Consider the following 57,671-nt stretch of genomic DNA (forward strand, 5'->3'; position numbering starts at 1 on the left):
ACGTCGTCGTGCACGAGAACTCCGACCTCGTCGGGTCGCAGGTCCGAGAGCTGCGGCGCGGCGACCTCGACCTGGATGTGTTCGAGATCGTACGCAACGGTCGCAGCATCGTCCGCGGTCTCCCGAGCGAGCGGATCCACGCTGGCGACATCCTCTCCGTGAGGGCGAGCCAGGAGACGCTCGAACAGGTCATCGGCGACGACCACCTCGATTTCCTGCCGGAACTTCTCGACGCCGCGGAGGACGGGCACGAACCGCTCCCCGACGGGGCCGTGCCCGAACACCACGCGTGGAGCCGACCGTCAGCGACACCCGACCCGAACACGAACGACGACGAGAGCACGGAAAAACCATCTGAAGCCGAGGATGAAATTTCGCTCACGGAGATCGTGTTGCTCCCCGGGACGTGGTTGAACAGACGGAACGGCGTTGCCGGATTCGAACGCGACTACGACGCGACAGTGCTTGCGGTTCGCCGGGGGAATGAAGTGATTCGCCAGCGCCTCCGGGACGTGCGCCTGCAGGGTGGTGACGTGTTGCTCGTCCAGACGAGCGAAGACGTTCTCGACCGACTCCGGGCGGACAACAATATCGTCGTCTCCAGTGACAGACGCTGGGAGGACTTCGACCGGACACAGATTCCCATCGCACTAGGAATCGTTGCCGGCGTCGTCGGACTGGCCGCACTCGAGTATCTCCCGATCATGGTCAGCGCGCTCGCCGGCGTCGTCGCGATGCTCTTTTCGGGCATTCTCCGACCCGCAGACGCCTACGAGGCCGTCGACTGGGATGTCATCTTCCTGATCGCGGGCGTCATCCCGCTCGGCATCGCGTTCGAGGCGTCCGGAACGGCTGACCTAATCGCGACGGGCATCGTGGCCGGGAGTGCCGTCCTCACACCGATTGCGATGCTCGCGACGTTCTACCTCGGCACCGCGATCATCACGGAGATGGTGAGCAACAACGCGAGCGTCGTGTTGATGCTTCCGATCGCTGTCGAGGTCGCGGGGCAACTCGGCGTCAACGCCTTCGCGTTCGCCCTTGCGGTGACGTTCGCCGCCAGCACGCCCCTGCTCAGCCCGGTGGGCTACCAGACGAATCTCATGGTCTATGGGCCTGGCGGCTACAAGTTCACTGACTTCGCGCGCGTTGGTGCGCCGCTCCAGCTCATCCTGACGGTCGTCACGACGGCTGGCATCGCGTTCTTCTGGGGGCTATGATGAGACAGAATCACGACTGCGACGTGCGCTAAGGCGGCGCGACCGCAGCCGCCCCCTACAAGGCCCCCACACGCCAATACCGGTGTATGGTCAAGTTGCTCTCTATCGGTGGGTTCCCCGCGTTCTTCCTCGTGGTCATGAATGGGGGGGTTCGTCGCCGCCGAATTCGCATTCGTAAAAGTCCGGCCAATTCGGGTGAACGCACCCGTCGACCGCGGGAAACCCGGTGCAGGACTGGTACAGGATGCCATCGAGAACCTCGACGGCTATCTCGCTGTCAGCCAGCTCGGGATTACGCTCTCCTCACTCGGCCTCGGGTGGATCGGTGAGCCGGCTGTCGCAGCGCTCATCGAACCCATTCTCGGGGAACTACTACCTGCAGGCGTGATTCATCTCGTGGCGTTCGCGCTGGGATTCGGCTTCATCACGTTTCTCCACGTCGTGTTCGGCGAACTCGCACCGAAGACCTTTGCTATCCAGGAGGCCGAACGGGTGGCGCTCCTCGTTGCGCCGTTCATGAAGTTCTGTTACTACCTGTTCCTGCCCAGCCTCGTCGTTTTCAACGGCACCGCGAACTACTTCACCAGCCTGGTCGGCGTCTCGCCAGCGTCCGAAAGCGAAGACACTCATTCCGAGGAAGAGATCCTGATGATTCTCACGCGCGCTGAGGAAATAGGACACGTCGACCTTGATGAGGTCGAGATGATCGAGAGCGTCTTCAACCTCGGCGACACGCTCGCCCGGGAAATCATGGTGCCACGCCCCGACGTGGAAACCGTGTCCACCTCGATGGCGCTTTCAGAACTTCGTGCGGTTGCCGCCAGCGGGACCTACACTCGATACATCGTCCTCGACGAAGACGGGGAGCAGCCAACTGGGTTCGTCCACGCGAAAGACATCTTCCAGGCGAGCGAAACCTCATCGAAAAGTGGTTTCATACCCTCAAAATTCGAGTCGACCGCGTCCATAATTCGTGGGTGGGCAGTCACGGCAGCGTCCGCGAGTGGTTCATACAATTTGTGCAATACTACAATTTTCAGAGACCGCATCAAGCGCTCGATGGACGAACGCCAGTCGAGGAGGTTACTAACTAGACAGTGCCGAATGGACATAAATACTGACCGTTGATATGTGACCGGTCTACGTAGTCAACCCGACCGGTCAACGATAATCGAAAGAATGAAGTCCGATAACCAGAGACATCAGCCAGAAACACAGTATCTGAGAACTCGTGTTTCTCACAGGTTCCGTGGAGAAACACAGTCGCCGGAACAGCCCCGTGGTGCTTGAACAGCGCGACGTCGATACTCACTTTTGTGAGAGGTATATTGTATCTCACAACCAAGACTACTCGCCAATTCCTTATCTGGACAGTACCCAAGAATGTTCCATCTCAGAAGACCAGACCCGAAATGTCGTGAACGGCTTTTAGTAGGCCCCATCGGTTAGGTATCCCAATGGTTACGTCGAGAGGACAGCCATGCGCGTGATCGTCGTCGGGGCCGGTGAAGTCGGAGCGAACATTGCGGTCAGTCTCGCTGAGAGTCACGACGTCATCGTCATCGATATTGATCCAGAGAAAGTCGAGGACCTCACGTATTCGAGTGATATATTGGCGATTAAAGGGGATGGGACCTCGCTGAGAATACTCGAAGAGGCAGGCATCGCCGAGGCAGATATGCTCATCGCCAGCACGGACGACGACGAGACGAACTTAGTCACCTGCGGGACGGCGAAGACAACGGGCGATGTCTTCACTATTGCTCGGGTCCGGAACGCGAACTTCCTCGATACGTGGACGCGATCAGAGAGGGCGTTCGGGGTTGATTTCATGGTCTCGACGAACCTACTGACGGCCAACGATATCGTCCGCGTCGTCGGGCTCCCGGCCGCCGTCGACGTCGACCCGTTCGCCGGTGGACTCGTCCAGATGGCCGAGTTCGAGGTGGCGGCAGATTGTGAAATCGTAGGACAGACCGTCGAAGAGGCGGACAAGTTCGATGCGCTCACGTTCGCAGCACTAGTTCAGGAGGGCGATGTCGTAATCGCCCGTGGACAGACACGAATCGAAGCCGGAAACAGAGTGATCGTCATCGGCAGTCCAGAGAGCGTCCAAGCGTTTTCGAAAACTGTTGCCTCAGCTGAAACCTCAGATGAGGCTCGTGATATCGTCGTCGTTGGTGGGAGTGACATCGGGTACCACACGGCTAGGTTGCTCGAAGAGCGCGGCCTCGAACCTCGTCTGATCGAACAAGACGCGGATCGCGGCCGTCAACTCGCCGAAGACCTTCCCGGAACAATCGTGATGGTACACGACGCGACGGACGTGGACTTCCTTGTCGGTGAACACATCGACCGGGCGGACGCAGTCATCGCAGCGACCGACAGCGACGAAAAGAATCTCTTGGTCTCGTTGCTCGCAAAGAACATCGGTGTCGCTCGTACGGTCGCCGTCGTCGAACAAGGGCAGTACGCAAGCTTATTCGAAGCGGTCGGAACCGACGTCGCGATCAACCCCCGTGAAGCGACCGCGGAGGAAATCGTCCGCTTCACACAGGAGGGACAGGTCGAAAACCTCTCGCTCATCGAGGGTCGCCAGGCAGAAGTGCTAGAGATCGAGGTCGACGAGGCAAGCGTCCTCGCAGGACGCCCCATCCACGAGAGCATTACTGAGCTTCCATCCGGTGTGGTTATCGGTGCGATCACTCGCAATCAGGAGTTCATCGTTCCCCGTGGCGAGACCGTGATCAAAGCAGGTGACCACGTCGTTCTCTTCGTAGCTGCAGATGTCCTCTCTCCCGTTATGGAGCTCGTATGAGAATTCGCGTCGATTGGCGGGTTAGCTGTCGACTGGTCGGGACGATTCTCAAATGGCTGTGGGTACCACTCCTCCTTCCGCTTGGAATCGCCCTCTACGACGGAACGGCGCTGCTCCCGTTCATCTTCCCGATACTTGGGACAGCACTCCTCGGGGTCGGGCTCGAACAGCTCACCGACAAGCGTGACCTCCGAGCGCGGGAAGCGTTTCTGATGGTCTCGCTGACGTGGTTGAGCATTGCGCTCGTCGGTGCGGTCCCATTTGTTCTTGCCGGCGAGGGAATGCTTGTAACGCCGGTGAACGCCCTATTCGAGAGTATGAGCGGAATCACGACGACCGGAGCGACGGTCATCGTGGATTTCGAACGCCACTCACGGGCCATCCTCATGTGGCGAGCGGTCCTGCAATGGCTCGGTGGACTCGGAATTCTGGTTCTGGCGACGGCTGTCCTCTCCCAACTGTCCGTCGGTGGTGCACAGCTCATGGAGACCGAAACCCAGATTCAGGACGTCAACAAGCTCACGCCCCGAATTTCGGAAACAGCAGCCCTTCTCTGGAAGATCTATATCGGCCTGACCGGGCTCCAGGTGGCAGTTCTCTACGGACTCCATTTGATCGGATACGCGCCGGAGATGACGCTGTACGACGCTGTAGCGCATGCGTTTACGACCATCTCGACGAGTGGCTTTTCCCCCCGTGGCGACAGCATCGCTGCCTTCTCGCCCGCCGTTCAGTGGGCGATTATCCCGTTCATGGCAATCGGTGCCACGAGTTTCATTCTACTTTACTTCGCCTTTCAGGGGAACTTCGACCGACTCCGCAATAGTGACGAATTCCGCTTTTACGTCGGACTGCTCGGGTTCTTCACGGTCGGTGTCGGGGGGGTGTTGTTGGTTGACGGTGCTCCCTATACAAGCCTCGAACAGATAGCTCGGCACGCACTCTTTCAGGTCGTTTCGATAATGACGACGACAGGTTACGCGAGTACGGATTTCAACCTCTGGTCGGCAGCGGCCAAACATCTCCTGTTCGTCTGTATGTTCATCGGTGGGATGGCCGGTAGTACGACCTGTTCGATCAAGACGCTCCGGTGGCTCGTCGTTGTGAAAGCGTTCAGTCGAGACCTGTTTACCGCCTCGAATCCGAGCGCGGTCCGACCAGTCCGCCACAGTGGGAACGTCGTCGACGAAGAGACGGTTCGGGACATCTACGCCTACACACTGGTTAGTCTCGTGTTCTTCATCGTCGCGACAATCTTCGTCGTCGTCGACGCATCCCGAGTACAGCTGTCAGTCACCGAATTCGAGGCCATGAGCGCTGCGGCAGCCACGTTCTTCAATGTCGGGCCGGCGTTCGGAATCGCGGGACCACTCGAGAGCTACGAGCCGTTCCCGCAGTCGACGAAGATCGTGATGACCTTCCTCATGTGGGTCGGTCGGATCGAAATCATTCCGGTGCTGGTGTTACTGACGCCGTCCTACTGGCGGTCGTGAAAAGCGAGGTGAAATGACACTAGTTTACTTGCGTTCCACTTCTCGATGGCTGGGCGCTCATCACCCTCTTGGGACTCGTCGGGTCACGCTGAGCGTGGAGGTCAACTACTCCGACACGGGAGAGTCGTGTTCCTCCGACCGCGCCCACCCTTAAGTATCTACTTAGCGAACATTCAGGCGGGATAGATATGAGCGAGTTAGTGGACGAGGTGGTCGTCTTGTACGTCGACGACGACGAGGACTTCACCGAACTAACGGCGACGTTCCTCGAACGGGAACACGACCGGTTCCGGGTCGAGACGGCCACCTCGGTCGCCGAGGGGCTCGATCGCGTGGCAGACACGGAGTTCGACTGCGTCGTCTCGGACTACGACATGCCCGAGCGCGACGGATTGGATTTCCTCGAAGCCCTCCGCGAGGACGCGCCGGACCTCCCCTTCATCCTCTTTACTGGCAAGGGAAGCGAGGAGGTCGCGAGCGACGCAATCTCCGCGGGCGTCACCGAGTACCTCCAGAAGGAACACGGGACCAGCCAGTACACCGTACTCGCCAACCGTATCGAAAACGCGGTCGAGCAGTACCGCTCACAGCGCGCGCTCGAGACGAGCGAACAACGCCTCTCCCTGTTCATCGAACAGTCTCCGCTCGGCGTCCTCGAGTACGACAGCGACTTCCAAATCGTCGGGCTCAACGAGCGCGGCGAGGAGATTCTGGGCTATACCGAAGCGGAACTCCGCGGCCACAGCTGGGAACTCATCGTCGCGGACGATAGTTACGACAACGTCGACGCCGTGACAGACCAGCTTGCAGTCGCGGAGGGCGGCTACCACAGCATCGACGAGAACGTCCGAAAGGACGGCGAACACATCCGCTGTGAGTGGCACAACCGAACCATCACTAACGACGACGGTGCGGTCGTCGGCATCATCTCGTTGTTCCAGGACGTGACCGAACGAACCCACCGTGAGGACGAACTCGAACGGACCAACGCCCTGCTCTCGACGCTCATTCGGTCGCTCCCGGTCGGCGTCCTCGCCGAAAACAGCGACCGAACCGTCCTCGCCATTAACGAGCGACTGCTCGAACTGTTCGATGTCTCGGAACCGTCGACGGAACTCATCGGCGCAGACTGTCGGGAACTGGCGCAGATGGCCAGCGAACTCGCGGTTGACTCGGAGGGCTTCGTCGAGCGCGTCGACGAACTGATCGCCGGGACAGAGTCGATCCACAACGAGACAGTCGCTCTGACGAACGGTCGGACGCTCAACCGAAGCTACGAACCGATCGAACTCCCCGAGGGGACCGGCCACCTCTGGATGTATCGCGACACGACCGAACAGCGAAAGCGAGAGCAACAGCTCCAGCGCCAAAACGAGCGGCTGAGCGAGTTTGCGAGCGTCGTCAGCCACGACCTCCGGAACCCGCTGAACGTGGCTGCTGGGAACGTGGAACTGGCCCGCCAAGACCACGAAAGCGACCGTCTTGCGACCGCCGCGCGGGCGTTGAACCGCATCGACGACCTCATCGAAGACCTGCTCACGCTCGCCCGAAAGGGCGACAACGTCGGTGAACTGGAACCGGTGTCCTTGGGTCCGCTCGTCTCCGACTGCTGGGAGACCATCGAAACGGCCGGCGCTGAACTCCAGACGGACGTGACGGCGACGGTCATCGCTGACCGAAGTCGGCTCCAACAGCTCGTCGAGAACCTCGTCAGGAACAGCATCGAACACGGTGGAGACGGCGTGGCGGTGACAGTTGGTGAACTTCCGGACGGCTTCTACGTCGAGGACGACGGTGTCGGCATCCCAGCCGAGCGCCGCGACACCATCTTCGAAGCCGGCCGCACAACCTCGCGTACGGGTACCGGATTCGGGCTCGCAATCGTCAAGCAGGTCGCCGAGGCCCACGGATGGGACGTTAGCGTCGCCGACTCTGACGCCGGCGGGGCACGATTCGAGATTACGGGAGTCACGTTCGCTGATGTCGACGACTGAGCCCCACGCCGGAAGCTTTTACAGGCCCCGTGCGGACCGCTGTCACATGTACTATCACGGCGAATCCGGCAGCGCGGCGCGGAGCGTACGATGACGATTACGAGCGATTGGGGCGAATGGTGGGCCCGGGAGGAACTCAACGGCGTCGACGTCGAGGAGGGAGTCTCACTGTGGTATCTCGGCGTCGCCGGCTGGGCGATACGGACGCCGGAGACCGCCATCTACATCGACCCCTACTTCAGTACCGAGCGGGACCGCGAGTACGTCGCTCGGATGTCGCCGGTGCCGATGGAGCCGCAGTGGGCGGACGCCTGCGACGCGGTCTTCTGCACCCACGACCACCGCGACCACTTCTGGCCGCCCTCGTTCGGCCCGCTTCTCGACCACGGCGGCGACGTCCACGCGCCCGTCGAGTGCTACGAGAACTTCGACGTGAGCGCGATCGACGAGGACAAGCGGACGGCCGTCGAACCCGGCGACAGCTACGAGGTCGGCGACCTCACCGTCCACGTCAGAGGCGGGTACGACCCGGACGCGACCGGCACGGTGACGTACGTTATCGAGCACGAGACGGGAACCATCTTCCACGGCGGCGACAACCGGCCCTGCGAGGCGTTCCACGAGATCGGTGCGGAGTTCGACATCGACCTCGGGATGCTCTCCTACGGAACCGACGCCCGCGTCGTCCAAGACGGCGAGGTCATCACGCGCAAGCTCTACAACGATGCAGACGAAATCATCGAGGCCACGAACGCGCTCGGCATCGACCGCCTGATTCCCGAGCACTGGCGGCGCTGGCGGTCGATTCACGCGGACCCCGGCGCGCTCTCGAAGGCCGCGACGACGTTCGAGTACCCGCACGTGATCGAGGAGGTCGAAGTCGGCGACCGCTTCCGACTCGGCCGGCCGGGCGTCGTCCCACCGGCGCGCCTCGGCGGTGAGTAACTCTCCAACTCGTCACCGAACTCTTCTGCCCCACAGGCGACGTCGCGCGGCGCTCCCATTCAACGGCGATGTCGTACTGTACCACAGAAACCGCAGTCGAGTCAGTCGGTGCGCGGGAGTTCGACGACGAAGACGGCACCCGTCGGTTCGTTGTCTTCGACCCGGACCGAACCGCCGTACCGCGTGACCAGGGTGTCGACGAGGTAGAGTCCGATACCCGTGCCGGGGCTCCCGAGACCTCGCTCACCTTTTCCGAACGCGAGTTCTTTCCTGTCGTCCGGGATGCCCGGCCCGTTGTCGGCGATTCGAATCTCGACATCGTCGTCTCGGGCCGTACACGAGATCTCGACGCGAGGCGCGTCCTTGTCGTTGTGTTGGACGGCGTTGTTCAGGAGGTTCCGAAACACCGAACTGAGCATGCTATTTCCGGCGACCTCGACATCGGGGAGCGCTCCCGCCACCACGAACGCGGCCTCCGGGAAAGACTCCTTGCGAATCGATAGCTCGGTTTCGAGAATCGAGCGAATCGGTACCGACGCGATAGTGACACTCTCGTTCGATGCAATCGTCTCCACGTAGTCACGTGCGACCTCGGTCAGTTCGACGACGTGCTCACCGCTGTCGAGGATTTTCTGGAGGTACTCGCTCCTGTCATCATCGACGTGGTCTTCGAGCATCTCTGCCCACCCGAGTACGACCCCCATATCGTTGCGGATATCGTGGCGGACGATTCGGTTCAGCAGTTCGAGCTCTCGCTCCCGGCGTTTCTGCTCCGTGATGTCCGTACAGATACCGACGACCTCCGAGACGTCACCGTCGTCATCGCGGAGGAGCACCTGCCGCGTCAGCACCCAGCGAACCGACCCATCGGGTCGGACGACGCGACCCTCGTACGCCTCGTCGTGGGCCCCCTGGGCTGAGGCCTCGATATTCTGTCGCACCCGGTCGCGGTCTTCGGGATGGATGGCGTCGAGCAGCCGTGTGATGTCGTCCATGACCGCCTCGGGGGGAATCCCCCAGATGTCTTCGAAGCCAGCGCTAATGTAGTCGAACTCGCCGGGCGCGGATACCGTCCAAAGCGCGACCCCATCAAGCTGGTCGAACAGGTCCTGGAAATCGGGCCGTTGGCCAAGCGAGCTGTTACTCATACGGGGGTGTTTCGAGGCGAGTGAGATAAGTACCAGTCCCGGAGTCCGACGGCGGAGCAGCCGGCGTCAAAGCTGCGTTCTGAAGGGTGAGTCTCGTTCGTGGACGAGCAAACCGGACGTTAGTGCTAATCGAGTGACGTCGAAGGAGGTCGGCTCGAGCCGACGGAAGGATAACCGAGGAGTCCCACGCGGGGCAGTCCACTGCGACTGGTCGGTGAGTACGTGCAGGAAACGCTATTCCTGTTCTGTATCGCTGACCGACCGGAAGACGACGCGCCGGGCCTCGAAATCCTCCAAGAACGCCTTCGAGCCACCGACGGTAAACGTGTCGTCAGGCGTCTCAACGACGAACGACTCCTGGGTCGGGAAGTCGTTCGAGAAGGGCCGAACGAGGCTCTGTTTCACCGCCACGATCGTCCCAGTCGTCGTCTCGAACGCCGCGTTACTCTGGGTGGGACGGATGTCCATCTCGGCCGTGACGACAGATCCGTCCATCAGATGTAGCGTCGCGTCGAACACCGCGTGGCGGAAACTCGTGAACGTCGCCGGCAGTTGACTTTTTGACCCGACATGCACCTGCTCGCCCATCGGCCAGTAGTTCGCGATAAACGAGTCGAACAACGAGGAGACGATGTGCTCCTCAGCGTGGTAGATGGCATATTCATCGGAGTTCGAGTTCAGTATCGCATCTGCCGAGGCGATGATACCGTCACCCCGGTCAACAGTAAGCGTCACCGGGGCCGGGGCGCTCCACGTCTGGATGATACTCGCGGTCGCACCGTCGATCGAACTCGTGCCGTCATACTCCGTGACGAGAAGCATACAAAATACGCCCCGACTCCGCGCCTCTCTGAGCGAGTCTTCGACCCGATGAAGCACCGATGCGGGAAGTGCGAGAACGAGTTCCGATTCGGCGGCGTCGATCAGCTTATTGAGCTGAGCGAGTATCGTCCGTCGAGATTTGATGATACTGAACTTCTGCTGTTCGTAGCTCTCGGAGTCAAACAGGTCCTCTAACTGGGACTCGACGGTCTGTAGTTGGGAAACGAGGTTGTCGATGCCCTCTGCGGGCGGAATCGCTCGCAACTGCGTCGGTTGGACGTGGTCGTCGATTTCGATGAGGTCGCGCTCCTCGAGTTTTCCGACGATATCGTACGCGTAACTCTTAGAGATGTCAGCCTCTTCAGAGACGACTCGGATTGTCGTCGCCCCGTTACGGAGTATCGTCACGTATGCCCGCGACTCCTTGTCCGAGAGCCCAATCCTCATGAGGCTGTCCACCACCTCGTCTTCCACCATATCCAAGTGTTCGGCCAAGGCGGGGGATAAATCTTAGTAAAGCGTTGGACACCGAGGGGCCATTGTAGGCCGACAGACCAGTATGATGAACGTGATTCCTCCCCGCCGTAAACAGTAGTTGCCGAATCAGATTTCACTCAGTGCTGAACGCAACACTGGAACCGAAGACCTCGACATTATGGCAGACTATTCTGCTGTAAATTCGTTGAGAGAGCGAGGGAACGCCGCGCCAGCGGCGTTCCCGAGCGATGCCTCTCCACGAGAGNACTATTCTGCTGTAAATTCGTTGAGAGAGCGAGGGAACGCCGCGCCAGCGGCGTTCCCGAGCGATGCCTCTCCACGAGAGGGCTTACTCCATCTGTGTTCGGTTAAGCTCTAACCTCCGTTTTGAAGGCTTCAGCTACTCGTTCGCTGAGTAAGAGGCGTGATTTCTCTGGTTGGCGTGCGTTGCAAAATATGAGCTCAGCCAAGTTCGGCGGTGGATGTCCGAACGACTGAGCTAGGTCTTCAAGGATGAGCTGGGCGAAAGACCGGAAGGTCTTCGCCCAGCGTTCTCGTGGAAACATCGTTTCTAGGTGCATCCTCTGAAACACGCCAAGCAAGGCTCTGCTGACCGTGAGTGTCAGCAGAGCCGCTACCACAAGCAACTCCACGATTGCTGGATTGCTTGTCTGGAACTTCTCCAACCCGTACAGCGATTTCAACTCACGGAACAGCACTTCTACTTCCCACCGCACTCCGTACAACGCCGCGACTTGCTCCGGTGTGAACTCATCCGGCAGGTTCGTGATGTACAGATGATAGTCGTCGGTGTCCGCAACGAGGACACCGACGACGCGGAATTCCATCGTCGCACTCGAATGCTTCTCACCGTACGGACGCCGTTTGAAGCTCACCTCGGCGGTTACATCGATAATCTCGCGCGTAAGATCACCGAGAACATCCTGAAGACGACGGTCTAGTAAGGAAATGGTGCGCCCGCGCCATTTCCGACGTGCCTCTGTGATTCGTGGGTTTGCGTTCGTCTTCAGCCGACTCAAGAAGAAGCCGCCGTTCTCCTCGATGAGTGCGAACCGACGATAGCTGTAGAAGCCGAGATCGAACAGCAACAACCGCCCTCGCAGCCAGTTCCCTGTGTGGAACTGGCTGCTCTCGTGGCTTCGTTCGTCGGTGAGTTCGAACCGCTCGATTGTCTGTTTCGTGAGGTTATGGACGAGATGAAGTTTCGCGCCCGACTGGTCAGGATGCGTCGCTGGAAACTCGCTCAAGAGCCGATGCAACCGGAAAACGGTTGCATCGGCGATCATCACATCGCGGAACTGCTGGAGTTGCGGGGCGAGTGTGTGAGGGACTGCGACCACCTCGAGAGCATGCTCGAGGAGGTTGCTGAGTAACTGTCCGAGTGCGGGTGTGAACCGATCGTAGAAGCTGGAACGGGAGAGCGTCTGATTGGTCGCTGCGGCGTAGGCACGTTGAAACCCCGCGATAGTTCGGGATTCGCCGCCGACGGCGAATCCCAAGATGAGCGTCCAAACGAGGGCTGTAACATCGATTCGACGGTGGCGTTGGACGACATCGCGCTCGCGCGCGATGTCTTCGATAAGCTCTGCTGGAAAGAGGGAAGTGAGCCGCCGTCGAATAAGGTCTGGGGAGAGTTGGGATAGCACACCCACTCCCCATGCGGTCTACAACGATAACTTAGTCAACAGAGCGCAGTCTCTCGGGTTCTCTGCTTAACCGAACACGGATGATCTTCCGATATAAACGTTCGTCCAGCGAGGTCACTCTGAAACCCGGCCGATGGCCAACAAACGTATATGTATTCTTAAACTAGCTGTGGGCAGCAAAATGTACGATTTGACCGGGTTCCAACGCGACCTGCTGTACTTCACCGCCGACTTGGATGAACCACACGGACTCGCAATCAAAGACTAACTCGAGGACTACTACGAAACCGAGATCCACCACGGCCGGCTGTATCCCAACCTCGACACACTCGTCGAGAAGGGACTCCTCGACAAAGGCGAAAAGGACCGCCGAACGAACGTCTACGCGATCACAGCCAGAGGTCGCCGGGAAATCGAAGCCCACGATGACTGGGAACAGCAGTATACCAGCGGACTCTCCACCTGACCGCTGTTACGAGACGAGTGACCGTTTTCTTCGACTGACCGTGTGGGTGAGGCTGGCATCACCTATTACGTTGGGTCGGCATTATTGATATCCTCAAAGAGGGTGAGTCGATCACAATTCTGCCGTCACGTCGGCTTTAGTCACGGATTAGGATGACACCGCTCGATTGCAGTATGAACTGCGTCTCGACGGCCAACGAATGTGAGATGGTCTCCACGTTGGAGCGTTAACTCGGGAGTGGGGATTTGAGAATCACCGCTCCGGCTGACGAGCGCAATTAGCACCCCATCTGGAAGGTATTCATCGAGTTCCTTGATGGACTTCCCTACTAATCGATCTGATGTGACCTCAATTTCCTGTACGTCGCCGGAGCGGCCGAGTTCTGTCATCCACTCCGATAGTGCAGGGCGCTCAATGGCGTTGTCCATCTCGTGAGCGATCGCGTCGTTCGCCGAGATCGCTCGGACTCCCAGTTCCTCAAACGCTTCCACGTTGCCCGGTGTGTTTACTCGAGTGATCACCGTTTCGACATCGTAGTTCGTGTTCGTAAGCTGTGCAATGAGGAGGTTCGCGTCATCGTTCGCTGTGGCTGCGACCACAATCTTGGCATTCTCGATTCCCGCTGCCTGGAGTACGCTAGTGTCAGTCCCATCGCCCTGATGAGCACTGAATCCAGCATTGCGTGCTGTTTCCACGGCATCTTCTTCCTTATCGACGATGACGACGTTTTCACCTCGATCCTCCAGTCGTTCGGCAAGGCCGCGACCAACGCGCCCTCCACCAACAATGATTACACGCATGGGAAGTACGTTGAGTGCTTGTGCGATGTGGCGAGCAAAACCACCCTCGAAAACGACTGTCATGAGTATAACTAAAAATACCGACCCGACAAGAATAGTGGCCTGCTCTGGACTCGTCGAGCGAAGTTCGAGTGCAAATAGTGTCGCAACGCTGGCTGGAATGATTCCACGGGGGCCAACAGCACTCATAAACACCTGCTCGCGGAACGTGAATCGCTCACCATAGGTACAGAACAACACGGAAATAGGGCGAATCACGAGAGTCACAGCCACGACGACGAGTATCCCACCCAGGCCGAGCGAAACGAGTTCGCTGAAGGATAACAACGTCGCAAGTGAAATAAACACAAAAGAAAGGACAATTAGTGTAATATCTCCTTTGAATGCCTCGATTTCGTCTTCGTGCGGAAGGTCTGAATTCCCAAGGATGAGGCCCGAAGCGGCGACAGCCGCGATTCCGGCTTCTGGTGCAATCGCTTCTGCGAGACCATACGTTGCAATTGCACCGATGAGGACGACCAGCCGCGCATTCTGTACGGCATTCGAGGGCGTCAAATCGAGATGTTTGAGGAGATACCAGATGACTGCGGCTGTGACACCCCCTACTAGGACGCCAACTCCGAGTCGAGTAGCGAACGACTCGAAGAGGGCCGGAAGTCCCGTGTTACCCAGTACAGCAAGGTCAAAGATGACAACGGCGAGAATTGCGGCTGTCACGTCGTTCACGATTCCTTCCGTTTCGAGGGCTGCCCCGACCTGATCGCGAACTGAGATGACGTTCAAGATCGGCGTGATTACCGTTGGTCCGGTTGCAATAAGGAGCGCGCCGACAAGGAACGAGAGCGACCACGGTACATCTAACGCGAATCGAACGACAGTAGCCGTAGCGACAAATGTGAAAAGCGCGCCTATAGTGACCAGTCGGAACGCTTCACGTGGGGCTTGCTGGAGTTTGTCAACTTTGAGATGGAATGCTCCTTCGAAGACGATAATCGCGACTGATATGCCGACAATACCGGAGAGCGGTTCTGGCCCACCGAACGAATCAAGACCCACTAGGTTCAGACCCTCAGGGCCAACAGCAATGCCTGCGAGGATCAAGAAGAGAACACTCGGTATCGAGAGTCGATCGGCTAACATCTGTGCAACGACACCGAGCCCAAGGATGATTACTACAAGTGGAATGATCCCAGACCCAGCAGTCACGCTTCAAACACCAAGTCAACTCTACAGACGGGAGGGTTAAATAAAAGAGGACTTTGACAGCGGAGCCGTCACAAAGTGAGATAGCTTTGCTCGAAGATTTTCCAACGAGATTGTTGATCAATCAACCGTGATCTGAATGAAGAAGAAAACCAGAACTAAAGCTAATCCCAGATAGCCAATGGCATTAGCGACACCGATCAGTTCTGAGCGACCTTGTGCGAGAGAAGTGATAACGATCCCAACCAGAATACAGGCCAGCCCTACCACCATACTGAACTTCGTCCACCGAGAAGTTGACTCAGATCTCTGGGTCGGTTCGTTAGTCATTTGTAGAATATTAGAGAGCATCATCAAAAAATAGGCGACGCAAATACACCATGACTCATTCCATATGATACCTCCTAATTGGCAGGTCAGAGCCAGCGTAACAGAAACGCAAGGCTAGGCTGGAAAAGAAATCGTAATGCAGCCGCTCCAGAACCGAGTCCGATGTAACTCACCAAAACAACGAATTTCGACTGGCCGTCTTCGAAGCCAGTGAGAAAATGGTACAAGATGAGCGACGCTGTCGCCTGCACGACAAACAGTGAAACGAGAGTTCCTATCAGAAAGAAGCCAGGACCACCCGTCACCCAGAGGAATTCTGACGGTGCCCATACACTTCCGACAACTGTCAGACTCCACCCAATCACGACGTAGGCGACAAAAACAACGGTACTGACGAGCATCCCACGGGTACCCCAGATAGCCGACCACCGTAGCCAGCGCTCGAGGAGTCCTGCGATACGAGTGCGATTCGAGCGCGGGGGGATCTCGCTGTCCATTTGTAGTTTTGGTAGTCACCTCTGAGTCCACTGATACAGGGTATATGTGACGAATACAGTGATGTACACGACTGCAAGGACTTCAGTTACGAGTGATCGACCGAGGATGACGACTAGACCGATTACAAGTGGCCCGAGTAGCAGTAGTGAGTCAAAGACTCGGTTATCCGCCCCTGCCTCAAACACGTAGGAGACGACCGGTAAATCCCTCAATTTCATGAGTATAGGCCTCCACGGTTGAATATCGTTCTGAGCATCACGAGTACTGGAATGATTTCGAGTCGACCAATCCACATATTGAAGAGGAACGTAACCTTTCCGATTGTGGGAAGCGACTCAGGCCCCGTAATCCCCGACGAGAGTCCTACGTTACCCTGTGCACTGGCTACCTCGAACACGACATTAGCGAGCGAGTACTCAGCGGCTGGAAGCGTAAGTAGCAAGATGAAGGTGCCGACAACGAGGAATGTAATCCACAGAACGACGATAATAGCTGCCTCCATGAATTCGCGGCTGGCCGCTTCTTCACTTAACCGACGTCCATTGATGTTCAGTCGCCGGACAGCAGTATCGGGGTAGAAGACATCTGCGATGTGATACCGAATTCCTTTCGCGAGTGTTAATCCACGAATGAGTTTGATACCACCCGCCGTGGAGCCAGCCGCACCACCGACGAACATCCCGAACGCGACTGTAAGTTGCGCATATGATGGCCACCGGCCTAGTGCGACGTTGGTCGAATCAACAGCTGTCTGGAATCCAGTACAGGTCGCAGCTGAGACGAATTGGAACAATCCGTAGCGCAGGGCGGCAAATGGCGTCTTATAAGCGCCTCCGAAGTACAGGAACGCCCACAGGAGAGCGGACCCGAGACCCATATAGCCGAACACCCATCGAGTCTGGAGGTCCGTGTAGAAGTTTCGGAGATCCCCCTGCAGGATGAGGTAGTGTACTGGGAATGCAATACTACCCAGCAACATTATCGGAATCAACACGAAATCGATTGCGATACTGTCGTAGGTGGCAATCGAGTTATCCGTGATCGAGAACCCTCCAGTCGCAAGACCGGTCATTGCATGGTTGATCGCCCCCCAAATCGGCATTCCAGCCAACCATAGTGCGAGAATGGAGACGAGCGTAAACAGAATAAATATCCACCAGATGGTTCGAACAGTCGAAACGATACTCGGGTGGATCTTCTCGGAGCGGGCTTCACTCTCGTAGAGCGTGAGCGATCCACTTCCGGGGCGTGAAAGAATCGCTGTCGTCAGGACGATAACACCGACACCGCCAACCCATTCGGTGAACGTCCGCCACCACTGAAGCGTACGTGGCAGGACTTCCTCATTGTCGGTCATGGTAAGTCCGGTCCCAGTGAATCCACTCATGCTCTCGAAAATGGCATTGAGTGGGTCAGTAAACGCCGCAAGTGTCGCTGTTTGGGTAGGGGCGAAACCTGGGATGCCAAGCTGAACGCTCCACGCAATCAAGAGAAATGGGAACGAGCCGAAGACTCCCACCAAAAACCAACCCGACGCAGCGACGACCATCCCGTGGAGTCGTCCCGGAGCTTCGGCTTCACGGAATCGCTGGTATAACACTCGGCCAATCGCCAGCGGAATAACGGCCGAAACGAGGAGTGCTGGGACTGCATAATATTCGCCCCAGACGATCGGGACGACGAGTGAAACGAGCATCATTCCCCCAAGTGCCTCAAGGATACGACCGAGGTCCCGGCCGACTGTTGCGACAGATCCGTTCATATGTTCTCCGTAATCACGACCAAGCAATCAACTGTTGTACTGGGGTTTGGCATGGTTGACTCACTAGAGATGGTCTTCGTAGTGACCGAAGATGTCCGTAATCTCGGGATCGGCACCAACCCCAGAATACACAGTCAAAAGATCCCCTTTCTTGATTACTGTAGTGCCACGGGGAGTGATTGGGTGGTCGTTCTCCTCACGCTCAATCGCCACGACAAGCATCTCGTCGGTGAGAAGTCCAGCCTGTGCGGCTTCTTGAAGCGTTTTCCCTGCGATAGGTGCCTCTTTCGTGACTGTGATTTCGAAGACCTCTGCCTCATCACCAATACGCATATAATCAACAATCGCTGGACGTGCGACAGCCCGATACAGATAGTCGGCAATCAGCTGTTGTGGGTTCTCCATCGTGTTCACGCCAATCTGCCGAAAAAGGCTCATATGTTCGGGATTGTGGACGACAGAGAGAATTGCCGGGATTTCGAATTCTTTTGCGAGTAGGCAGGTCATCACGTTCGTTGCATCCTGATCCGTCGTCGAGATGAGTGCGTCGGCCTGCGCAGCACCAGCATCCGCTAACGTGTCTTTTGTCGTGGCGTCGGCGTTCAGTACCAGACAATCAAACCGATTAGCGGCTCGATTTGCGCGTTTGTCATCGCGTTCGATGACGACGACTTCGTTGCCTGCTTTTGTTGCGATATCGATGAGTGGTGTACCGATATCGCCAGCACCGATGATGATGATGTACATGTTGTTAGACCTCCAGCCTCCGCAGAAGGGCTTCTCGAACTGACATCGGAGATTTCTCTTTTCCGCGCGCCATTACGACTGTTTGAGCTAGTTCTGCACCGATTTTCTCGGGGAGCGAGCCGAATACTGCCTGCGAAATCGTCCCCGCTCGTGTGGCACCGACACAGACGGTGTCGTACTCCTGAGCAGCCTCAATGATGGCTTGTTTAGTGTCCTCAACTACCATCACCTTGGACTCGTACGCCATGTACTCGATTCCAGCACGTTCAGCTAAGTCGGCGATCACCGCTTCACCACGTTCGGTTGGCGAGAGATCTTCGTCACTATCGCTCTCTGGGGACTGCACGTTGAGGAGCGTCAACGAGGCCTCGTCAGCTGAGGCAACAAATTCAGCAGCACGTTGGGCTGCAACCGGCGCGTGTGGGCCCTCACCAGCAAGCACCATGATGTCTCCTTCTCCGCGTCCGTCTTCCAGCCCGAGCTTCACGAGCGTTGCATCACACGGGGCACGTCCGATAACGGGGTCGATCGTCGACCCGAGGACGTGTTCGCGTCGGCTCCGGGTACCTTGCCAGCCAAGCAGGACGTGGTCTGCGCTTTCCTCTTCGATCACGTCAAGTATAACAGATCCCGCGTTACGACCGACAATCGCCCTAGTTCGGAGCCCGATGTCGAGCTCAGTCGCAATATCACGAGCAGAATCAAGCAGTTCTCGTTGCCGTTCAACTCGCTCTTCCTCGAAGGTGAGATCCTGGGAAAGGGAAGTTTGGCGCGGGACTTCAATGACGTTTACGGCGATTACCTCAGCGTGATCGCTTTCGTGGGCATGCGCGCTTGCCGCAGCCATCCGGAGAAGGTCCCGTTCTGTCTCCGGGTTCGCAACCGGGACGACGACACGATACCGTCCTTCACCATTCGCCACCGGAGCCGGTTCGGGTGCAATCGCTTCGCCGACGAGGCTCTCACTGAGCGCCCGGTCACGTGCGTAGAAGAGGTACCAAATCACACCGAAAACGACGATGACAGACCCGATAGCCTGGACGATGAGACTCATCTGGACGAGAATCACGAGGCATGCCACGAATCCCAAGATGGGCACGATGGGGTACAGGAGGCTCGGGATTTTGAAAGATGGGTCGTACGCCTCAGGGTTCGCGCGGCGTAACACGACGACAGCAACGTGAACGAGGGCGTACGTCACGAGATACATGAAGCTCGCCACCTCAGCGAGCGTTCCAATTCCAACGCCAACAGCAATCAGTACGAGCGTGATAACACCCGTGACTGTAATCGCACGGTACGGCGTCCGGAACCGGCCGTGAACTTCGTTGAGCCAGTTGACGAGAATTCGATCACGGCCCATCGCGAAGTTGACTCGTGCCGCCGAAAGGATACTGGCGTTTGCACTCGATACTGTCGCAAGGACGGCACCAATAATCATCACCAGCGCCCCGATCGTCCCCATGAACTCGGTAGCGACGTCGGCAACCGGAATCTGGGAGGCTGACAGTGCTTCGATAGAGAGCGTTCCGGTTGAGACGAACATCACACCGACATACATCAGCGTCGGCGTCACGACAGCCGCAATCATCGCGAGTGGGAGATTGCGACTCGGGTTCTTGATCTCTTCAGCACTGGTTGCAATAACCTCGAAGCCGATGAACGAGACGTAGACGGTCCCGATTGTTGCTGCAACGGCTGGCCACCCGTTGGGGTTGAATTCTCCAATAGTCGGACCACTGAATAGACCTAACCCGAGGAACGCAAGGATGAGTCCAACAAGTGAAAGGACGATGACGTTCTGGAGTGCGCCCGTTTCCTTGACACCATAGTAGTTGACGCCGGTCAAGAGCGCAGCCATCACAAGCGCAGCGATGGTAATGCCGACTTGGCCCCAGCCGGCGAGGAAGCCAACGTACTGCCCCAGTCCCGGAAGTAGGTACTGGCCGAAGCCGATCATGTAGAAGGCAGAGGCGAACGTTAACCCAGCCCACATTCCCCAACCGACGATGCTCCCGAAGAACGGCCCAAGTGCGCGATTGACGTAGTAGTAACTTCCGCCGGCTTTCGGCATACCGGTCGCCAACTCCGAGAGAGAAAGAGCCGCTAACAACGAAACTAGACCCCCTGCAAAGAACGAAATCATACTGGCGGGGCCAGCCTGCTGAGCAGCGATACTCGGAAGGACGAAAATCCCTGCTCCGATCATCGTCCCCAGACCGATGGTGTAGGCCTCTAGGAAGCCGAGGTCACGGGCGAGTTCTTGCTCAGTCTCACTCATATGATAACCCTCCGTCTTGTATCGGTCCGTGTGTGCAGTTTTGAATCAAGTCGACGATCATTCGTTTTTGGTCTCTTCCGGGAGTGCGATGACCGGACGGTCTGCGTCCGTGATCAGCTTGAGTGCTGTATCACCTGATAAGAATTGAACAAGCCGATTTCCTCCCCGGGGGCGGAATGCGATAGCACTCGCATTTACATCGGCCGCAACGTCGATAATCGCAGTAACGACGTCTCTACTGTATGCAGTTTCCGTGTCTATCCCTGGAATGAATCCACGAAACGCACCAAACGCATTCGACGCTCGTTGTTCTGCTTGTTCGAGAGGTAACTTGTCGGGTACTCCCTCTCCCTTCTCGATAATATGAACGACAGTAACCTGTCCATATTCATAGGTGTCGAGTATTCGCGCGGTTTCACGTGCGTCCTCTTCATTTGCAACCGGGACAACGAGATGTTTTGTGATTTTTTCGGACATGACTTATTCCTCCGTCTCGGTGTACTTCGGGTTCTCAGCACCACAATGAGGGCAGACGGATGCTTCCTTGTCGAGGATTCCTCCACAAGATCCACACCGAATTTGCTGGGCGTTATGAACGTCTCCAAGATACGCCCAGTGCAGGGACTCTGTCCCGTCCATCCGATGCTCCCGGCGGACATGATAGAGCGACACACGATCCGTATTCACACCGGGACCTTCTGGATTAGGGGGGTGCTTTCGTACGAGTGCGTACGCGCCGTGGTCTTCTATTTTGAGGACCTCTCCAGCAGCAGTCGCCTCAATTTCCTCCTCGATTGGGGTTCGAAGCGCTTCGATACGGCGCTCAACATACGAAAGCACGGATTTCAATTCGGGGAGGCCCAGCGCATCAATTCGCTGGATGAGCGTATCGGAGAGGTTATTGGGTGGTGCTGATCCCTCACTTGAGTCCACCATTATCTCACCACCTGCTTACAGCAATATGGTACTCTTCTGGTTCAGACAGCCGATTAATTCTGAAATCCCTCGTTCGCATCGCGTCTCCCAATGCCAACGTGAGGTGTGTGGGAACCGAGTTCATATTTGAGCGACATTGCGGAAAGATAAATAACTGCCGCATTTTTCAACGATTACCTATTTTGACCGTATGCTATTTTCTGTTCGTTCGACCCTATGGTCAGCGTGTTTGCTGCTTGCTGAGGGGGTTTTCAGTTATTCAACCCGCATTCGAGTATTAGTAGAGTCATAGAATTCAAACGAATACCTAACAATAAGTTAAAAGTGAGTTTGCTACCAAAGTTGAGGTATAAATATGTCTCTTCAAATCGATACGACCGACGAACAAATCCTGTATTATCTGTCGCAGGAAGCCCGTCACACGTCTGCACCTGATATCGCAGAGAAAGTTGACGTCTCGGCACCGACTGTCCGGAATCGAATCCGCCGACTCGAAGAAGCAGGTGTAATCAGAGGCTATCATGCCGATATTGATTACCAAAAGGTCAGTGGACGACTCACAAACCACTACGTCTGCAGTACGGGTTCCCGGGATCGCGAAGAGATGGCCCAACGAGTCCTCGACTTACCGGGCGTAATTAATGTTCGAGAGATCATGTCCGGCAAAGGTGATCTCCGGATTACAGTCGTTGGAACAGATACAGATGACCTCACCCGAATCGCACAAGGAATCACGTCCCTCGGCATCGAAATCGACGACGAAGATTTGGTCCATCGAGAATATTTCCGTCCGTATGCTCCATTCGGTCCTCGAGACGAAAAACTAGCTTCCCCCGTCACAGGCGTTGCGGGACTGGCAGGGGATGCCGATGTTGTGGAAATTCTCGTTAGAGAAGATGCACCGATTGCTGGGAAAACGCTTCAAGAAGCGAACGAAGTAGGCCTCATCCCTTCGGATGTGCTGGTCGTCCGAATCAATCGTGATGAAGGAACCATTACGCCAACTGGCCAAACCCTAATCAAGGAGAGCGATTTCGTTACGATTCATTCCCGGTCCGGGGTTACTGAAGAGACATTGACCGCATTCACTGGCCAGTGAGCCATTGCACAAGATGCGGAACAAATCTACAGATAGGCGAGGCGAGCGCCTCGGGGCTTGACCGCGAGGGTGAAGCCGACAACTCCTAACCTATCAACGGTTATCTATACCTTTACAAAACTCCTGTCCCACGATTAGAGTATGGAGAAGTCGCTGACGAAGACATTAGTCTTCCAACTCCAACCCGGCAACGAGCGACTTCTTTCTGAAGCGTACCACGAAGTTCGGTCAGCAAGAGCGGCATCGGTACTTCACGATGCGAAAGCGGATGCAGAACGTTGGACAAACAGCGTTCGACCGCATGTTCGAGAACAAAGAGGAACGATACGTTCACGACCAACTCCACCAAGTCTCCCGGCGAATCGTGGAGTGGGTTCAAGAATTCGAGTCGCCGCTCGTTGTGTTTGAAGACCTCAGGCATATGCGAGACTCGATTGACTACGGGACTCGGATGAATCGCCGGTTGCACTCCTTACCGTTTCACAAACTCCGTTGGTTCGTCGTGTACAAAGCGGTGTTCGAGGGGGATTCCGAGCGATGATATTGACCCGGCTTACATCAGTCAGACGTGTTCTTTTACTGAGTGTGAGCATACTGCTCGGTCGAATCGTCGGAAGAAACGGTTCAAGTGCAACGCGTGTGGTCGGCAAGACCACGCTGACCGAAACGCGGCAGTAAACATTGCGAAGAAAGGGTTGGAGTCGTTGAATCGAAATGTGCCTGCTCTCAAGACGTTACCGACTGTTCGGAAACTGCGACGCCAGGCATCGGGCTGTGTGAATCTGCCGACCGTGACCCATCCGACCGTTCGAGGCTATCAGGCCGATGGTCGGGTGGGAGTGTCCGATTAATCCACGGGAAGCCTCGGGGTCGTCCGAAACGGCTGCGCCGTTTCGTGATGACGAGAGACCACAGGTCTCTCGAACCACTTGACCTCGAGGCGGTTCACAAGCCACTACACCAAGTGATTGATCCATTTATATAGTGGCTAGAGTTCTAAGAAACGTTAATTTGTGTTGGGGGCCAGAACTAGACAAATGGGATTACTCGAGCTGCTTCAGCGAGCAAGGAGAAGCGATGAGAGTACCCTGTACGAGTGTCGAGACTGTGGAACGTGTGTCTTCCCAGAGAGGGAGAAATGTCCAAGCTGTGGTTCGACCGAAATTGCCTGCTACGAATTTTGAAGAATTATGGCCGCTCAATCGCTCCATGAAAGTATTATAGTCGGTGGAGGTGTGACAACCATTTCAGTCGGAGCATGCCTCCCGTGGTTGAAAATCAACCCGGACCTCACCCCGGGCGCTGAGATACTGACGATCCTCTCCCCGGAATGAACGCGGGATTTGTGAGGATGATCTTCATTACGACACACCTGAGTTCGCGTGTACCATCTTCCTGCGAGGAGGGAATCCCGGCCTTCACAGTAGTTGCCGAATCAGATTTGACTCAGTGCTGAACGCAACACTGGAACTGAAGACCTCAACATTATGGCAGACTATTCTGCTGTAAATTCGTTGAGAGAGCGAGGGAACGCCGCGCCAGCGGCGTTCCCGAGCGATGCCTCTCCACGANACTATTCTGCTGTAAATTCGTTGAGAGAGCGAGGGAACGCCGCGCCAGCGGCGTTCCCGAGCGATGCCTCTCCACGAGAGGGCTTACTCACCGGTCACCCCGGTCAAACTCGAATGCGCACTTAACCGTAGTCTGTCCAGAGAGCGAATCTTCGGAAGATTCGTGTCGAGATCGGCGGTGTCTTCGGAGCTGTTCTGTCCGAAGCTAAGATGTTAACTAACACCCAGAGGTTGTACAGCGAAACCGCGAACAGAAAGTAGAATAACCGAACCGAGAACGTCGGCGCCGACGTTCTCGGAAGGGACTCGCCGATCTGTCGATACGACGTTTCGATCCCCCAGCGGCGGCGAAACGCCGCCGCGTACGCTTTCGCTGTCGACGCGTCCACGTCTAAACACGTTACGAACCAGACGTGCTCATCTTCGGTTGTGCGGTGCGGAACCGCAAAAACCGTGACGTCTAGATGCCGTCGGCTTGCGGTTTCGCTGCATTGTGTATTCTTCGGCAACCGTCTCAGCGTGGCCGCTGAGACGGTCTTCCATCCCACTACTCGGACGTGCGCGTACGATGTAATCGACATCTAGCCGCTCTAACTCCGCAACGACGTGGACTTGGTAGAAGCCACGGTCGAGGTATACGTGCCGAATTGAGACGTGCTTTTGGGCTGTTTCGAGCAAGGAGCGAACGGCTTCGCGCTTAGCGCGAAAGCCGTTCGCGTCCATTGGTACTACGTCAAGCGTAAACCGCGTGCGTGGCGCAACGATACATAGCGTTGCAAAACAGAATGCTCTGTTTGTTCCGAGAGCAGGATACGTCGTTATCACGTGGTCAGTGTCGGCAGAACCATAGAACCGCCATTCGTGGAGGTCGATGGCGACATGGACGAACGCAGGAAGTCGCCGCTGAGACCGGAGGACTTCGAACACCTGATCTCGGACGCCATCGAACTGGTCGTTGATGGCACCCGTTGAGAGGGTTCGCAAGTGGTACAACAGCGATTTAGCGAGAGGATTCCGAGCAGTGGACGTGAGGTCCACTTGCTCATCGCGCTCAAGTTGGAGCGTCTTCCCACCCGTGTTTGCGAACTCGTGGTCGATGGCGATACGAGAGAGGATTTCGCGGAAATCCTCTCTCGTGTACTTCCCACACGATTTGACGCCGAATTCAAGTTCTGGGAACAGCACCGTCGAAACAGCACGACAGAGTTGTTTCGCCTCTGCTGTCTGGACCATCTTTCAACCAACGCAGCACAGCGTGAAGAACCTCAGTTAGGTTCGGCAACTACTGTTTACGCCTGGATCCCCTCACTACAGAAAGATGAGAGGACAGGCAGGGAGCTGTCCGACGCGTGACCGCCCCGAACCCGTTTCGAACGATAACTCTCTACTCGGTGCAAGTACCTCGGGTGACACGGGACGCGTGCGTGGCTAATCGAATGGCGTGAGACCAACCCAACGGCGTTGCGCTGTCCGGCGCACCGGTGTCGAAGAACTGCTCTGGGAGGTAGCCCGATGGAAGGCACAGACTGCCGTCGAGATCTATTTCGTCGAACAACCGATCCGCCCACGTTTCGGGGTCGTACTCGTCAGTCGACGAGAAGAGTCGAATCGACTTCTCGGCCGCGTACGCGCCCCAGCCAGTCGAGACGGTCCAAACCTTCTCGCTTCCCTGCCCTCGCTGCCGCCACGTATCGCCCTCGAATCGCGTGAGTCCGGAGATGTCGCCGGTCTCTTTCCAAAGCCTGGAGAACGCGGTTTGGAGGTGACACTCGAGTCGCCGCAATCGCGTGTCGCCGATATCCTCGATGGCTCGGTAGGCGAGGTAGGCGTCGACGAGCGAGAACGTCGTGCTGTCGACTCGGTCGTCCAAGTCACCGTCCCCGTCGTCTAATCGGAGCGCGTAGATACCCTTGTCGGCGGCCCACGCCATATCGAGCGCGTCAAAGACCTCCGTTGCCCGCGTCGCTGCGCGCTCGCTGGTGGCGGTATCGTACGTGACCGACGCAATCGTACTGTAGGCCTGAACGAACTTCGCGGCGGTGTGCGTGAAACGACCATTCGTATTCTCCCACGCGTTTTCGCATACCGTCGGAAAGCCATCGTCTTTCAGCGAACTGTCGAGCCCATCGACTCCCGACTGTAACGCGTTCTCGATGGCCTCGACCGTGACGTTTCGGAGCGACTGTCGGTATGTCGAGAGGTACTCGGCGAGGAAGACGAGGACACTCGCAGTCTGGTCGGCTTGGTACTGCGTTTCCGTGCCCTCGATGTGGCCGTTCGCCCACCCCGGCGCAAGCCGGCCGTTCATCGGCCACACCCGATGAGGCCACCGGCCGTCAGGTAACTGCGTCTGCAAGTAAAACTCGGCGCTCTGTCGGTGTGCCTCGGCTGCGCCGAACCCGAGCGATTCGTCGGCTTCCAAGAGAAACGTCGAAACTTCTCCGTCGTCTCGAAACCACGTGTAGCCATAGCCGCCGGAGTACTGGTAGTATGGGTCGAAATCCGGCCCCGCAATTCGGGCCCCAGTCGGTGCGGAGAGCAACTCAAGGACCGAAAGGTCAGTCGCGACGAGTCGGTCCGTGACCGTGGGATACTGTCCTGCCTGCCGTGCCGTCGCGAGGAGCGCGGCTGAAGCGCTGTTGGTTCGTCGCGTCCGGGTCGCGACCGCAGAGAGCGCATCCGAGCGCGACTGCGTTTCGATGTCCGACAGCAGGGTGACGAGACTGGTCTCACCGTCCTCGAAAGCGACGCGGACGCCAACACCACCGGTGAGGCGACTCTCCTCGTACTCTTCGGACGCACCGAACTCCGGAAACGACCGCGATTCCGCGGCGAGTATCTCGTCGAACCGCTCGAGTACTTGGGGCGTACACTCCACGAACTCAGTCGAGGCGCCGAGGTAGTCGTGTTCTCGGTTGTGATACACCTCAACGACGTCGTCGTGGACGAGTTGCCCGACGCGCCCATCTCGCCCCTCCGGGCTGATCTCGATGAACGCGGCCAGTTCGATATCCTCCGGTGCACCGTCGCCAAGCTCAAACGCCGTCGTGTGGGCGAGCCCGTCGGTAACGTCGCGTTGTACCACGTCGAACCCATCGAGACGGTGCGTCGTCTCGACGAGCGACCGACCCGCTCGGTACGTCTGAATCCCCGTGTCGAGCGCATCGAACCACTCGATAGTGTCACCGAAACGGATGCCGAAACGCGAGGACACGATGCCGCCGAATCCCGAAAGTGGGTACGAGTAGTCCCGTAGTGACCCGGCCGGTGACACGTGAACGAGGCGTTGGTCCGACCCGCTGAATCTGCCTCGCCGCGTGCGCCGTTCGCCCGGAAATACGTCGGTCGCGTCTTCGTTCTGCTTGTAATCGTCGAGTGACCGTCGGAGTCCCATACACCTACTGGCCACAGAGTCCAGATAAAGTTCTTGTGATATCTCAAAGATAATCCCTAAATTATAAGTGGCCCTATTTTGATGAACAATTCGGACGATGACAACGAACCCAGAGACGAGCAAGACGACGAAGAAGAGCGTCTCACGACGGCGGTTTATCGCCGCTGCAGGTGCGACGGGAGTCACAGCGGGCCTCTCCGGCTGTGCGAGTATGTTCGGCAACGGCTCCGACACCGGTGGACAGGTCGGTGAGTCCGAAAGCGGCGGAACGACCGTCGTCTGGGGCTTTGACGCGACTGTCGCACAGGACCACGCGGACCAGCTCCGTACTGCGCTACACGAGAAAGGGGGACTCTCGGACGACATCCGCGTCGAGTTCCAGCCGGGCCAGCCGGACAGCGGGAAGCGTCGCTCGACGTACAACCGGCTCTTGAGCTCTCAGGAGACGACGCCGGACATGTTCATGATGGACAACGGCTGGGGGAACATCTTCATCCAGCGGGGACAGCTCGCTAACCTCTCTGAGGTGCTCCCCGAGAGTGCGCTTTCGACCATCGAAAACGAGTACTTCGGCGGGTTCACTGAGACGGCCATCGACCCCGCCAGCGGGGACCTGTTCGGTGTTCCGCTGTACCCCGACTACCCGACGATGTTGTACCGGAAAGACCTCGTCGAAGAGGCCGGCTACAATCCGACCGAGGAGAACTGGGCCACCGAGCCGATGACGTGGAAACGGTGGTCGAATATCGCCGCCGAAACACAGGACGTCTCGGGCGTCGATTACGGCTTTACCACCCAGTGGGATATCTACGTCGGCACCGCCTGCTGTACCTTCAACGAGGTGCTGTCCTCGTGGGGCGGCGCCTACTTCGGTGGTCGCGAGAACCTGTTCGGCCCCGTCGGCGAACGACCCGTCACCGTCGACTCGGACCCGGTCGTCAACTCGTTGAATATGATGCGAAAGTTCGTCCACGACGAGAGCTTCGACGGGCAGTTTAGCGACTACGGCGGCGGCTTCACGCCGACGAACATCCTCGGGTGGATCGAAGACAGTTCGCTCGCACCGTTCGTCGACGGGAACGCCGTGTTCCACCGCAACTGGCCGTACGCGATTAACCAAGCAGCGTCGGAGTTCGGCGACGACCTCGGGACGATGCCGCTTCCCTACGGCGTCCCCGAAAGCGAGGCGCAGTTCCCCGGAACCGGTGGGTCCACCTCCGCACTCGGCGGCTGGCACATTACTGTCAACCCGAACAGTCAGAAGCTCGACGCAGTCACACAGGTCATCCAAGCGTCGATGCGCGAGGAATTCCAATTGTTCCTTCTGGAGGTCGAGGGGTGGCTACCGCCGCGGGCGAGTCTGTTTAACTCCGAGACGGCTGCGGAGCTCGAACCGGCCGGTGGCTACATGGACACGCTCCGCGTCGCCGGTGAGAACACAATGGCTCGACCGGTGACGGCAGTCTGGAACAACCAATCGAGTAAAATCGCGGAGCAGGCCAATCGCGCGGTCGGACAAGAGGTGTCTTCGTCCGAGGCGATGGCGACGCTCCAGTCCAGTCTCGAAGAGACTGAGAGAGACAACTGACGAGCTGAGAGCTTTACACTCAACAGATCAAATCATGAGTTCCACACCTCTCAGAGGGGTAGTATGAGCGCCGATACGACTGCAAAGTCGGTACGCGAGTCACGGCAGTCGGGGCCAGTCGTCGCCTTCTTGCGGTGGCTGGAGAACCTGAGCGACACGCAGTACGCGTACCTGCTGTTGACCCCGGTATTCGTCCTGCTCGGTATCGTGGCCATCTACCCGCTCTTGCGGACGTTCGAGCTGTCACTATACGCCGTCTCGACCGACCTCTCTAGTGTCCGTTTCGTCGGTCTCGACAACTACGTCGCGCTGTTCACCGGGGAGAAAAACCGGTTCCTTCCCGGTGGGACGACGTTCCTCCCGACTGGGTTCGACGCCGCGAGTCTCCTCGATAGCGCCCTCGTAATTACCCTCATCTTCGCCGTGGCCAGCGTACTGTTCGAGACCCTCATCGGACTGGGGCAAGCGCTCGTCTTAGATCAAGACTTCTATGGCCGGCGGTGGGTCCGTGCGGCGATTATCATTCCGTGGGCCGTCCCAATCGTCATTCAGGGGATGATGTTCTTTTTAATGTTCGACTCAAACGTCGGGTTCGCCACGCCGATTCTCGCCGACCTCGGAGTAGTGGCGCCGACCAACACATTGAACGACACGGTCAGCGCGACGTTCATCATTATCGTCGCCGACATCTGGAAGACCTCGGCGTTCATGGCGCTACTCATCCTTGCCGGGCTCCAGAGCATCAATCGTAGCCTGTACGACGTGGCTCGTGTCGCCGGTGCGAGCAAGTGGCAGCAGTTCAGATACATCACGCTCCCGCTCATCCTGCCGACCATCGGGGTTGCGGTGTTATTCCGCTCGGTGCAGGCGATGCGCGTGTACGGTATCATCGATACTGTCTCGAGTTGTACCGTCGTCCCCTCACTCTCCTGCATGGTCGTCTCGACGTTCAACACGCACGAGGGGACGTCGGCCGCCATCGCGTTCGTTACGGCGGCCATCATCGGCGTCGTCGTGATGGGAATCATCCTGTGGCAGGGGGAGGACGCGATATAATGTCCAGCGAAATCGAGGATACGTCAGACGATACCGGGCCGCTCGCACGGTGGGCGCGGAATGCGATCCACAACCCACGACGCGTGTACCGAGCGTTGTTCTACGTCGCGATGGCGTTTTTTATGGTCACGACAGTGTTCCCGTTCTACTGGTTACTCGTCCTCGCGGTGACACCACAAGAGAATCTACTTTCCGGGAGTTTCCTCCCAACTGTCGACCTGTTCGGCGTCAGCGGTACGTTTCCGCTCCCCGTTCCGAAGGGATTCAATCCGACAGCGTTCGTTACCGTCTTCGAGCAGGTTCCGTTCCATCTGTACGTGCTGAATAGCTTCGTGCTAGCTGCCACGACGACAGTTATCGTCCTCGTCGTCGCGAGCCTCGCAGGTTACGTGTTCGGACGGATCGAGTTTCCCGGGCGCGCGCTGTTGATGCTCGGTATCCTCGCCATCAGTTACTTCCCGCCGGCAGCGTTCGTCATCCCGCTGTTTCAGGCGTTCGCCGGTAACGCCCCGATAACGATTCCGTTCGTGGGTATCCCGCTCTTCACACCACCCCGACTGCTGAACACCCCGGGGTCGATGGTCATGCCGTTCAGCGCGCTGTTCCTGCCGCTGTCGATATTCATCCTCACGACCTTCTACGGGCAGATTCCCGACGGGTTGGAGGACGCGGCGCGGGNGGGCGCGCTGTTCCGCGTCATCGTGCCGCTTTCGGCACCCGGCGTGGCGACCGCGGGCGTCCTCACGTTCATCAGCGTCTACAACGAGTACTTTTTCAGCTCGATTATGGCGACGTCGCCCGAAGCGTCCAAGTGGTCGCCAATCGTCGGCGGGATTCTCAGCTACCAGACCCAGTACACGACGCAGTACAACCTCATGGCCGCAGCGAGCGTTGTGGGGGTCATCCCGGTCGTCGTCCTCGTCATCATCGCACAGGAACGCATCGTCAGCGGACTGACCGCAGGAGCACTTAAAGAATAACAATGGCACGACTACGACTCGAACACGTAAGCAAGCACTACGACGACGTAACGGCGGTCGACGACATGAACCTCGACATCGACCACGGCGAATTCATCTGCTTTGTCGGCCCATCGGGGTGTGGGAAGTCGACGACGATGGAAAGCATCGCTGGACTTACGAAGCCGAGTGAGGGCGAAATCCACATCGGCGACCGCAAGGTAACGAACCTCCCGCCGAAGGACCGCGGGGTCGCGATGGTGTTCCAGAACATCGCGCTGTTTCCCCACATGGACGTCTATGACAACGTCTCCTTCGGGCTTCGCCTCCGCAACTACGACAAGGAGGAAATCGAGCGCCGCGTCGAACGCGCCGCCGAAATCGTCCAACTGGAGGGAATGCTCGACCGTATGCCCGACGAGATGTCCGGCGGGCAGCGACAGCGCGTCGCCATCGCCCGCGCCATCGTCCGTGAGCCCGATGTCTTCCTCATGGACGAGCCGCTAGCGAACCTCGACGCGAAGCTCAAGGTGCACATGCGGACTGAACTCCAGCGCCTGCACAAGGAACTGGACACGACCATCATCTACGTCACCCACGACCAGGAGGAAGCGATGACGCTCTCAGACCGTATCGCCGTCCTCGACGCCGGCCAGCTCCAGCAGATCGACCCACCGCTCGTCTGTTACAACGAGCCGGCGAACCTGTTCGTCGCCGGCTTCATCGGCTCGCCGTCGATGAACTTCGCTGAGGCGACAGTCACAGAAGACTCGCTTTCGACGGCGAACTTCTCGCTCGCGTTCGATCCGGCGTCTGTCGAGGCTGTGGACGTGGGTGACGAGGTGACTGTCGGAATTCGTCCCGAAGATATCTATCCCGGCGGAACGCGCGTCGAAGTGGAAGACCCCTCTTCGCTCATCTCCACGCGTGTCGATATTCTCGAACCGATGGGCGACGAGATATTCGCGTACATGCTGTTGGGCGAAGGCCGAACCTCGATGGACCAGTCAGGGACTGATGACCAGTTGCTGATGAGCGTTGAGCCCGACTCGACGATTCGGGAAGACACGGCCGTCGAAGTCGTGATAGACCGGGGGAACGTCCACCTCTTCGATACGGCGTCGGGCGGCGCGCTCGCCCACGGCCTTACCCCCGTTTCAGCCGAGTTAGAGACCGAGACGACGGCCGACGCAGACGACTGAATCGACCCGGCGGCCCTCGCCGTCGGCGACGGCGAGACGCAGTGGCTCTCGGAGCGCACCGGAAGTAACCGCGCTCTCGACTCAGTACGGAGCGCCACAGCTCGGACACATCGGCGGCGCGCCCTCGGGAAGGTCGATACCGCAATGGGGGCACTCCCCGTCCACGTCTGGCGACGTCATCTCGTCGACTGCGTCGTCGGTCGTGCTCCGAACGCCGGCCAGCGACCCAACGCCTTCGACCGGTGACTCCGCTGATTCCCCCTCCGACGCCGCCCGGAGAAATCGGACCCGTTCGGCGACGAACTCGGCCGCTTCGTCGGATTCCGCGTCGAGAACCGAATCCGGTACCCGAACCGCCTCGCCGCTCCCGCGGGCCGACAGTCCGAGCGCCTCGGCGGCGCGGCCCCGGACGAAGGCGTTCTCGTCGGCGAGTCGAGCCGAGAGCGCCGCCCGAGCCTCGGCGAGCGAATCCGGCGCGTCGCAGCCGACGACCGCCACCGCCGTACAGAGGTGGTAGCGAACGAGTTCGTCCCGGTCGTCGAGGTGGTCTGCGAGCGTCGAGACGCGGTGGCGAAGTCGACCGGGGTCGCCGAGCGCAACGCATTCGAGCGCCTTGGCCAGCTTCTGTTTCACCTCGGGTTCGTCGAACGAGAGACCGACGCGGAGGTCCGCGAGCACCTCCGGCGAGGCGACCGCATCGGAGTGTTCGAGCGCGACGTAGCCCAGCGCCTCGGCCGACCGGGCGCGGACGTAGTAGAACTCGTCCTCGTCGGCGAGTCGCTCGGCGAGCGACGGAACGGCGGGAGCGACCGCGTCGGGAGCGGCCTCCGCGACCGCGACGAGCGCTTTCGCGGTCAACAGCCGGGCGGCGCGGTCGTCGTCGGTGAGAAACGGCGTGACAGCGGGGAGGAGCGACCCGAACGCGGTCGGCCGGTCGTCTGCGAGGCGTCGAAGCTCTCGGAGCGCCCGTTTTCGGTCCTCGGTCGACGCCGTTCGGAGCTCCCCGAGCGACCCGCTCACCGCCTCGTAAGCGCGGTTTTCGACTGCTTCGACGAGGCGCTCCAGCGGGGGCGCGTGACGTGTGTCGTCCATCGGTTCGTGCTCCTCGTTAGCGAAGTATCTCCTCGGTACGTCAATAAGTTGGTGGGAGACCGCGTCGTCGACACCGAACAGAACAGACAAAAAGACTACATTTTCGCGGAGCGACGACAGAACCGTGAGCCCGATTACGCTTGCCGCGGCGGCGCTCCTTGGGAGTGTGGCCGCGGCCGCGACGTATCGACACGCGAGACGCCGCGACCGAAACCCGACGAGGTGGAGCGCGGAGGTCGGAGCGACGTTCCTGCTCGCGCCACTTCTCGCGGCCGAAGTGGGACTCGACGCCGTCCGAACAACGCTGGTCGCCACGTCCTCGGCTGGGGTCGTCGAGGCGGTCCCTCCGGTGGCGTTCCACGGCGTGACTATCGCTGTTGGGCTGGTCGCCGGTGCGGCGGCACTCGTCCACTACCGGCGTGCCGCGGTGGCCGGGTAGTCGAGTCGAAGCGACGCGAGGCAACGAACCACGTCGTCCTCGCGGTCACTCCAGCGGGAACCGCGCGACTGCGCCGTCGTCGACGTACGAGGCGAACACCGACGCCGGCTCGACGCGGAGGGAAAGCCGGCTGTGCGATTCGGGTTCGTACGACCACCGCGTCTCGCCCGTCTTCCGGGAAAGCACCTCGAAGCCCCGGTCCCAGACGGCGACGACGCGGGAACCCGTGACGGCGAGCGAGTCCAGCGACGGGAGTCCGGTTACGGTCTGCCACCGCCGCGTGCCGTCGAGGTCGAATCGGTCGATTCGGCCGAGAATCCTGCCGTCGGGGTCGTCGACACGGCTCCCGACGAACACCGCGTCGTCCGTGGCCTCGACCGCCCGAATCTGATAGCCCACGGGGTTCGCCCACCGCTTCTTGCCCGTCTCGCGGTCGAACGCGAGCAGTCCCTGACGGCCGTCCGGTCGGTCGTGGGAGAGATACACCTGCGACCCGAGGACAAGCGTACGTCCCACGTCACCGATGGAAATTCGCCACCGAACACTCCCGTCCGACGGTCCGTAGGCCGTCAGCGTCCCGTCCCACGCGGCGACGACGAGCTGGGAGTCCGCGACGGCCCTCGGGTACCACCGCTGGGTGTCGGTCCGCCACCGGACGCTCCCGTCCGCCGGCGAGAGCGAGACGACGCGCGATTCGGTCTCGCTCACCGGTACGCGAACCACGACCGAGTCGTCGGCGACACCGTCGAGGGAGTACGACGAAACCGCCCGTTCGAAGCGTCGGTCGCCAGTCTGTGGGTCGTATCCGGTGAGCGTGCTCTCGGGGGCGGCGAAGTCGAGTTCGGCGACGAGTGACCCGGTGCGGACGAGTCTCGCTCGATGGGCCGTGCCCTCGTCGCGCCACAGTTCGTCGCCCGAAGAATCGACCGCGTAGAGGTCGCCGTCGGTGCTGTGGACGTGGTACGGGCCGCCGGACGCCGGGGCGACGGGTCGCGTCTCTATCGGGCCGCCGGTCTCGAACCGGACGGCGGTCGACCCGTCCTCGCGCCGCAGGCCGTACAACGCCTTGTCCTGCATCCCGGCGAGGACCAGTCCGTCGGTGACGGCGGGCGGGCCGGCCATGAACGCCCCGTCGATATCGCGTCGCCAGACCGGTCGTGGCCCGCCGAGCCCCGGAATCGAGCTGCAGCCGGCGACGGAGAGCGAGCTGACGGCCGCGAGCGTCCCGAGCACCTCGCGGCGGGTGACGGTTTGCTCCCGGCTTCCGGCCGAACCCGTCCGCTCCGGAGGCTCACTCGGCATCGAGCACCTCCGCGTCGAGGCGAGCGAGTTGCCATTCCTGTCCGACGTAGACGCCGTCGCCCGCGGCGACAACCCAGTTCACCGTGCCGCCGTCGAGGTAGCCCTCGAACCGGTATTCACCGAGGAGAGCGCCGTCGGTCGCGTGGACGTACAGCGCGGTCGGGTCGAACGGGACGGTCCCGCTGTGCCCCCGGACGAGGATGTCCGCCCCCACGACGGTCACCAGTCGGTCGCCGACGCGGGTCGGTCCGCAGGTCACGGGGCCGGCCAGTTCGCGCCGCCACAGTCGGGTTCCCGTCTCGGCGTCGAAGGCGTACAGGAAGTAGTCCGCACCCCCGACGTACACGCGGCCGTCGGAGACGAGCGGCCGGGCGAACACGGTGTTTCGGAGCGACCCACGCCAGCGAACCTCGCCGGTCGCCGCGTCGAGCGCCAGTAGCTCCTCGGTCGCGCTCCCGACGAAGACGGTGTCCCCGGCGACTGCCACCGACGACGGCGACGGACCCACGTCGACGCGCCACGATTCGGCCCCATCCGTGGCGAACCGGCGAAGCGTTCCGTCGAGGACGGGCGCGACGACGCCGGCTTGGGAACCGTCTCCGGCGGGTACGGAGGCGGGCGCGCCGGCGAGCGACGCCGGAAGTTCGGCGCGAAAACGCCGCTCGCCGTCCTCGCGGGACAGCCCGAGCAGTCGGTCTACAACGTCGTTTTCGGTGCCCGAGATGGGGAAGACGACAGTGTCGTCGGCGACGACCGGCGGGTACTGAACGACGCCCGGGTCGGCTCTGTCGACGCCCGTCAGTCCGGTGTCCCACACTCGCTCGCCCGCCTCGTAATCGACCGCCGTGGCTCGCCCCGCCTTCGAGAACAGGTACGCGTGCCGGTCGTCGACGCCGAGGGGTGAGCGGTAGCCCTTCCGGCCGGTCACCGTCCAGCGCTCCTCGCCGGTCTCGGGGTCGAGCGCGGACACCATCGGGTCGGCGTGAAACGGACTTCCAGTCCCGACGAGCAAGGGGCCGGACGACGGGCGCAGGGCGCGGGTCGGAGTTCGCACGCCCGCCGTCCACGCGGTCGGCATCGGGAGCGAGTCCTCGCGGCCCGTGAGGCTCGCACAGCCGGCGAGGCCGGCGGCGAGCGCCGGAATCGTCTTCAGCGCGTCGCGTCGCGAATAGGAGGGCATCAGCGAGGACGTGTGGTCCGGCTGATAATACTCCTGTTGGTTCGGACGGCGGCGGGACCGGTCGCGAGGGCGGGTCTCCGAGCGGGGAGCCACGAAGGTTTTTATCTCGCGCCGAGACGGCGGTCGTATGCTCTCCAGACGCGAGGTACTGGCCGCCGGCGGAGTCGCGCTCGCGGGCGGAGTCGCCGGGTGCGGCGGCTCCCCACCGGCTCCGGACGCGACGTTCGACGCGCCGACGACGGCGTGGCCGACCACCGGCTACGACCCACAGGCGACGGGCCACGCACCGGCCGGCCCGTCCGAGGGAACCGTCTCGTGGAGCGTCTCGCGGGGGAGCCTCGACCCGCCGCTCTACGGCGCGCTCGCCCCGCCGGTCGTCGCCGACGGCACCGTCTACGTCACCGGAGTCGCTACCCACTATTACAGGCCGGACGACTTCGTGAGCCCGCTGGCCGCGATTGACGCCGCGTCCGGGTCGGTCCGCTGGGTCGAAGGCTTCGCGGACGGGCTCGGCGGCGGCCCCGCGGTCGTCGGCGACGACCACGAAACCGTCGTCGTCGGCAGTTACGACGGCACGCTCCACGCCGTCGGTGCCGACGGGTCGAGCGAGTGGACTGCGGACCTCGGCGGCCGGCTGGGAACCCCGACGGCGTACGGGAACAGACTGTACGTCGAAAGCGGGAGCGGCCGCCTGCACGCCGTCGGAAGCGACGGGAGTCGGCTGTGGGCCGCCGACCGGCCGGGGGCGCTCGAACTCCTCGTCGGCCCGGACGAGCCGGTCGAGACGACGATGCCCGTCGCCGACGACCGCGGCGTCTACGCCGCCTTCACGCCGTTCGAGCGGGAGCGCGAGGCGGTCGTCGTCCTCGGCTACGACCACGGCGGCGGGCGGCGCTGGCGGACGGTGCTCGACGGTCGGTACGGCCGGTCGCCCAACGGCCTCGCCGTCACCGACGACGCGCTGTACGCGACCGTCGGCGGAACCGTCTACGCGCTCGCCCCCGACACCGGCAAGGAGCGCTGGCGGTTCGTGACCGGCTCGGAGGCCGCCGGCCCGCCGACGGTCGACGGCGAGCGAGTCTACGTCGGCGCGAAGAACCTCTACGCGCTCTCCCGGACCGATGGCGTCGAGCGCTGGCGCGTGGTGAACGAAGCGCCGCCGAGCCACGACCGCGACCCGACGACCCTCCCGTATCTCGCTCGCCCGCCCGTCGCCGACGGGCGAGTCTACCTCCGAACCGGAGCCGTCGACGCCGCCGACGGGACGCGGCTGTGGGGCGGCGACGCCGACGAGTGGCTCCAGTCGGGGAACTACTTCGCCGAACCGTACTACAGGCGGCCGATGGCGTCGCCGGTCATCACCGAGGAGGCGATGTATCTGACCCACGCGCACCACGGGGTGGTGAAGGTCGCATGACCGACACCGGCCAGCGACCGACTCGGCGGCGACTCTTGGCGAGTCTCGGAAGCGCCGCCGTCGGCGCGGCGGGCTGTCTCGGAACGCGGTCGGAGCACAACCCGACGAGCGGGGAGTGTCCCGAGTACGACCCCGTCGAGCCGGCGACCGCGGACTGGCGCGGCGTGATGGGTCCGACGACGAACACCGGGGCCGTCGCGTCCGAGGCTGTCCCCGAAGGTGACCTCACTGTCGATTGGACGGTGCCCGTGGAGACCCACGTGGGCCACCACGTCCCGGTTGTCGCCGACGGCACCGTCTACGTCCACGACATGGACGACGAACTCTCCGCGGTCGACGCCGACACGGGCGAGCGAGTGTGGACCAGACCGCTCACCGACCCCGAACCCGCGCCCGCAGTCGGCGACGGAACGCTCGTCGTCGTGACCCGCGAGGAGACCCACGCCTTCGACGCGGCGACGGGTGACCGACGCTGGAAACGGGAGGGACTCGGCGGCGGCATCTTCGGTGCGAGCCCCATCGTCGCGGGCGACACCGTCTACGTCCAAGCGGGGGTCGCGACTCACGCGCTGTCACGTTCGACCGGCGAGACCCGCTGGCGGGCCGCGACCGGGTTCCCCTCCGACTCGACGCCTGCCGTCGCCGACGACACCGTCTACACCGCCGGCGACGACACCTACGTCCGGGCACTGGCGGCGGCCGATGGGACGGAGCGCTGGCGTGCGAAGACGAGCGCCCGAATCGCGTGCAACGTCTCGGTGGTCGAGGGGACCGTCCTCGTCGGGACCGGTGCCGGGAGCGTGCTCGGACTCGACGCCGAGACGGGTGAGGAGCGCTGGCGCTATCGACTCGAACCGCAGCGAGCGGGCGGCGAGAGTCGACCGAGGCAGCCCGAGACCATCGCGACCGACGGTAGCCGGGTGTACGTCGCGACCGACGACCGGTTGGTCACGCTCGCGTTGGCCGACGGGACCCGCTGCTGGGACAACCGAAACTACGCCGGAAGCTACGCGAGCGGCATCGCCGTCGGCGCGGGGAACGTGTTCGTCCCGACGCACGACGACAGCGGGGGAGCGGTAACCGTCCTCGACGCCCCCACCGGAAACACGCGACAAGAGCTGGCCGCGGGCAAACGCCAGCGCTTCGACATCGGTCCGAGCATCGCCGAAGGCGGCGTCTACTTCGCCGGCCGGAGCGCCGTCGTCCGACTCAGTTAGGGCGGTCTTCGGGTGTGACCGACCCGAGTGGTTCGTCGAGTTCGTCAGTTCCGGCTCGTCAGTTCCGGTTCGTCGACCCGTCAGTTCGGAAGCGGCGGCCACGTCGTCGCCACCGTCTCGGCGATGAGCCGGGTCTGCGCCCGTCGGAGTCGCTCGGAGGTCGAAGAAGCGGCGATGCCGAGTTCGTCGGCGACCTCCCGCAGGGTTGCCCCGCGGGGGATGTCGAAGTAGCCAAGTTCGTACGCCGTCCGGAGCGCCTCGTCCTGTCGGTCGGTGAGCCCCTCCCCCGGTGGTTCGGGGTCGCCGTCGCGGGCGAGGCGCCGGAGTCCGAAGCCGGCGTTCCGCCGCCAGAACGATGCGAATCGCCCGAACGCGTCGCGGTCCGCGAACCAGCCGGTCTGCCGCCAACCACCCGGTTGGGCCTCGATGCGCTCGATGATGGCGTCGGCGGTGGCGAGGGCCTCCAGTCCGGCGAGGTCGTCGAGGCTGTCCCCGAGCTGTTCTTCGAAGCTCAGCGCCGGGACGGCCTGATACCGGCGGGTCTCGCCCGACTCGCCGATTCGTGTCCAGTCGGCCACGTCGACGGCGTCGTCCATAGCGGTTTCGAGTGCCCGGTGTGCCCCGCCGGTGGCCGTCACGATGAACATCGGCCGCTCGCCGTGATTGTACTGGAGTTCCAACGCGAGCGTCGCCTCCGGAACCGCCGCCGCGACCCCGGTCAGCGGGAGCGCGTCGCAGTCGATGTCGAACTCGGCGATGAGACCCATACGTCCGCCGTCTCGGCGGTCGGTCATGGGCGTGTCGAAGCGGCCGAGACGGTCGCCCGCCCTCGGAGGCCACTTAAACGACCGCACGCCTGAGAGTGCGACTTAGCTGCCGCCGGCGACAAGCGAGGCCGCGATGCAACCGATTCGATTCGAACGCGGAACAGAACTGTCCGACGAACGATTCGGGAGCGGCGCGCCGCTTCTGTGCTGCCACGGCGGGATGGCACCGCCGGCGTACTGGGACGCGGTCGTCCCGCACCTCGACGGCTACGAGGTCGTCGTCCCGGAGCGACCCGGCTTCGGTACCTGCCTGGACGACGCCGAGACGACGCCCGCCGAGGCGGTGCTGGAGCGCGAGGTCGAGTACGTCCGGGAAGTCGTCGACGAGATTCGCGAGGCGACCGGACGCGACCCGGCGCTGTTCGGTCACTCCTACGGCGCGCTCACGGCTCTCGAAGCGGCGACCGACGCGCGGGTGGCCGCCGTCGCCGCCTACGAGCCGGCGGTGCTCCCGGAGGCGTACCGGAGAGAGGCGGACCTCTCGGAGCGCATGGCCGCGCTCGTCGAGGCGGGAGAGCGGCGCGAGGCGGTCAAACGCTACGTCGAGCAGGTACTCCACCCCGACGGCATCGACGACCTCGACGCGTGGCTCGACGAGTGGCCCGTCTGGCCCGACTGCGTGGCCCTCGCCGAGGAGGTCGCCCGGATGAACCGCGCCGTCGAACGCTACCGGCTTCCGGCCCGCTTGGACGTTGACGCACCCACCGTGGTCATGGCCGGCACCGGGGGCCCGGACTTCCTCCGCGAGAGCGCCCGAAACGTCCACGACGCTCTGCCGACCAGCCGGTTCGTCGAGTTCGACGCGCTCGGCCACGGCGGCCCCGGTGACGACCCCAAACGGGTCGCGGCCGCGGTCGATTCGTTCCTCCGAGACAGGGGCAGTCACGCGTGAAAACATCGATTACACGGGTACAGGTGTAATCACAGTCTCGGCGATACGAGCCGTCTCGCGTTCGTTCGCGACCGAATCTCGGGTCTGAGACCGGACGCGCGAGACGACCTGTCAACCCAACATTCTTTGCTCGGTGCGGAGACGTGGTCGGTATGGCAGCCCTCCAATCCATCGGCACAGCCGCCGGGTCCCTCAGACGGAACCCGATACTGTTCGTCGTCGCCGCGGCGTTCAGCCTCGTCCAACTCCCGTCGCTGTTCGCGCAGACGGTCAGCCCGCTCATCGGAAGCATCGTCTCGCTGGGATTCAGCGGCCTCACCGTGTTCGTCGTCCCGTTCTTCCTCGGTGGCGTCCTCGGCATGGCCAACGAGGCCATCGACGGTCACACCTCGCTCGGGACGCTCGTCAACGAGGGGAAGTCGCACTACGTCTCGCTGCTCGCGGTCTACTTCAGCCTGCTCGCGGTCAACCTCGTGTTGGCATTCATCGGCGTCTTCGCAACGCTGTTCTTTGGCCTCCTCGTCATCGGGAGTGGCAGCCAACCGGGGACCGCCACGCTCGCGATTCTGGGCGTCATCGTCCTCGCCGTGACTCTCACCTACCTCGCCGTGGTGTTCGTCTCGCAGTTCTTCGGTCACGCCATCGTTATCGACGACCTCGGCGCGGTCGACGGCGTCAAGCGCAGCATCTCATGCGTCAGGAACAACCTCGTGTCGGTCTTCGGCTACTCGGTCATCGTCGGACTCGGGGGCCTTCTGGCCGGCGTGGTCGGCGGCGTGGCCTCGCTCCTACTCACCCCGTCGCTCCAGCATCAGGGGGCCGCAGTGGCAGGGTCGGAACCCGGCGCGACCGCCGCGTCGGCGTTTTCGGGACTCCCGACCGTCGGCGTCGTCGGCATGGTCGCCATCGCGGTCGGACTCGTGCTCGTCAGTGGTCTCGTCGGCGGTTTCTTCGCCGCCTACTCGACCGCGTTCTACCGGTCGATTCGACCGGCGAACTCCGAGGGAGTAAACGCCTGACGACGCTGCGAACCGCCGCCATTTCTGTCGGTCGTGTATCAATTCGCAACCGTTAGGCGTCCGGGGGGCGAAACGCGGGCCGTCCCATGCCCTCCACCAACGCGGACGTCGCCGTCGAAGCGACTGACCTCAGGAAGTCCTACGGCTCCGAGGTCGCGCTCGACGGCGTTTCGCTGTCGATTCCGAGCGGAACGGTGTACGGATTCCTCGGGCCGAACGGCGCGGGGAAGACGACGACGATGCGCATCCTGACGGGGCTCTCACAGCCCACCTCGGGGTCGGTCCGCATCTGCGGGCTCGACGTGAGCGACCGCAGGAAACTCGCGCCGCACGTCGGCTACCTCCCGGAGACGCCGCCGCTGTACGACGAGTTCAGCGCCCGCGAGCAGCTCGATTACGTCGCCGATCTCCGCGACATCCCGTCGGAGACCGCCGAGGCGCGCATCGACGACCTGCTCGACCGGTTCGGCCTCGTCGGCGACGCGAACAAGCGCATCGGCACGTACTCGAAGGGGATGAAACAGAAGACCGCGTTCATCCAGAGCGTGCTCCACGAGCCGGACGTGCTGTTTCTCGACGAGCCGACCTCCGGGCTCGACCCCCGCGCGGCGAGACAGATTCGGACCTCCATCGGCGACGTGGCCGACTCGGGGGCGACGGTCTTCCTCTCGACGCACATCCTCCCCGTGGTCGAGGCCGTCGCCGACGAGGTCGGCGTCCTGTTCGACGGCCGCGTCGTCGCCGAAGGGACGCCCGACGAGGTGAAATCGCGCGCCCAGACGGGCGGCGAGGGCTCGCTCGAAGACGCGTTCCTCGCGGTCACGAGCGACGAGACGCAACTGTCGGGTGTCGCCGACGAATGAGCCTCCGACGAGACGTTCGCCACGGCCTGCGAATCGGGCGCGCCGAGTTCGTGCGAAGCCTCCGAGGGTACGCCTCCGAGACGCGCCGAATCATCGGTCTTCTGTTGCTCTTGCTGTTCTTCGGCGGCAGCCTCCTGTTTTCGCTCCCGGCCGTCTACGTCGTCGGCCGGGGCGCGCAGTCCGTGACCGAGATTCCCTTCTTCGACCTCGTCGCCACCGCGATACCGGTGGGGCTCGCGCTCCTCGCGACGTTCCGAACGCTCGAACGCATCGGCCGCGTCGAAAACGAGTCGCTCGTGCTCACGACAGTCCATCCGCAGGCAGTCGTTATCGGGCTCATTACCGCCGAAATCGCTCGAATTGGACTCTGGTTCGGGCTCCCGCTCGCGGTCGTCGCCGCGACGTTCACGGCCGGCCTCGGCGCGCCGTCGCTGTTGTTCACGACGGCCGTCGTCGTGGCCCCGCTGGCGTGCTGTACGACCGTCTGGGGCTACGCGGCCGGCGTCGCCGTACTCCGCGCGTTCAAGCGCCTGCCCGGCGTCCGGCGCACGCTCAAGGTCGTCGGCTTCGTCGCGATGGTTGGACTCGTCCTCGTCTCGCAGTCGTTCGGTCGGTTGCTGGCCGAGGGGTCGCTCCCGCTCGAGTGGCTGGCGGCGACGCTGACGTTCGGCCCGCTCGCAGACTACCTCGCGCTCGCATTCGTCGGGACCCCGCTCGCCCGACCGTTCTCGGCGGCCGCCGTCGTCACCTTCGCGGCCATCGTCGCGCTCACGCCCGTCGGCCTCGTCGTCGCCACCCGACAGGCGAGCGCCCTCTGGTTCACCGACCGCGCGACCGGGGGCGACCGGGGTTCGTCGGCGGCGAGCGCGGAGGCGAACGGCTCGCCCGGCGGCTTCTCGACGCCGAAACCGCTGGCGGCGACGAGCGGCGGCCACGTCGCGTGGGGCCTGCTCGTCCGCGGCGTCCGCCACCCCCAGAAGTTCACGCACCTCGTGATGCTGGCGTTCTTCCTCGGCCCGCTCGGCACGACCATCGTCCAGTCCTCCGCCGACGGCCTCGGCCCGCTGCTCGCCGCGAGCGGGGCCGGCCTCGGCACTTACCTCGCGGGCGCGACGTTCGGTCTCAACCCCATCGGCGACGACCGCCCGCAGTTCCCGATGTTGCTGTTGACTCCGACTGCGCCGCGGGAACTGGTTCGCGGTCGCGTGCTCGCCGGCGTGATTCTCGGCGTGCCGGTCGCCGCGGCGCTCCCGCTGGCGACCGTCGCCCTCGGCACATCGCCGCTGTCAGCGGTCGGCTTCGCGCTCGTCGGCGTGTTCATGTGCGTCGCCGCCGCGGCCTTCTCGGTCGGCATCGGCGCGGCGTACCCGATATACGAGGAACGCGAGTTCTGGGGCGCGACGACCGTCGTCCCCTCGACGCTCGTGTTGATGGCGTTCATGTTCGTCGTCGGCCCCGGCACCGTCATCGGCCTCGTCGCCACGTGGTTCGGCGTCACCGGGCACCTCTCCGCGACGCCGCTTCTCGCCGCCGGACTCGGGCTGTACCTCCTCGTAACCGTCGGCGTCTCCTGCGGGTCGTACCGGTACGCGGTTCGACGGTACCGGACGTACACGTTCGAGTGACGACGAGCGCGTCGTGGGGACGCGAAACTCGGCGTCGGCACCCGCGACGACGGCCCGCTGGCCTCAGTCCGCTACGCGGAACACGCCGGGGTTCCTTCCCGTCCCGGCGAAGTAGAGTTCCGACCCGCGGACCGACAGACCGCCGGTGGGTCGGGCGTCGAGCGCCGTCACCCACAGTTCGTCGCCGGACGCCGCCGAGACGGCGTAGAGTCGGTCGTCGCTCGCCACGAAGCGAGTATCGCCGGCGACGACCGGCGGCCGGGCGAACGTGTCGGCGTCGAGCGACAGCGTCCACTTCGTCGCGCCGTCGGCGGCGTCGAACGCGGCGAGGCTCCCCCGCGAGGACTGGACGTGGACCGTGTCGCCCGCGACGGCGGTCTGCGGGCTTCCGTTCTCCGGGAGCGGAACCGACGCCCGCCACTGCGTCGACCCGTCTTCGAGAGCGAGGGCGAACACGTTCCCGCGGTGGGCGTTGTAGTAGAGGTGAGAGTCGCCTATCGCGAGCGGGACGCCGGTCTGCGGGAGGTCCTCGCGCCGCCACCGCTCCTCGCCGGTCGCGGCGTCGAGTGCGGCGACGCCGGTCTGCTCGTGGTCGGCACCAACGGTCGTGTAGACGACGCCCTCGCCAGCGGCGAGAACGGTAGACACCTCACCCGGGTCGTACGTCCACCGCTCCTCTCCGGTCGCAGGGTCGCGCCCGAAGACGGGCGCGCTCCCACCATCGACGAGCGTCCCCGCGGCGAGTATCGGCGCGTTCGCGGAGGTCCCGTACCCGCCCTCGCTCGTCCGCCAGCACCGCTCGCCGGTCCGGGCGTCGTAGGCCGCGACGAACTCCGCGGTCGAGACGAACATCGCGTCGCCGGCGAGCGTGGGCGTGGACTTGCCGTACGCGTAGTCGACAGTCCACGCGTCGTCGGAGTCGGCGGGAGCGGCCTCCGAATCGAGGTCGAGCGCGCGGTAGACGCCGTCCTCGCCGTCCCCGTCGCTGTAGCCGAGCACGCCGCGCCCGCCGGCGAGCGCGACCGAGGTGGCGAGCGCCGCGTTGCCGGACGCGATTCGCTCGACGCTCGCGTCGGCCGACGGACCGGAGTCGGTGGTGTGGCCGGTATTGGCGAAATCGCGCTGGTACGTCGGCCACGCACCAGTCACGTCGCCGACCGGCGCGTCACGTCGGTAGTTGCGCTCGACATCGAGGGCACCGATTGCGCGGGCGACACAGCCTGAGAGCGACGCGAGGGCGGTCGCGCCGCCGGCCGCGAGGACGGCTCTGCGCGTGTGCATGTTGGAGGACATACATGTCTGTGTCCCGTCGCTACTGTACTAACAGTTGCCCTTGGAGCGACAGGGATAGGCGGTGGCGTCGGGGGCGGTGACGGCGGGAGTCGCGACTCGTCCTACCGATTCTCGACGAGTGCGTCGACCGGGTTGTCGAGGGCGAAGTCGACGTTCTCGGACGGGTCGTCGGTCCGGGCTTCGAGGTCCGAGACGACCGACTCGGCGCGGTGGCGGAACGCGCGGAGCGTCTGTCTGCCCTCCTCCGTGAGTTCGAGGTAGCGGCGGGTTCCGCGCTGGGTGACGGTGACGTAGCCCTGATGTTCGAGCGTCGCGGTGACGCGGTTGTCGAGGACGTTGTAGTCGCCGGTGACGGGTTCGTAGTCGGCCGCCTCGCCGTCGACGCGGCCGCGCATGAACTGGAGGCCGTAGCGGGCCGCCTCGGTGATGAGCGTCTTCTTCTTCGCGTGTTTGGCGTCGGTGTCGTGGGCCTCGATGATGGCGAGCGCGGCGACCTGGTCGGGAGAGGGCGAGTCGATTTGGTAGGTCGTCAGGAGCGACGCCTGCGCGAAGCCCTCGGTGACCGGCGCGTCGAGGCCGTGCGGCCGGACCTCCGGGTCGACGACGTACGGTTCGGCGTCGGTGCGTTCGTCCATGCAGGCCATCGTCGCGCCGACCGCCGCGCGTTTGGTGCCGGCGGTGACGTTGACGCGGACGAAGTCGTCGGGGTGCCAATCGGCGATTGTCGTAATCGCGCCCATCACCTCGTACATGTCGAAGAGGTCGAGGTACTCGACGTCGGGCGGGGTGCCGACCACGTCGGCGATGCGGTCGACGACCGCATCGTGGTAGGTCGGGCGCTCGACCGCGGGGTCCTCGTGTTCGAGGAGGTAGACCTTGTCCGGCCGGTCGTCCTCGATGGGGCCGACGATGCGGTCGTGTTCGCGCCACAGGGGGACGATGTGAACGCGGAGGTGTCGTTTCATCTGTCACTCTCGGCCACGACCCCCCGCGTCGAAAGTCATTCGGTTGGGAGATTCACCCGTAAGTGAACGATAGAGCGCCCATAAACGCCGAATGGCGAACAATACACGCTATTCATGCTACTCACGTAACTTACGGTAGTTACTGGGGAACCGCCAATATGGGTTGTCGACTACGAATAGTTGCCGCCGGCCGCGCTCCAACGGACCGGCGGTTGCGACCCGCCGACGGCGGCGCGACCACCGGTCCCCGGTCGCGTCCCCGCGGCGGACCCCGCGTCGGCGGACGACCCCCCGAAACCCTCGTTCGGTGCGCTCGGGGCGTCGGCCAGTCCGCCGACCACGCGCCCTCCAGCCCCCTCGCTTCGGCCCTCCACCGCCGGCCGACGCCCCGACAGCACCGTCTTTTTCTCCGAACCTCACTCGTCGCCCGACGAGCGCGGCGCTCTCGACCCGCGGCGGGCGCACAAAAAACGACCGAGTGTCCGCACCGCGATTCACGCGGGTCAGGCCGGTTCAGTTCGGTCCGGCCCGGTTCAGATGTCGAACACGTCGAGACCGGTCCGCTCGTCGAGGTGGTGGGTCAGCGGCGTCTCGCCGAGGTGGATGACGACCTCGAACGTCCCGGAGACGCGCGCGCCGGAACAGTGGCCGCCGAGCGTCTCGAAGTCGCGCGTGCCGACCTGAATGTGCGTGTGAATCTTGTCGGGGCCGATGTTGCCGAGGAAGCTCGTCACCTCGAACTGGCCCGTGAACTCCTCTTCGAGGTACTCCTGGTCGCCCACGTCGTAGTGGCCGAGCGTGACGGAGTCGACCGCGCCGATACCCGTGAGAAAGCCGTGTTCGATGTCGAACTCGTCGCGCACCGTCGCGAGCGAGTCGAGGACCTGTTCGCCGGGGTCTAGCCTGACGACGACCGTGTCGTCTTCTTTGACGTAGTCCATGGTTGTGCCCGAGCGTCCGGTACAGGGCCGGCGGCGTAATATGTTTTGAAAGGCTCAACGTTGCGGGACGAACGGGGTTCCAAATTGTTAGACGCCTGGATAATCACAAGAATAGTCGGTTCAGACGAATGTTAGTCGAGTCTCGTTCTCGACTCCCGCCCGCCCACTTTCACACCAAATCGATGACCGCGGCCCCCTTCCTATTCGCCAGTATCCCCAGATTACCGGCCCGTAATAGACGGTCTCGCTCTCGAATAGACAGATTCGGTCGGCGGAGTGGTCGTCGAAATCGCGGATGACCACGGACACGACAACCAATCCGACCGCGCTCGTCCGGTCGTCGTCTCGGACGCACAGAAAGTGGGGAGAATCCGTCACAGAGGCGAAATAACGCGTTTTCTCGCGGGGCAGCGTTATCGCGACCGACGGGCGAGGCGTGTCGAACCGACGGAGAGACCGACCGACGGCGAATCGCTCGAAGGTATTCGGACGAGCGACGTTAATTCTGTTATTTTATATATATATTTGTTTTTGTCATATTTGACCACCAACTCGGTTCGGCCCGGTGCAACTCGGCACTGTCCGTGACCGCGGTCGGCCGGCGCGTCACCGGAGCATCGACCCGCCGTCGACCGTCAGCACCGTGCCCGTCACGTAGCCCGCGCCGTCGCAGAGGAACGCGACCACGTCGGCGACCTCCTCGGGCGTCCCGATGCGTTCGAGCGGGAGATCGGCGGCGTACTCGGCGAGCGCCTCTTCGGTCCAGAGGTTCGACTCGGTGAGAAGCGGCGTCTCGACGAGCCCCGGCGCGACGCAGTTGACGCGCACCTCGGGGCCGAGCTGTTTCGCCAGCCCCTTCGTGAGCCCGAAGACGCCCGCCTTCGACGAGGAGTAGTGGACGCCGCCGGTCGCGCTTCCGCGGAGGCCAGCGACGCTCGACACGTTGACGATGGCGCCCTCGCCGCGCTCGACCATGGCCGGCGCGACGGCGCGGGCGACGACGTACTGCCCCTTGAGATTCACGTCGAGGACGCGGTCCCACTCGTCTGGGCCGAGGTCCGCGAGAGAGACGGCCCGCGAGATGCCCGCGTTGTTCACGAGCGCCGCCACGTCGGCAACCGATTCGACCGCCGCCACGGCGTCCGCGACCGCGTCGGGGTCGCGAACGTCGACCGCGAACTCGTGGACGCGCTCGTCGCCCCAGTCCGTCTCGCCGGCCTCGATATCGAAGCAAGCGACGTAGTCGTACTCCGCTCGGAGTCGCTCGACGACCGCCCGACCGATACCGCTGGACGCGCCGGTCACGACTGCCGCGCGCTGATTGTCCGTCATGTGGTTCGGGAGGACGCGAACCGTAGTACGTGTTGGGGTGGCGGCGAGCGGTACTGTCGCGGTCGAGAGTGGTTCGAGCGACGTGGTCGAGGCGAGTGGAGTGGTAACTGTTTTCGTGGTTGCGCGTGAGCCGTTCGTATGCAGTTCGCAGTCAACGTTCCGACCAGCGCCGGCGACTCCGTTCACTCTCAGTTGGCGTTCTGCGACGAGATTTCGTGGGACGCGCAGGTCGAGTTCGCCGTGGCGATGGAGAACCTCGGCTTCGACGGCGTCGCCGTCCCCGACCACGTCATGACCGGCAGCGGCCCCACGACGGAGTGTTTCGTCACGCTGGCCGCCATCGCCCGCGAGACGGAGAACGTGTACCTCTACCCGAAGACGGTGAACAACCACTTCCGAAACCCCGCGCTCCTCGCCAAGCAGGCCGCGACGCTCGACGCCGTGAGCGACGGCCGACTGAAACTCGGCATGGGTGCCGGCTGGAAGGAGAGCGAGGCGCGGGCCTACGGCTACGACTGGCCGGACGCGCCGACCCGCCTCCGGATGCTCGAGGAGTCGATTCGGATGCTCAAGCGCCTGTGGACCGAGGAGACGGTCAGTTTCGACGGCGACTACTACACCCTCGACGAGGCGATGTGCCGGCCCCACCCCGTCCGAGACCCGCATCCGCCCATCATGGTCGGCGGCGGCGGCGAGTCGTTCACGCTCCGAATCACCGCACAGTTCGCCGACTCGTGGAACTTCTGGGGGCCGCCGGAGGTGATGCAACACAAACTGGACGTGCTCGAACGCCACTGCGAGGGCTACGGCCGGCCGTTCGAGGAGATAGAGCGCTCGTGGTTCGCGCGGTGTCTGCTCCGCGAGGACGAGGCGGAACTCGACGCCCTGCTCGACGAGCACTTCCCGCGGTTCAAACCCGAGAACGTCGCCGACAGCGAGTACCCGCTCGTCGGCACGCCGGAGCAGGTCCGCGAGCGACTGGAGACGTTCGACGAGATGGGCTTCGGCGAGGTCGTCGTGGAGTTCGTGGACTTCCCCGAGACCACGAGCGCCGAGCTGTTCGCCGAGCGCGTCGCGCCGGCGTTCCGGTAAACTGCGGGTCGGGAGTCCCCGAAGCGCTCCGCGCGGGTCGCACCCCGAGAGTGCGGCATGGAAACAGCTATCACATCTATTTTCGTACGTCGAAGCGTGACTCACCACAGCGTCTGCCTCACCTTCGACTTCGACGGCGTCTCGTCGTGGATACACTCGTTCGAATCGCCGGACAGTCCGACGAAACTGTCGAGAGGACTCTTCGGCGTCGACGTGGGCGCGCCCCGCGTCCTCGACCTCTTGGACGAGTTCGGCGTCGAGACCACCTGGTTCACGCCGGGCCACACCATCGATAGCTTCCCCGAGGCCGCCGAGGAGGTGTGGAGCCGCGGCCACGACGTCCAACACCACGGCTGGTCGCACACCCGCCCGCGACAGTACGAGTCGCGAGAGGCCGAGTACGACGACGTGAAACGCGGCGTCGAGAGCATCGTGGACCTCACGGGTCGGCGGCCGACCGGCTACCGCTCGCCGTCGTGGGACTTTTCGACTCACACGCTCGGCATCCTCGACGAACTGGGCTTCGAGTGGGACTCAAGCCAGATGGCGACCGACTTCGAGCCGTACCGCGTCCGCGAGGAGTGGGCCGCGCCCGCCGACGCGCCGTTCGAACGCGGCACCGAGACCGACATCGTCGAGGTGCCCGTCTCGTGGCAACGCGACGACTTCCCGGCGTTCGCCTTCAACCGCGAGCGGGGCTACGCGAACGAGAAAGCGGTGTTCCGCCAGTGGCGCGAGCAGTTCGACTGGATGGTCGACAACGTCGACGGCGGCGTGTTCGTCCTCACGATGCACCCGCAGGTCATCGGGCAGTCCCATCGGCTCGCCCGGCTCGAATCGTTCGTCGAACACGTCGCCGACGCGCCGGGCGTCGCCTTCGAAACCGTGGACGAAGTCGCCGACCGATTCGGGTCGGCGTGAGGGCGAGATAAAGACGGCGGCGCTTTTTCAGGAGTAGTGGTGACAGCTGACGATACGGTCGAGTTCGTCGGGCGAGTCCAGCGCCGGCACCTCGGAGGTACAGACGCTGGGCTCGACGAACGCCTCGGTTAGGAGCGACGCGGCGTCGCGCCACGCGCCGTCGGCCGCGAGCGAGAGCGCGCGCTCCACGGTCGTACCGGCGTCGCCGGCGGGGAGGCCGTCTGGGAAGTAGGTCGCGCGAGCATCGTCGGCGACGACATCCGGGGACTCGCGCTGGACGGCTCTGACGAACCGGCGCACGCGGTCCCACTCCTCGTCGCCGAGGTCGAGTTCCGCCGGGGCGACGAGGCTCGGACACCGGGTGTGGAACCGGCAGCCGCTCGGCGGGTGAATCGGCGACGGAACGTCGCCGGACAGCGGGACGGTCTCGCGGGACACCCGGGGGTCAGGAACCGGAATCGACGAGAGTAACGCCCGCGTGTAGGGGTGTTTCGGCGACTCGAACAGGTCGTCCTTGTCGGCGAGTTCGACCAGTTCGCCGAGGTACATCACGGCCACGCGGTCGCAGACGTGGCGGATGACGCTCAGGTCGTGGCTGATGAAGAGGTACGTCAGCCCGAACTCGTCCTGAAGCTCTTTCATCGTGTTGAGCACCTGCGCCTGCACCGACGCGTCGAGCGCCGAGGTCGGCTCGTCGCAGACGATGAAGTCGGGGTCGACCGAGAGCGCCCGCGCGAGGTTGACCCGCTGGCGCTGGCCGCCGGAGAACTGGTGCGGGTAGCGGTTGTAGTGGTCGGCGTCGAGGCCGACCGTCTCCAGCAGTTCGCGCGCCCGCGCCTCGCGTTCGCCCTCGTAGAGCCCGTGGGCCTGCATCGGCTCCTCGACGATTTCGCCGACGGTCATCCGCGGGTCGAGCGACGCCTGCGGGTCCTGAAAGACGAACTGCATGCGCTTGCGGCGCTTGCGAAGCTCCTCTTTCGACAGTTCGGCGAGGTTCTCCCCGTCGAAGACGATGTCGCCGGAGGTCGGGTCGACCAACCGGAGGAGCGTCCGCGCGAGCGTGGACTTCCCGCAGCCGGACTCGCCGACGAGGCCGAGCGTCTCGCCGGGCAGGATGTCGAACGAGACGCCGTCGACCGCGCGAACGTACTCGCGGTCGACCGAGAAGGGAAGCAGTCCCGCGTCGCGGTCGAACCGGAGGCGGTCGAGGAAGCCGTCGCTCGCGTCGAAGTACTTCCGCAGGTCGCGCACGCTGAGCAGTGGGTCGGCGTCGGGGTCGAAGGTGGAACCGGTACCGGTGTCGGCGGCGTCGTCGGCCGAAGCGGAATCCGACTCGGCGGCGGCCGACCCGGAGGCGGGCGCGGCGTCGTCGAGCGGGACGCTCTCCCAGTAGCCCGCCTCGGCGAACGAGTCGTTGCGCAGGCACGCCGCCCGGTGCGGCGCGGCGGCGACTTCGGTGACGGCGGTTCCGTCGCCGGCCTGTATCGCCACGTCACCGTCTCCCTCGCCGCCCTCGACGACGAGTCGGGCGTCGGGGTGGACCTGCAGACACGCCTCTCGGGCGTGCGGACACCGCGTGTGGAAGCGACAGCCGCTCGGCGGGTTGATGGCTTCCGGCATGATGCCCTCGATGGGCGACAGACCGTCCACGTCGCGGTCGGGCCGCGGAATCGACCCGAGGAGCGCCTCGGTGTAGGGGTGTTTCGTGTCGTGAAAGAGGTCGTCGACGGTCGCCTGCTCGACGATTTCGCCGAGGTACATCACGGCCACGCGGTCGCATATCTCGGCGACGACGCCCATGTCGTGGGTGACCCAGACGAACGACGTGTCGTAGCGGGCCGCGAGGTCCTTCACGAGGTCGAGAATCTGCGCCTCGACGGTCACGTCGAGCGCGGTGGTCGGCTCGTCGGCGATGACGAGGCTCGGTTCGCACGCGAACGCCATCGCGATGAGGACGCGCTGGCGCATCCCGCCGGAGAACTCGTGGGGGTAGTCGTCCATCCGGCGTTCGGCCTCGGGGATACCGACCTCGCGGAGGCGCTCGACGGCGATGGCCTCGGCCTCGGCCGCCGACACGTCGCGGTTGAGCCCGATAATCTCGCTCAACTGCTCGCCGACGGTGAACACCGGGTTGAGGCTCTCCGTGGGGTCCTGAAATATCATCGCGATTTCGCGGCCCCGAATGCGCTCGCGAATCTCGCGGCTCGACAGCATCTCGGGGTCCTGCCGCGGTTCGTCGTCGGGGTCGTCGCCGCGCTCGACGCCGACGAGCAGGTCGTCTTCGAACCGGACCTCGCCGTTGGCGATGACGCCCGGCGAGTCGATGAGGCGCATGATGCTCCGCGCCGCGACGCTCTTTCCGGCGCCGCTCTCGCCGACTAGGCCGAGCACTTCGCCGCGCTGTACCTCGAACGAGATACCGTCGACGGCCCGGACGGTCCCCGCGTCGGTGCGGAAGTGGGTGTGCAGGTCGCGGACGGTGAGTAGCGTATCAGACATTGGTCGTGGAGTGGTGGGGGGCGTCGGTGCGTGAGATGGGTGCCTCTGCAGAACCGCGAGAGCGAGTTCCGACGCCGTCCCGGGGAGGGAGCGATAGTTCGGCGGGCGAGCGAGCGGCGGAGACCGGGCTACTCCCGGCCCCGCGGCGGACGGTCGGTGAGACGTGTGGTCCGTTCATCGTCAGTCGTTCGACCGCGGGTCGATTGCGTCGCGCAGGCCGTCGCCCAGCAGGTTGAAGCCGATGACCGTCGCGAGAATCGCGAGGCCCGGCCAGATACTGAACCACGGGTTGACGATCATGTACTGCCGCGAGTGGGCGAGCATCTGCCCCCACGACGGCGTCGGGGGTTGGACCCCGAACCCGAGGAACGACAGCGACGCGACGATGAGGATGTTCACGCCGACCTGCAGCGTCGACTGGACGAGCACCGGCGCGAAACTGTTGGGGATGATGTGGCGGAAGATGATGTGGCGGTCGCGCACGCCGGCGGCCTTCGCGGCCTCGACGTACTCCATCTCCCGGACGCTCAACACCTGCGAGCGAATCAGTCGCGTGAACACCGGAATCGTCGTGATGGAGACGCCGACGATAGCGATGCCGAGTTCCTTGCCGAACGCGGACATGATTGCGATGACGAGGATGAGGAACGGAATCGCGTACAGCGATTCGACGAACCGCTGAAGCACGTCGTCCACCCAGCCGCCGTAGTAGCCGGAGACCGCACCGACGACCGTCCCGATGGTCATCCCGATGCCCGTCGCGATGAGACCGACCTGGACGGCGATGCGGGTGCCGTAGACCAGCCTGACGAGGATGTCGCGGCCGCGGTGGTCCGTCCCGAGCGGATGCGCCCACGACCCCGTCCCGAAGCTGTTTTCGATGCCAACCGGCGGAAGCAGGATGGTGCTTCCCGCCGGGTCGTTCTCCGGGTGGTACCAGAACGTCGCCGCGAACTGGTAGTCGAACAGGTCAGCGTCGATAGTCGTCAACAGCGCGACGAGCGTCACGAGCCCGATGACGTAGAGGCCGACGCGCGACGCCGAGTTGCGCTTGAGCTGTCGAAGCACCTGCGAGGTGCGCGAGACGGCCGAGCGCTCGTCGGCGTCCGCGACGCCGCCCGTGCGGGCCGAGTCGCCGACGGCGGCCGTCGAATCACTCACCGGCACCACCCCCGTAGGAGATGCGCGGGTCGATAACCGCGTACAGCACGTCCACGACGAGCACGCCGAGGACGAACACGATGGCGAAGAATATCGTCGTTCCCATGATGAGCTGGTAGTCCTGCGCCCGAACCGCGGTGATGATGAGGTTCCCCATCCCGTTGATGTTGAAGACCGTCTCGGTCAGCACCGCGCCGCCGAGGGCGGTCGTCATCTGGATGCCGATGACGGTGAGCACCGGCAGTTGCGCGTTCTTGAACGCCTGTCGCCGGAGAATCGTCCGCTCTGAGACGCCGTAGGCGCGGGCGAGTTGGACGTAGTCCTTGTTGAGCACTTCGAGCATCGACGACCGCTCGATGCGCGTGATGGCCGCCATCTGGAGCGTCCCCAGCGTGATAGAGGGGAGTACCAGATGCGACGCCGCAGTCACGAGCACGTCCAGTCTCGACGTCGCCCCGTCGACCGACGCGGGGTCGGCCCACGGCATGATGAGCCCGCTCGGCGGCAGGAGGTCGCCGTAGTACGCGAACACGATGATGAGCAGCAGGCCGACCCAGAAGCTCGGGGTGCTGACGCCGATGAGCGACGTGACGCGGGCGAGGTGGTCGTAGCCGTTGTTACGGTTCTTGGCGGCGAAGATGCCCAGCGGAATCGCGGTGCCGATTGCGAGGGTGAAACTCGACGCGAGCAGCAGCAGCGTCACCGGGAGCCGCTCGAAGATTTTCTCCGTCACCGCGACCCCACCGTAGTGGATGCTCGTCCCGAAGTCGCCCGTCGCAACCGCCGCGAGGTACCTGACGTACCGGACGTACAGCGGTTGGTCGAGGCCGTACTTCGCGCGGGCGGCCTCGATAGCCGCCGCGTCGGCGGCCGGCCCGACGAGGATGCGAACCGGGTCGCCGGGTATCGAGTTGATGAGGACGAACGTGACCGTAACGACGAACAGCAAGACCGGAACGATTTGGAGTAATCGCCGTCCGATGTAACCGGTTGTCGTCATGGGTGGAGTGGATGGGGAGTGAGCATATAACGTTTGGTAACTGTTACCGACAGTACAACATCATCTGTCGACCGAGACGTTGTTGTAGCCGGTGAGGAGCCGCGGATTCTGCGGCGAGACCGGGTGGACCTGGAAGTCGCTGACGGCGGACTTCACGCCGTAAGAGTTCTTGTAGTTGAACGCGGGGAGGTGAACTTTGTCCTCCAGAAGCGTCGAGATGGCGGACTGGTAGAGCTGTTGGCGCTCGTCGCGGTCGGTCGATTCGCGCGCGCCCTTAATCTGCTCCATCACCTCGTCGTTCTTGTAGTAGACGCCCTGGTTCACGCCCTCGGACTCCTCGTGGAACAGGTTGAACATGAAGTCGTCGGGGTCGGGGTAGCGGACCCACCCGAGGACGTAGATGTTGTAGTCCGAGGCGTTGCCGGTGTACGCGCGGCTGAGCATCGCGCCCCAGTCGAGCCGTTCGACGTGGGCCTCGTAGCCGGCCTCCTTGATGCCGTTGGCGATGGAGAGGCCGATGTTCTCGCGGTTGTCGTCCGGCGGGACGATAATCTTCGCGTCCCAGTCGGCGGGGACGCCCGCCTCCTCGAACAGCGCCGTCGCCTGCTCGACGTCTTTGTCGTTCGGAATCTCCATCCACTCTTCGAGCGGCATGTCCCACTCTTCGACCATCGGCCCCGGAAGCGGGCCGTACTGGCGGAGTCCGGCCGGGTCGATGTAGCGGTCGACCGCGTCGTCCATCGAGAAGCTGTAGTCGATGGCCTCGCGGACGCGCTTGTCGGCGGTCGGGCCCTCGTTGCAGTTGAACGCGACGTAGAAGTACCCGACGCTCTCGATTTCGGAGATGCTCGTGTCTTCGGTGCTCTCGACGGTGTCCCAGAGCCGGGGCGGAATCGTCTCGATGACGTCCACGTCGCCCGTCCGGAGGTTGGTGACGCGCGTCGTCGACTCCGTGATGGGCGTGAACTCGACGCCCGCGACGTTGGGCAGTTCGTCGCCCCAGTAGTCGTCCCAGCGTTCGAGCGTGACGTAGTTGCTCTCTTCCCACTCGACGAACTTGAACGGCCCCGAACCGATGGGCTGTTGGGTGCTGAACGCCTCTTTGTCCTCCTCGCGGACGGCCTCCGGCACGACCTGGTGGGTGAGGACGTGCTGGAACATCGCGTAGGGGTTCGAGAGGTCGAACTGGACCGTCGTCTCGTCGATGGCCTCGACCGAATCGATGACGCTAAAGATGCCCAAGAGGGGCGTCTCCTCTTCTATCGGCGCGCGGAACGAGTAGGCCACGTCCTCGGCGGTGACCGGGTCGCCGTTGTGGAACATCGCGTTGTCGACGATTTCGACGACGTAGCGGGTGTTGTCCCGCTCGATGGTCGGCATGCTCGTCGCGAGGTTCGGAACCACGTCCGTCCCCTCGCCGTAGGTGTACAGCTGACTGAACACCCGGTTCGCGACGAGCGCGTCGGGGTTCGAAAGCTGCGTTATCGGGTCGAATCGGACGGGGTTCAGCGACTGTCCGATGTTTATCGTCGCGTCGGGGCTCCCGGAGGTCGTCTCCGTCCCGCCGCTCGTGGTCGTTCCGCCGCCGCCGTCGCCCTCGGTCGTCGTTTCGGAACCGGAGTCGGACGTACAGCCGGCGAGTAAGACGGGTATCGACGCACCCGTCGCTTTCAGTATGTTTCTACGCGAGACACTCTCTCTCATCATTGACGCCGAATCATTTCGGCATCACCATCATAAGCATTTGCATACTGTACATTCGTTTCCTCTTGTTCCCTCATACTGCCGCTTCGTGAAGTATTATATACGACAACTGTGCGTATCTCCGTATGGACTCAACGGAGTCACAGTCACTCCTAGCGGAGATGACGTGGCAGGAAGCCGAAACCGCGTTCGACGAGGCGGACTTCGTCGTGCTCCCCTGCGGAGCAACCGAACAGCACTCGACGCACCTCCCGACCTCAGTCGACTCCATCCGGGCGGAGAACCTGACCGCGGAACTCGCCGCGGCGGCCCCGGAACACGACCTGAATCTCCTCGTTCTGCCGGTCCTCCCGTACGGCTACTCGGAGCACCACATCAACTACGCGGGGACCGTCTCGCTCGGAGCCGACACGT

46 protein-coding genes and 5 pseudogenes (2 of these 51 running past the window's edge) are annotated in these 57,671 nt (G+C 62.5%); 25 read left to right on the forward strand and 26 right to left on the reverse strand.

From position 1 onward, the window contains the following. The 3 genes and pseudogenes from C457_RS17855 to C457_RS19870 form a co-directional block, all read left to right on the forward strand. Window positions 1-1,220, forward strand: partial view of an SLC13 family permease gene (locus tag C457_RS17855; RefSeq protein ID WP_049913705.1) — the 3' portion only. 754 nt of this gene lie to the left of the window's left edge; only the last 1,220 of its 1,974 coding nucleotides appear in the window; the start codon falls outside the window, past its left edge; it ends in the stop codon at window positions 1,218-1,220. Window positions 1,221-1,306: 86 nt separating this feature from the next. Then, window positions 1,307-2,147, forward strand: a pseudogene (locus tag C457_RS17860) (hemolysin family protein); the annotation flags it as partial. Beyond that, a pseudogene (locus C457_RS19870) lies at window positions 2,129-2,314 on the forward strand (integrase core domain-containing protein); the annotation flags it as partial. The pseudogenes C457_RS17860 and C457_RS19870, both read left to right, overlap by 19 nt. A gap of 32 nt (window positions 2,315-2,346) precedes the next feature. On the opposite strand, the pseudogene C457_RS21000 reads toward C457_RS19870, so the two are convergent. Next, window positions 2,347-2,538: pseudogene (locus tag C457_RS21000) on the reverse strand (IS6 family transposase); the annotation flags it as partial. A gap of 162 nt (window positions 2,539-2,700) precedes the next feature. Between C457_RS21000 and trkA the strand changes: the two are divergent. The 4 genes from trkA (at window position 2,701) to C457_RS17880 (ending at window position 8,470) form a co-directional block, all read left to right on the forward strand. Further along, complete coding sequence (gene trkA, locus C457_RS17865; RefSeq protein ID WP_008096857.1) at window positions 2,701-4,038, forward strand: Trk system potassium transporter TrkA; 1,338 nt, start codon at window positions 2,701-2,703, stop codon at window positions 4,036-4,038. Next, entirely contained in the window at window positions 4,035-5,531 is a 1,497-nt protein-coding gene (locus tag C457_RS17870) for a TrkH family potassium uptake protein (RefSeq protein WP_008096858.1), read from the forward strand. Before trkA ends, C457_RS17870 begins: the two co-directional genes overlap by 4 nt. Before the next feature lie 188 nt (window positions 5,532-5,719). Further along, window positions 5,720-7,525, forward strand: coding sequence for a hybrid sensor histidine kinase/response regulator (locus C457_RS17875; RefSeq protein WP_004971942.1), 1,806 nt, complete (start codon window positions 5,720-5,722; stop codon window positions 7,523-7,525). 90 nt (window positions 7,526-7,615) lie between these two features. Continuing rightward, window positions 7,616-8,470 carry an MBL fold metallo-hydrolase gene (locus C457_RS17880; protein ID WP_004971943.1) on the forward strand — a complete coding sequence of 285 codons (855 nt, stop codon included), beginning with the start codon at window positions 7,616-7,618 and terminating at the stop codon, window positions 8,468-8,470. Window positions 8,471-8,571: 101 nt separating this feature from the next. Here the strand turns inward: C457_RS17880 and C457_RS17885 are convergent, their stop codons facing one another. From C457_RS17885 to C457_RS17895, 3 genes are all read right to left on the reverse strand, one after another. Further along, window positions 8,572-9,618: a PAS domain-containing sensor histidine kinase gene (locus C457_RS17885; RefSeq protein ID WP_008096861.1), complete on the reverse strand. Its 1,047-nt coding sequence runs from the start codon at window positions 9,616-9,618 to the stop codon at window positions 8,572-8,574. A 234-nt stretch (window positions 9,619-9,852) separates the two neighbouring features. Next, a complete protein-coding gene (locus C457_RS17890; RefSeq protein WP_008096863.1) occupies window positions 9,853-10,917 on the reverse strand; it encodes a TrmB family transcriptional regulator in 1,065 nt (354 codons plus the stop codon). A 368-nt stretch (window positions 10,918-11,285) separates the two neighbouring features. After that, window positions 11,286-12,584, reverse strand: coding sequence for an IS4 family transposase (locus C457_RS17895; RefSeq protein ID WP_049913706.1), 1,299 nt, complete (start codon window positions 12,582-12,584; stop codon window positions 11,286-11,288). A 181-nt stretch (window positions 12,585-12,765) separates the two neighbouring features. On the opposite strand from C457_RS17895, the pseudogene C457_RS19875 reads away from it, so the two are divergent. Beyond that, window positions 12,766-13,050: pseudogene (locus tag C457_RS19875) on the forward strand (PadR family transcriptional regulator). Between the two features lie 140 nt (window positions 13,051-13,190). Here the strand turns inward: C457_RS19875 and C457_RS17905 are convergent. From C457_RS17905 to C457_RS19885, 7 genes are all read right to left on the reverse strand, one after another. Then, window positions 13,191-14,990, reverse strand: a complete 1,800-nt coding sequence (locus tag C457_RS17905; RefSeq protein ID WP_008096869.1) for a cation:proton antiporter domain-containing protein — start codon at window positions 14,988-14,990, stop codon at window positions 13,191-13,193. Between the two features lie 183 nt (window positions 14,991-15,173). Further along, entirely contained in the window at window positions 15,174-15,326 is a 153-nt protein-coding gene (locus tag C457_RS20415) for a hypothetical protein (RefSeq protein ID WP_161611455.1), read from the reverse strand. A gap of 769 nt (window positions 15,327-16,095) precedes the next feature. Then, window positions 16,096-17,643, reverse strand: a complete 1,548-nt coding sequence (locus tag C457_RS17920; RefSeq protein ID WP_008096870.1) for a TrkH family potassium uptake protein — start codon at window positions 17,641-17,643, stop codon at window positions 16,096-16,098. 63 nt (window positions 17,644-17,706) lie between these two features. Continuing rightward, window positions 17,707-18,390 (reverse strand): potassium channel family protein, encoded by a 684-nt coding sequence (locus tag C457_RS17925; protein ID WP_008096872.1) that lies wholly within the window; start codon window positions 18,388-18,390, stop codon window positions 17,707-17,709. Window positions 18,391-18,394: 4 nt separating this feature from the next. Beyond that, window positions 18,395-20,671: an amino acid permease gene (locus C457_RS17930; protein WP_008096874.1), complete on the reverse strand. Its 2,277-nt coding sequence runs from the start codon at window positions 20,669-20,671 to the stop codon at window positions 18,395-18,397. Window positions 20,672-20,728: 57 nt separating this feature from the next. Then, a complete protein-coding gene (locus C457_RS19880; protein WP_008096876.1) occupies window positions 20,729-21,148 on the reverse strand; it encodes a universal stress protein in 420 nt (139 codons plus the stop codon). Window positions 21,149-21,151: 3 nt separating this feature from the next. After that, window positions 21,152-21,607: a zinc ribbon domain-containing protein gene (locus tag C457_RS19885; RefSeq protein ID WP_239640780.1), complete on the reverse strand. Its 456-nt coding sequence runs from the start codon at window positions 21,605-21,607 to the stop codon at window positions 21,152-21,154. A 355-nt stretch (window positions 21,608-21,962) separates the two neighbouring features. Here C457_RS19885 and C457_RS19890 point away from each other — a divergent pair, with 355 nt between their 5' ends. The 3 genes and pseudogenes from C457_RS19890 (at window position 21,963) to C457_RS19895 (ending at window position 23,890) form a co-directional block, all read left to right on the forward strand. Next, window positions 21,963-22,706, forward strand: coding sequence for an Lrp/AsnC family transcriptional regulator (locus C457_RS19890; RefSeq protein ID WP_008096880.1), 744 nt, complete (start codon window positions 21,963-21,965; stop codon window positions 22,704-22,706). 229 nt (window positions 22,707-22,935) lie between these two features. Next, window positions 22,936-23,557: pseudogene (locus C457_RS17940) on the forward strand (RNA-guided endonuclease TnpB family protein); the annotation flags it as partial. A 186-nt stretch (window positions 23,558-23,743) separates the two neighbouring features. Then, entirely contained in the window at window positions 23,744-23,890 is a 147-nt protein-coding gene (locus C457_RS19895) for a zinc ribbon domain-containing protein (protein WP_083864320.1), read from the forward strand. Window positions 23,891-24,694: 804 nt separating this feature from the next. Here C457_RS19895 and C457_RS19900 read toward each other — a convergent pair. Both C457_RS19900 and C457_RS17945 read right to left on the reverse strand, forming a co-directional pair. Next, window positions 24,695-25,510, reverse strand: a complete 816-nt coding sequence (locus tag C457_RS19900; protein WP_239640781.1) for a transposase — start codon at window positions 25,508-25,510, stop codon at window positions 24,695-24,697. A 151-nt stretch (window positions 25,511-25,661) separates the two neighbouring features. Continuing rightward, on the reverse strand, window positions 25,662-27,671 hold the full coding sequence (locus tag C457_RS17945) for a glycoside hydrolase family 15 protein (protein ID WP_008096886.1): 2,010 nt from the start codon (window positions 27,669-27,671) through the stop codon (window positions 25,662-25,664). A gap of 97 nt (window positions 27,672-27,768) precedes the next feature. Here C457_RS17945 and C457_RS17950 point away from each other — a divergent pair, with 97 nt between their 5' ends. The 4 genes from C457_RS17950 to C457_RS17965 all read left to right on the forward strand — a co-directional run bounded on the left by C457_RS17950 (window position 27,769) and on the right by C457_RS17965 (window position 32,476). After that, window positions 27,769-29,259 carry an extracellular solute-binding protein gene (locus tag C457_RS17950; protein ID WP_049913710.1) on the forward strand — a complete coding sequence of 497 codons (1,491 nt, stop codon included), beginning with the start codon at window positions 27,769-27,771 and terminating at the stop codon, window positions 29,257-29,259. 63 nt (window positions 29,260-29,322) lie between these two features. After that, window positions 29,323-30,315 (forward strand): carbohydrate ABC transporter permease, encoded by a 993-nt coding sequence (locus C457_RS17955; RefSeq protein WP_008096891.1) that lies wholly within the window; start codon window positions 29,323-29,325, stop codon window positions 30,313-30,315. Beyond that, window positions 30,315-31,295: a carbohydrate ABC transporter permease gene (locus tag C457_RS17960; RefSeq protein WP_049913711.1), complete on the forward strand. Its 981-nt coding sequence runs from the start codon at window positions 30,315-30,317 to the stop codon at window positions 31,293-31,295. Before C457_RS17955 ends, C457_RS17960 begins: the two co-directional genes overlap by 1 nt. Before the next feature lie 2 nt (window positions 31,296-31,297). Then, entirely contained in the window at window positions 31,298-32,476 is a 1,179-nt protein-coding gene (locus tag C457_RS17965; protein ID WP_008096893.1) for an ABC transporter ATP-binding protein, read from the forward strand. Between the two features lie 81 nt (window positions 32,477-32,557). On the opposite strand, the gene C457_RS17970 is transcribed toward C457_RS17965, so the two are convergent. Then, the gene (locus C457_RS17970) at window positions 32,558-33,568 is read right to left on the reverse strand and encodes a HEAT repeat domain-containing protein (RefSeq protein ID WP_008096894.1); all 1,011 of its coding nucleotides are present in this window, start codon (window positions 33,566-33,568) and stop codon (window positions 32,558-32,560) included. Between the two features lie 124 nt (window positions 33,569-33,692). On the opposite strand from C457_RS17970, the gene C457_RS17975 reads away from it, so the two are divergent. Further along, window positions 33,693-34,007 carry a hypothetical protein gene (locus C457_RS17975; RefSeq protein WP_233514284.1) on the forward strand — a complete coding sequence of 105 codons (315 nt, stop codon included), beginning with the start codon at window positions 33,693-33,695 and terminating at the stop codon, window positions 34,005-34,007. Between the two features lie 45 nt (window positions 34,008-34,052). On the opposite strand, the gene C457_RS17980 is transcribed toward C457_RS17975, so the two are convergent. Together C457_RS17980 and C457_RS17985 are read right to left on the reverse strand one after the other, a co-directional pair. Next, window positions 34,053-35,309 carry an outer membrane protein assembly factor BamB family protein gene (locus C457_RS17980; RefSeq protein WP_008096896.1) on the reverse strand — a complete coding sequence of 419 codons (1,257 nt, stop codon included), beginning with the start codon at window positions 35,307-35,309 and terminating at the stop codon, window positions 34,053-34,055. After that, entirely contained in the window at window positions 35,299-36,489 is a 1,191-nt protein-coding gene (locus tag C457_RS17985) for a PQQ-binding-like beta-propeller repeat protein (RefSeq protein WP_008096897.1), read from the reverse strand. Before C457_RS17985 ends, C457_RS17980 begins: the two co-directional genes overlap by 11 nt. Before the next feature lie 127 nt (window positions 36,490-36,616). Between C457_RS17985 and C457_RS17990 the strand changes: the two genes are divergently transcribed. After that, window positions 36,617-37,906, forward strand: a complete 1,290-nt coding sequence (locus tag C457_RS17990; protein ID WP_008096898.1) for an outer membrane protein assembly factor BamB family protein — start codon at window positions 36,617-36,619, stop codon at window positions 37,904-37,906. Next, a complete protein-coding gene (locus tag C457_RS17995) occupies window positions 37,903-39,123 on the forward strand; it encodes an outer membrane protein assembly factor BamB family protein (protein ID WP_008096899.1) in 1,221 nt (406 codons plus the stop codon). The genes C457_RS17990 and C457_RS17995 overlap by 4 nt, the downstream gene beginning before the upstream one ends. Window positions 39,124-39,203: 80 nt before the next feature. Here the strand turns inward: C457_RS17995 and C457_RS18000 are convergent, their stop codons facing one another. Further along, on the reverse strand, window positions 39,204-39,890 hold the full coding sequence (locus tag C457_RS18000; protein WP_049913720.1) for a helix-turn-helix domain-containing protein: 687 nt from the start codon (window positions 39,888-39,890) through the stop codon (window positions 39,204-39,206). Window positions 39,891-40,023: 133 nt separating this feature from the next. Here C457_RS18000 and C457_RS18005 point away from each other — a divergent pair, with 133 nt between their 5' ends. The 4 genes from C457_RS18005 to C457_RS18020 all read left to right on the forward strand — a co-directional run bounded on the left by C457_RS18005 (window position 40,024) and on the right by C457_RS18020 (window position 44,349). After that, window positions 40,024-40,842 carry an alpha/beta fold hydrolase gene (locus C457_RS18005; protein ID WP_008096901.1) on the forward strand — a complete coding sequence of 273 codons (819 nt, stop codon included), beginning with the start codon at window positions 40,024-40,026 and terminating at the stop codon, window positions 40,840-40,842. 152 nt (window positions 40,843-40,994) lie between these two features. Further along, window positions 40,995-41,861 carry a DUF7847 domain-containing protein gene (locus C457_RS18010; protein WP_008096903.1) on the forward strand — a complete coding sequence of 289 codons (867 nt, stop codon included), beginning with the start codon at window positions 40,995-40,997 and terminating at the stop codon, window positions 41,859-41,861. Window positions 41,862-41,947: 86 nt separating this feature from the next. Continuing rightward, window positions 41,948-42,724: an ABC transporter ATP-binding protein gene (locus C457_RS18015; protein ID WP_008096905.1), complete on the forward strand. Its 777-nt coding sequence runs from the start codon at window positions 41,948-41,950 to the stop codon at window positions 42,722-42,724. Then, a complete protein-coding gene (locus tag C457_RS18020; protein WP_008096907.1) occupies window positions 42,721-44,349 on the forward strand; it encodes a hypothetical protein in 1,629 nt (542 codons plus the stop codon). Before C457_RS18015 ends, C457_RS18020 begins: the two co-directional genes overlap by 4 nt. Window positions 44,350-44,412: 63 nt before the next feature. Here the strand turns inward: C457_RS18020 and C457_RS18025 are convergent, their stop codons facing one another. From C457_RS18025 to C457_RS18040, 5 genes are all read right to left on the reverse strand, one after another. Continuing rightward, a complete protein-coding gene (locus tag C457_RS18025; protein ID WP_008096909.1) occupies window positions 44,413-45,642 on the reverse strand; it encodes an outer membrane protein assembly factor BamB family protein in 1,230 nt (409 codons plus the stop codon). A 101-nt stretch (window positions 45,643-45,743) separates the two neighbouring features. Then, a complete protein-coding gene (locus tag C457_RS18030) occupies window positions 45,744-46,607 on the reverse strand; it encodes an HFX_2341 family transcriptional regulator domain-containing protein (protein WP_008096910.1) in 864 nt (287 codons plus the stop codon). Window positions 46,608-46,777: 170 nt separating this feature from the next. Continuing rightward, window positions 46,778-46,981 (reverse strand): hypothetical protein, encoded by a 204-nt coding sequence (locus tag C457_RS20270; RefSeq protein WP_147374888.1) that lies wholly within the window; start codon window positions 46,979-46,981, stop codon window positions 46,778-46,780. A gap of 159 nt (window positions 46,982-47,140) precedes the next feature. Continuing rightward, window positions 47,141-47,548, reverse strand: coding sequence for a PPC domain-containing DNA-binding protein (locus C457_RS18035; protein WP_004971991.1), 408 nt, complete (start codon window positions 47,546-47,548; stop codon window positions 47,141-47,143). A gap of 606 nt (window positions 47,549-48,154) precedes the next feature. Continuing rightward, on the reverse strand, window positions 48,155-48,880 hold the full coding sequence (locus C457_RS18040; protein ID WP_008096918.1) for an SDR family NAD(P)-dependent oxidoreductase: 726 nt from the start codon (window positions 48,878-48,880) through the stop codon (window positions 48,155-48,157). Window positions 48,881-49,018: 138 nt separating this feature from the next. Between C457_RS18040 and C457_RS18045 the strand changes: the two genes are divergently transcribed. Both C457_RS18045 and C457_RS18050 read left to right on the forward strand, forming a co-directional pair. Continuing rightward, the gene (locus C457_RS18045; RefSeq protein ID WP_008096920.1) at window positions 49,019-49,972 is read left to right on the forward strand and encodes a TIGR03560 family F420-dependent LLM class oxidoreductase; all 954 of its coding nucleotides are present in this window, start codon (window positions 49,019-49,021) and stop codon (window positions 49,970-49,972) included. A gap of 96 nt (window positions 49,973-50,068) precedes the next feature. After that, window positions 50,069-50,893: a polysaccharide deacetylase family protein gene (locus C457_RS18050; RefSeq protein ID WP_008096922.1), complete on the forward strand. Its 825-nt coding sequence runs from the start codon at window positions 50,069-50,071 to the stop codon at window positions 50,891-50,893. A gap of 27 nt (window positions 50,894-50,920) precedes the next feature. Here the strand turns inward: C457_RS18050 and C457_RS18055 are convergent, their stop codons facing one another. The 4 genes from C457_RS18055 to C457_RS18070 form a co-directional block, all read right to left on the reverse strand. Next, window positions 50,921-53,392 (reverse strand): dipeptide ABC transporter ATP-binding protein, encoded by a 2,472-nt coding sequence (locus C457_RS18055; RefSeq protein WP_008096924.1) that lies wholly within the window; start codon window positions 53,390-53,392, stop codon window positions 50,921-50,923. A gap of 180 nt (window positions 53,393-53,572) precedes the next feature. After that, the gene (locus C457_RS18060) at window positions 53,573-54,553 is read right to left on the reverse strand and encodes an ABC transporter permease (RefSeq protein ID WP_181950717.1); all 981 of its coding nucleotides are present in this window, start codon (window positions 54,551-54,553) and stop codon (window positions 53,573-53,575) included. Beyond that, window positions 54,546-55,553 (reverse strand): ABC transporter permease, encoded by a 1,008-nt coding sequence (locus C457_RS18065; RefSeq protein WP_008096928.1) that lies wholly within the window; start codon window positions 55,551-55,553, stop codon window positions 54,546-54,548. Before C457_RS18065 ends, C457_RS18060 begins: the two co-directional genes overlap by 8 nt. A gap of 60 nt (window positions 55,554-55,613) precedes the next feature. Further along, entirely contained in the window at window positions 55,614-57,257 is a 1,644-nt protein-coding gene (locus tag C457_RS18070; RefSeq protein ID WP_049913721.1) for an ABC transporter substrate-binding protein, read from the reverse strand. A 161-nt stretch (window positions 57,258-57,418) separates the two neighbouring features. Between C457_RS18070 and C457_RS18075 the strand changes: the two genes are divergently transcribed. Then, window positions 57,419-57,671: the 5' portion of a creatininase family protein gene (locus C457_RS18075; RefSeq protein ID WP_008096931.1), read on the forward strand. It continues 452 nt past the right edge of the window; the window shows 253 of its 705 coding nt (coding positions 1-253); its start codon is at window positions 57,419-57,421; the stop codon falls past the right edge of the window.

Source organism: Haloferax prahovense DSM 18310, from assembly GCF_000336815.1.
In the GTDB taxonomy this organism is placed as follows: domain Archaea; phylum Halobacteriota; class Halobacteria; order Halobacteriales; family Haloferacaceae; genus Haloferax; species Haloferax prahovense.

Bases quoted from the DNA above. Each gene is read 5' to 3' on its own strand.
- trkA (WP_008096857.1), top strand. From the start codon at position 2,701: ATGCGCGTGATCGTCGTCGGGGCCGGTGAAGTCGGAGCGAACATTGCG.
- C457_RS17870 (WP_008096858.1), top strand. From the start codon at position 4,035: ATGAGAATTCGCGTCGATTGGCGGGTTAGCTGTCGACTGGTCGGGACG.
- C457_RS17875 (WP_004971942.1), top strand. From the start codon at position 5,720: ATGAGCGAGTTAGTGGACGAGGTGGTCGTCTTGTACGTCGACGACGAC.
- C457_RS17880 (WP_004971943.1), top strand. From the start codon at position 7,616: ATGACGATTACGAGCGATTGGGGCGAATGGTGGGCCCGGGAGGAACTC.
- C457_RS17885 (WP_008096861.1), bottom strand. From the start codon at position 9,618: ATGAGTAACAGCTCGCTTGGCCAACGGCCCGATTTCCAGGACCTGTTC.
- C457_RS17890 (WP_008096863.1), bottom strand. From the start codon at position 10,917: ATGGTGGAAGACGAGGTGGTGGACAGCCTCATGAGGATTGGGCTCTCG.
- C457_RS17905 (WP_008096869.1), bottom strand. From the start codon at position 14,990: ATGTTAGCCGATCGACTCTCGATACCGAGTGTTCTCTTCTTGATCCTC.
- C457_RS20415 (WP_161611455.1), bottom strand. From the start codon at position 15,326: ATGGTGGTAGGGCTGGCCTGTATTCTGGTTGGGATCGTTATCACTTCT.
- C457_RS17920 (WP_008096870.1), bottom strand. From the start codon at position 17,643: ATGAACGGATCTGTCGCAACAGTCGGCCGGGACCTCGGTCGTATCCTT.
- C457_RS17925 (WP_008096872.1), bottom strand. From the start codon at position 18,390: ATGTACATCATCATCATCGGTGCTGGCGATATCGGTACACCACTCATC.
- C457_RS17930 (WP_008096874.1), bottom strand. From the start codon at position 20,671: ATGAGTGAGACTGAGCAAGAACTCGCCCGTGACCTCGGCTTCCTAGAG.
- C457_RS19880 (WP_008096876.1), bottom strand. From the start codon at position 21,148: ATGTCCGAAAAAATCACAAAACATCTCGTTGTCCCGGTTGCAAATGAA.
- C457_RS19885 (WP_239640780.1), bottom strand. From the start codon at position 21,607: ATGGTGGACTCAAGTGAGGGATCAGCACCACCCAATAACCTCTCCGAT.
- C457_RS19890 (WP_008096880.1), top strand. From the start codon at position 21,963: ATGTCTCTTCAAATCGATACGACCGACGAACAAATCCTGTATTATCTG.
- C457_RS19895 (WP_083864320.1), top strand. From the start codon at position 23,744: ATGGGATTACTCGAGCTGCTTCAGCGAGCAAGGAGAAGCGATGAGAGT.
- C457_RS19900 (WP_239640781.1), bottom strand. From the start codon at position 25,510: ATGGTCCAGACAGCAGAGGCGAAACAACTCTGTCGTGCTGTTTCGACG.
- C457_RS17945 (WP_008096886.1), bottom strand. From the start codon at position 27,671: ATGGGACTCCGACGGTCACTCGACGATTACAAGCAGAACGAAGACGCG.
- C457_RS17950 (WP_049913710.1), top strand. From the start codon at position 27,769: ATGACAACGAACCCAGAGACGAGCAAGACGACGAAGAAGAGCGTCTCA.
- C457_RS17955 (WP_008096891.1), top strand. From the start codon at position 29,323: ATGAGCGCCGATACGACTGCAAAGTCGGTACGCGAGTCACGGCAGTCG.
- C457_RS17965 (WP_008096893.1), top strand. From the start codon at position 31,298: ATGGCACGACTACGACTCGAACACGTAAGCAAGCACTACGACGACGTA.
- C457_RS17970 (WP_008096894.1), bottom strand. From the start codon at position 33,568: ATGGACGACACACGTCACGCGCCCCCGCTGGAGCGCCTCGTCGAAGCA.
- C457_RS17980 (WP_008096896.1), bottom strand. From the start codon at position 35,309: ATGCCGAGTGAGCCTCCGGAGCGGACGGGTTCGGCCGGAAGCCGGGAG.
- C457_RS17985 (WP_008096897.1), bottom strand. From the start codon at position 36,489: ATGCCCTCCTATTCGCGACGCGACGCGCTGAAGACGATTCCGGCGCTC.
- C457_RS17990 (WP_008096898.1), top strand. From the start codon at position 36,617: ATGCTCTCCAGACGCGAGGTACTGGCCGCCGGCGGAGTCGCGCTCGCG.
- C457_RS17995 (WP_008096899.1), top strand. From the start codon at position 37,903: ATGACCGACACCGGCCAGCGACCGACTCGGCGGCGACTCTTGGCGAGT.
- C457_RS18000 (WP_049913720.1), bottom strand. From the start codon at position 39,890: ATGGGTCTCATCGCCGAGTTCGACATCGACTGCGACGCGCTCCCGCTG.
- C457_RS18005 (WP_008096901.1), top strand. From the start codon at position 40,024: ATGCAACCGATTCGATTCGAACGCGGAACAGAACTGTCCGACGAACGA.
- C457_RS18010 (WP_008096903.1), top strand. From the start codon at position 40,995: ATGGCAGCCCTCCAATCCATCGGCACAGCCGCCGGGTCCCTCAGACGG.
- C457_RS18015 (WP_008096905.1), top strand. From the start codon at position 41,948: ATGCCCTCCACCAACGCGGACGTCGCCGTCGAAGCGACTGACCTCAGG.
- C457_RS18020 (WP_008096907.1), top strand. From the start codon at position 42,721: ATGAGCCTCCGACGAGACGTTCGCCACGGCCTGCGAATCGGGCGCGCC.
- C457_RS18025 (WP_008096909.1), bottom strand. From the start codon at position 45,642: ATGTCCTCCAACATGCACACGCGCAGAGCCGTCCTCGCGGCCGGCGGC.
- C457_RS18030 (WP_008096910.1), bottom strand. From the start codon at position 46,607: ATGAAACGACACCTCCGCGTTCACATCGTCCCCCTGTGGCGCGAACAC.
- C457_RS18035 (WP_004971991.1), bottom strand. From the start codon at position 47,548: ATGGACTACGTCAAAGAAGACGACACGGTCGTCGTCAGGCTAGACCCC.
- C457_RS18040 (WP_008096918.1), bottom strand. From the start codon at position 48,880: ATGACGGACAATCAGCGCGCGGCAGTCGTGACCGGCGCGTCCAGCGGT.
- C457_RS18045 (WP_008096920.1), top strand. From the start codon at position 49,019: ATGCAGTTCGCAGTCAACGTTCCGACCAGCGCCGGCGACTCCGTTCAC.
- C457_RS18055 (WP_008096924.1), bottom strand. From the start codon at position 53,392: ATGTCTGATACGCTACTCACCGTCCGCGACCTGCACACCCACTTCCGC.
- C457_RS18065 (WP_008096928.1), bottom strand. From the start codon at position 55,553: ATGACGACAACCGGTTACATCGGACGGCGATTACTCCAAATCGTTCCG.
- C457_RS18070 (WP_049913721.1), bottom strand. From the start codon at position 57,257: ATGAGAGAGAGTGTCTCGCGTAGAAACATACTGAAAGCGACGGGTGCG.